At 61.6% G+C, this 56,441-nt stretch carries 52 protein-coding genes and 1 pseudogene (1 of these 53 running past the window's edge); 12 read left to right on the plus strand and 41 right to left on the minus strand.

Annotated features, from left to right (window positions below):
- Nucleotides 1–477, minus strand: a 477-nt coding sequence (locus CWO89_RS00005; protein WP_130576510.1) for a GDP-mannose 4,6-dehydratase, incomplete at its 3' end; no start/stop codon positions are given.
- 25 nt (nucleotides 478–502) lie between these two features.
- A complete protein-coding gene (rfbA, locus tag CWO89_RS00010; protein WP_130576511.1) occupies nucleotides 503–1,378 on the minus strand; it encodes a glucose-1-phosphate thymidylyltransferase RfbA in 876 nt (291 codons plus the stop codon).
- 109 nt (nucleotides 1,379–1,487) lie between these two features.
- Here rfbA and rfbC point away from each other — a divergent pair, with 109 nt between their 5' ends.
- Nucleotides 1,488–2,042 (plus strand): dTDP-4-dehydrorhamnose 3,5-epimerase, encoded by a 555-nt coding sequence (gene rfbC / locus CWO89_RS00015; protein ID WP_028164743.1) that lies wholly within the window; start codon nucleotides 1,488–1,490, stop codon nucleotides 2,040–2,042.
- On the plus strand, nucleotides 2,042–2,956 hold the full coding sequence (gene rfbD / locus CWO89_RS00020) for a dTDP-4-dehydrorhamnose reductase (RefSeq protein WP_130576512.1): 915 nt from the start codon (nucleotides 2,042–2,044) through the stop codon (nucleotides 2,954–2,956). Before rfbC ends, rfbD begins: the two co-directional genes overlap by 1 nt.
- Nucleotides 2,957–2,964: 8 nt before the next feature.
- On the opposite strand, the gene CWO89_RS00025 is transcribed toward rfbD, so the two are convergent.
- Together CWO89_RS00025 and CWO89_RS00030 are read right to left on the minus strand one after the other, a co-directional pair.
- Nucleotides 2,965–6,348 (minus strand): tetratricopeptide repeat protein, encoded by a 3,384-nt coding sequence (locus tag CWO89_RS00025; RefSeq protein WP_130576513.1) that lies wholly within the window; start codon nucleotides 6,346–6,348, stop codon nucleotides 2,965–2,967.
- Between the two features lie 316 nt (nucleotides 6,349–6,664).
- Nucleotides 6,665–7,693, minus strand: coding sequence for a helix-turn-helix domain-containing protein (locus CWO89_RS00030; RefSeq protein WP_245475599.1), 1,029 nt, complete (start codon nucleotides 7,691–7,693; stop codon nucleotides 6,665–6,667).
- A gap of 180 nt (nucleotides 7,694–7,873) precedes the next feature.
- Between CWO89_RS00030 and CWO89_RS00035 the strand changes: the two genes are divergently transcribed.
- A complete protein-coding gene (locus CWO89_RS00035; protein ID WP_130576515.1) occupies nucleotides 7,874–8,848 on the plus strand; it encodes a Hint domain-containing protein in 975 nt (324 codons plus the stop codon).
- 135 nt (nucleotides 8,849–8,983) lie between these two features.
- Here the strand turns inward: CWO89_RS00035 and CWO89_RS00040 are convergent, their stop codons facing one another.
- The 3 genes from CWO89_RS00040 to CWO89_RS00050 form a co-directional block, all read right to left on the minus strand.
- Nucleotides 8,984–11,332: a glycosyltransferase family 2 protein gene (locus CWO89_RS00040; RefSeq protein ID WP_130576516.1), complete on the minus strand. Its 2,349-nt coding sequence runs from the start codon at nucleotides 11,330–11,332 to the stop codon at nucleotides 8,984–8,986.
- Nucleotides 11,329–13,785 carry a glycosyltransferase family 2 protein gene (locus tag CWO89_RS00045; protein ID WP_130576517.1) on the minus strand — a complete coding sequence of 819 codons (2,457 nt, stop codon included), beginning with the start codon at nucleotides 13,783–13,785 and terminating at the stop codon, nucleotides 11,329–11,331. The genes CWO89_RS00040 and CWO89_RS00045 overlap by 4 nt, the downstream gene beginning before the upstream one ends.
- Nucleotides 13,786–13,850: 65 nt before the next feature.
- Nucleotides 13,851–14,723, minus strand: coding sequence for a hypothetical protein (locus CWO89_RS00050; RefSeq protein ID WP_130576518.1), 873 nt, complete (start codon nucleotides 14,721–14,723; stop codon nucleotides 13,851–13,853).
- A 905-nt stretch (nucleotides 14,724–15,628) separates the two neighbouring features.
- On the opposite strand from CWO89_RS00050, the gene CWO89_RS00060 reads away from it, so the two are divergent.
- Both CWO89_RS00060 and CWO89_RS00065 read left to right on the plus strand, forming a co-directional pair.
- The gene (locus CWO89_RS00060) at nucleotides 15,629–16,984 is read left to right on the plus strand and encodes a glycosyltransferase family 4 protein (protein ID WP_130576520.1); all 1,356 of its coding nucleotides are present in this window, start codon (nucleotides 15,629–15,631) and stop codon (nucleotides 16,982–16,984) included.
- Between the two features lie 573 nt (nucleotides 16,985–17,557).
- Entirely contained in the window at nucleotides 17,558–17,941 is a 384-nt protein-coding gene (locus tag CWO89_RS00065) for a hypothetical protein (RefSeq protein WP_245475590.1), read from the plus strand.
- A gap of 82 nt (nucleotides 17,942–18,023) precedes the next feature.
- Here CWO89_RS00065 and CWO89_RS00070 read toward each other — a convergent pair whose 3' ends face one another.
- The 7 genes from CWO89_RS00070 to CWO89_RS00095 form a co-directional block, all read right to left on the minus strand.
- Complete coding sequence (locus CWO89_RS00070; protein WP_130576521.1) at nucleotides 18,024–18,860, minus strand: ABC transporter permease; 837 nt, start codon at nucleotides 18,858–18,860, stop codon at nucleotides 18,024–18,026.
- Nucleotides 18,850–19,614: an ABC transporter ATP-binding protein gene (locus CWO89_RS00075; RefSeq protein ID WP_245475592.1), complete on the minus strand. Its 765-nt coding sequence runs from the start codon at nucleotides 19,612–19,614 to the stop codon at nucleotides 18,850–18,852. Before CWO89_RS00075 ends, CWO89_RS00070 begins: the two co-directional genes overlap by 11 nt.
- A gap of 31 nt (nucleotides 19,615–19,645) precedes the next feature.
- Complete coding sequence (locus CWO89_RS00080) at nucleotides 19,646–20,950, minus strand: cytochrome-c peroxidase (RefSeq protein WP_130576522.1); 1,305 nt, start codon at nucleotides 20,948–20,950, stop codon at nucleotides 19,646–19,648.
- A 220-nt stretch (nucleotides 20,951–21,170) separates the two neighbouring features.
- Nucleotides 21,171–22,097 carry a lactate/malate family dehydrogenase gene (locus tag CWO89_RS00085; protein ID WP_130576523.1) on the minus strand — a complete coding sequence of 309 codons (927 nt, stop codon included), beginning with the start codon at nucleotides 22,095–22,097 and terminating at the stop codon, nucleotides 21,171–21,173.
- A gap of 173 nt (nucleotides 22,098–22,270) precedes the next feature.
- The gene (locus tag CWO89_RS45630; protein ID WP_165420928.1) at nucleotides 22,271–22,411 is read right to left on the minus strand and encodes a hypothetical protein; all 141 of its coding nucleotides are present in this window, start codon (nucleotides 22,409–22,411) and stop codon (nucleotides 22,271–22,273) included.
- Nucleotides 22,412–22,459: 48 nt separating this feature from the next.
- Nucleotides 22,460–22,999 carry a putative zinc-binding protein gene (locus tag CWO89_RS49360; RefSeq protein ID WP_496146740.1) on the minus strand — a complete coding sequence of 180 codons (540 nt, stop codon included), beginning with the start codon at nucleotides 22,997–22,999 and terminating at the stop codon, nucleotides 22,460–22,462.
- Complete coding sequence (locus tag CWO89_RS00095; RefSeq protein ID WP_130576524.1) at nucleotides 22,917–23,567, minus strand: alternative oxidase; 651 nt, start codon at nucleotides 23,565–23,567, stop codon at nucleotides 22,917–22,919. Before CWO89_RS00095 ends, CWO89_RS49360 begins: the two co-directional genes overlap by 83 nt.
- Nucleotides 23,568–23,754: 187 nt before the next feature.
- Between CWO89_RS00095 and CWO89_RS00100 the strand changes: the two genes are divergently transcribed.
- On the plus strand, nucleotides 23,755–24,474 hold the full coding sequence (locus CWO89_RS00100) for a Crp/Fnr family transcriptional regulator (RefSeq protein ID WP_245475593.1): 720 nt from the start codon (nucleotides 23,755–23,757) through the stop codon (nucleotides 24,472–24,474).
- A gap of 55 nt (nucleotides 24,475–24,529) precedes the next feature.
- On the opposite strand, the gene CWO89_RS00105 is transcribed toward CWO89_RS00100, so the two are convergent.
- Genes CWO89_RS00105 through ubiT form a run of 4 tightly spaced genes read right to left on the minus strand, consistent with a single transcriptional unit; the run spans nucleotide 24,530 to nucleotide 27,452 of the window.
- Nucleotides 24,530–24,883, minus strand: a complete 354-nt coding sequence (locus CWO89_RS00105; protein ID WP_130576525.1) for a hypothetical protein — start codon at nucleotides 24,881–24,883, stop codon at nucleotides 24,530–24,532.
- Nucleotides 24,884–24,916: 33 nt separating this feature from the next.
- Nucleotides 24,917–25,864, minus strand: coding sequence for a ubiquinone anaerobic biosynthesis protein UbiV (gene ubiV, locus CWO89_RS00110; RefSeq protein ID WP_130576526.1), 948 nt, complete (start codon nucleotides 25,862–25,864; stop codon nucleotides 24,917–24,919).
- A 56-nt stretch (nucleotides 25,865–25,920) separates the two neighbouring features.
- The gene (gene ubiU, locus CWO89_RS00115; protein WP_130576527.1) at nucleotides 25,921–26,898 is read right to left on the minus strand and encodes a ubiquinone anaerobic biosynthesis protein UbiU; all 978 of its coding nucleotides are present in this window, start codon (nucleotides 26,896–26,898) and stop codon (nucleotides 25,921–25,923) included.
- A 2-nt stretch (nucleotides 26,899–26,900) separates the two neighbouring features.
- Nucleotides 26,901–27,452: a ubiquinone anaerobic biosynthesis accessory factor UbiT gene (gene ubiT, locus CWO89_RS00120; RefSeq protein WP_130576528.1), complete on the minus strand. Its 552-nt coding sequence runs from the start codon at nucleotides 27,450–27,452 to the stop codon at nucleotides 26,901–26,903.
- Nucleotides 27,453–27,554: 102 nt separating this feature from the next.
- Here ubiT and CWO89_RS00125 point away from each other — a divergent pair, with 102 nt between their 5' ends.
- A complete protein-coding gene (locus CWO89_RS00125; RefSeq protein WP_130576529.1) occupies nucleotides 27,555–29,057 on the plus strand; it encodes a UbiD family decarboxylase in 1,503 nt (500 codons plus the stop codon).
- Nucleotides 29,058–29,096: 39 nt separating this feature from the next.
- Here CWO89_RS00125 and CWO89_RS00130 read toward each other — a convergent pair whose 3' ends face one another.
- From CWO89_RS00130 to bioB, 4 genes are read right to left on the minus strand one after another with little or no spacing between them, the layout of a single operon-like run.
- Entirely contained in the window at nucleotides 29,097–30,386 is a 1,290-nt protein-coding gene (locus CWO89_RS00130; RefSeq protein WP_130576530.1) for an adenosylmethionine--8-amino-7-oxononanoate transaminase, read from the minus strand.
- Entirely contained in the window at nucleotides 30,383–31,015 is a 633-nt protein-coding gene (gene bioD, locus CWO89_RS00135; RefSeq protein ID WP_130576531.1) for a dethiobiotin synthase, read from the minus strand. Before bioD ends, CWO89_RS00130 begins: the two co-directional genes overlap by 4 nt.
- Nucleotides 31,012–32,166, minus strand: coding sequence for an 8-amino-7-oxononanoate synthase (locus CWO89_RS00140; protein ID WP_130576533.1), 1,155 nt, complete (start codon nucleotides 32,164–32,166; stop codon nucleotides 31,012–31,014). The genes bioD and CWO89_RS00140 overlap by 4 nt, the downstream gene beginning before the upstream one ends.
- 47 nt (nucleotides 32,167–32,213) lie before the next feature.
- Nucleotides 32,214–33,224, minus strand: coding sequence for a biotin synthase BioB (gene bioB, locus CWO89_RS00145; RefSeq protein WP_130576535.1), 1,011 nt, complete (start codon nucleotides 33,222–33,224; stop codon nucleotides 32,214–32,216).
- A gap of 122 nt (nucleotides 33,225–33,346) precedes the next feature.
- Between bioB and CWO89_RS00150 the strand changes: the two genes are divergently transcribed.
- Nucleotides 33,347–33,979 (plus strand): GntR family transcriptional regulator, encoded by a 633-nt coding sequence (locus CWO89_RS00150; protein ID WP_130576537.1) that lies wholly within the window; start codon nucleotides 33,347–33,349, stop codon nucleotides 33,977–33,979.
- Between the two features lie 11 nt (nucleotides 33,980–33,990).
- On the opposite strand, the gene CWO89_RS00155 is transcribed toward CWO89_RS00150, so the two are convergent.
- The 10 genes from CWO89_RS00155 to CWO89_RS00200 all read right to left on the minus strand — a co-directional run bounded on the left by CWO89_RS00155 (nucleotide 33,991) and on the right by CWO89_RS00200 (nucleotide 44,998).
- Complete coding sequence (locus CWO89_RS00155; protein WP_130576539.1) at nucleotides 33,991–34,965, minus strand: tripartite tricarboxylate transporter substrate-binding protein; 975 nt, start codon at nucleotides 34,963–34,965, stop codon at nucleotides 33,991–33,993.
- 27 nt (nucleotides 34,966–34,992) lie between these two features.
- Nucleotides 34,993–35,706: a GntR family transcriptional regulator gene (locus tag CWO89_RS00160; protein ID WP_130576541.1), complete on the minus strand. Its 714-nt coding sequence runs from the start codon at nucleotides 35,704–35,706 to the stop codon at nucleotides 34,993–34,995.
- Between the two features lie 85 nt (nucleotides 35,707–35,791).
- On the minus strand, nucleotides 35,792–36,562 hold the full coding sequence (locus CWO89_RS00165; RefSeq protein WP_130576543.1) for an SDR family oxidoreductase: 771 nt from the start codon (nucleotides 36,560–36,562) through the stop codon (nucleotides 35,792–35,794).
- 54 nt (nucleotides 36,563–36,616) lie between these two features.
- Nucleotides 36,617–37,852 (minus strand): ABC transporter substrate-binding protein, encoded by a 1,236-nt coding sequence (locus CWO89_RS00170; RefSeq protein WP_130576545.1) that lies wholly within the window; start codon nucleotides 37,850–37,852, stop codon nucleotides 36,617–36,619.
- A 36-nt stretch (nucleotides 37,853–37,888) separates the two neighbouring features.
- Nucleotides 37,889–39,124: an ABC transporter substrate-binding protein gene (locus CWO89_RS00175; protein ID WP_130576548.1), complete on the minus strand. Its 1,236-nt coding sequence runs from the start codon at nucleotides 39,122–39,124 to the stop codon at nucleotides 37,889–37,891.
- Between the two features lie 32 nt (nucleotides 39,125–39,156).
- Complete coding sequence (locus CWO89_RS00180) at nucleotides 39,157–39,864, minus strand: ABC transporter ATP-binding protein (protein ID WP_130576550.1); 708 nt, start codon at nucleotides 39,862–39,864, stop codon at nucleotides 39,157–39,159.
- The gene (locus CWO89_RS00185) at nucleotides 39,851–41,629 is read right to left on the minus strand and encodes a branched-chain amino acid ABC transporter ATP-binding protein/permease (protein WP_130576552.1); all 1,779 of its coding nucleotides are present in this window, start codon (nucleotides 41,627–41,629) and stop codon (nucleotides 39,851–39,853) included. The genes CWO89_RS00180 and CWO89_RS00185 overlap by 14 nt, the downstream gene beginning before the upstream one ends.
- A complete protein-coding gene (locus CWO89_RS00190; protein ID WP_130576554.1) occupies nucleotides 41,626–42,561 on the minus strand; it encodes a branched-chain amino acid ABC transporter permease in 936 nt (311 codons plus the stop codon). The genes CWO89_RS00185 and CWO89_RS00190 overlap by 4 nt, the downstream gene beginning before the upstream one ends.
- A gap of 115 nt (nucleotides 42,562–42,676) precedes the next feature.
- Nucleotides 42,677–44,074 (minus strand): MmgE/PrpD family protein, encoded by a 1,398-nt coding sequence (locus CWO89_RS00195; protein ID WP_130576556.1) that lies wholly within the window; start codon nucleotides 44,072–44,074, stop codon nucleotides 42,677–42,679.
- A 30-nt stretch (nucleotides 44,075–44,104) separates the two neighbouring features.
- On the minus strand, nucleotides 44,105–44,998 hold the full coding sequence (locus tag CWO89_RS00200; RefSeq protein WP_130576558.1) for an NAD(P)-dependent oxidoreductase: 894 nt from the start codon (nucleotides 44,996–44,998) through the stop codon (nucleotides 44,105–44,107).
- A gap of 199 nt (nucleotides 44,999–45,197) precedes the next feature.
- Here CWO89_RS00200 and CWO89_RS00205 point away from each other — a divergent pair, with 199 nt between their 5' ends.
- Nucleotides 45,198–46,559, plus strand: coding sequence for an MmgE/PrpD family protein (locus tag CWO89_RS00205; protein WP_130576560.1), 1,362 nt, complete (start codon nucleotides 45,198–45,200; stop codon nucleotides 46,557–46,559).
- Nucleotides 46,556–46,939, plus strand: a complete 384-nt coding sequence (locus CWO89_RS00210; protein ID WP_130576562.1) for a carboxymuconolactone decarboxylase family protein — start codon at nucleotides 46,556–46,558, stop codon at nucleotides 46,937–46,939. Before CWO89_RS00205 ends, CWO89_RS00210 begins: the two co-directional genes overlap by 4 nt.
- 79 nt (nucleotides 46,940–47,018) lie before the next feature.
- Here the strand turns inward: CWO89_RS00210 and CWO89_RS00215 are convergent, their stop codons facing one another.
- Nucleotides 47,019–47,441, minus strand: coding sequence for a LysR family substrate-binding domain-containing protein (locus tag CWO89_RS00215; protein WP_130576564.1), 423 nt, complete (start codon nucleotides 47,439–47,441; stop codon nucleotides 47,019–47,021).
- A gap of 20 nt (nucleotides 47,442–47,461) precedes the next feature.
- On the opposite strand from CWO89_RS00215, the gene CWO89_RS00220 reads away from it, so the two are divergent.
- Together CWO89_RS00220 and CWO89_RS00225 are read left to right on the plus strand one after the other, a co-directional pair.
- Nucleotides 47,462–47,920, plus strand: coding sequence for a gamma-glutamyltransferase (locus tag CWO89_RS00220; RefSeq protein ID WP_245475595.1), 459 nt, complete (start codon nucleotides 47,462–47,464; stop codon nucleotides 47,918–47,920).
- A 40-nt stretch (nucleotides 47,921–47,960) separates the two neighbouring features.
- Nucleotides 47,961–49,172 (plus strand): ABC transporter substrate-binding protein, encoded by a 1,212-nt coding sequence (locus tag CWO89_RS00225; protein WP_130576566.1) that lies wholly within the window; start codon nucleotides 47,961–47,963, stop codon nucleotides 49,170–49,172.
- Nucleotides 49,173–49,231: 59 nt separating this feature from the next.
- Here the strand turns inward: CWO89_RS00225 and CWO89_RS00230 are convergent, their stop codons facing one another.
- The 8 genes and pseudogenes from CWO89_RS00230 to CWO89_RS00265 all read right to left on the minus strand — a co-directional run.
- Nucleotides 49,232–49,588 carry a YbaN family protein gene (locus tag CWO89_RS00230; protein WP_130576568.1) on the minus strand — a complete coding sequence of 119 codons (357 nt, stop codon included), beginning with the start codon at nucleotides 49,586–49,588 and terminating at the stop codon, nucleotides 49,232–49,234.
- Between the two features lie 108 nt (nucleotides 49,589–49,696).
- The gene (locus tag CWO89_RS00235; RefSeq protein WP_130576570.1) at nucleotides 49,697–50,692 is read right to left on the minus strand and encodes an FAD:protein FMN transferase; all 996 of its coding nucleotides are present in this window, start codon (nucleotides 50,690–50,692) and stop codon (nucleotides 49,697–49,699) included.
- A 10-nt stretch (nucleotides 50,693–50,702) separates the two neighbouring features.
- Nucleotides 50,703–51,254: a nitrous oxide reductase accessory protein NosL gene (locus CWO89_RS00240; protein WP_130576573.1), complete on the minus strand. Its 552-nt coding sequence runs from the start codon at nucleotides 51,252–51,254 to the stop codon at nucleotides 50,703–50,705.
- Nucleotides 51,251–52,084: an ABC transporter permease subunit gene (locus tag CWO89_RS00245; protein WP_130576575.1), complete on the minus strand. Its 834-nt coding sequence runs from the start codon at nucleotides 52,082–52,084 to the stop codon at nucleotides 51,251–51,253. Before CWO89_RS00245 ends, CWO89_RS00240 begins: the two co-directional genes overlap by 4 nt.
- Nucleotides 52,081–52,997 (minus strand): annotated as a pseudogene (locus tag CWO89_RS00250) (ABC transporter ATP-binding protein). Before CWO89_RS00250 ends, CWO89_RS00245 begins: the two are co-directional and overlap by 4 nt.
- Nucleotides 52,994–54,355 (minus strand): nitrous oxide reductase family maturation protein NosD, encoded by a 1,362-nt coding sequence (locus CWO89_RS00255; RefSeq protein ID WP_130576664.1) that lies wholly within the window; start codon nucleotides 54,353–54,355, stop codon nucleotides 52,994–52,996. Before CWO89_RS00255 ends, CWO89_RS00250 begins: the two are co-directional and overlap by 4 nt.
- A gap of 34 nt (nucleotides 54,356–54,389) precedes the next feature.
- Nucleotides 54,390–56,336: a TAT-dependent nitrous-oxide reductase gene (nosZ, locus tag CWO89_RS00260; RefSeq protein WP_130576577.1), complete on the minus strand. Its 1,947-nt coding sequence runs from the start codon at nucleotides 56,334–56,336 to the stop codon at nucleotides 54,390–54,392.
- Nucleotides 56,326–56,441, minus strand: partial view of a NosR/NirI family protein gene (locus CWO89_RS00265; protein WP_245475596.1) — the final stretch only. Its footprint extends 2,155 nt past the window's final position; 116 of the gene's 2,271 nt are visible here — the last part of the coding sequence; its start codon lies beyond the right edge, outside the window — the gene reads right to left on this strand; the stop codon is at nucleotides 56,326–56,328. Before CWO89_RS00265 ends, nosZ begins: the two co-directional genes overlap by 11 nt.

A 56,441-nucleotide genomic window follows, 5' to 3' on the forward strand; every position in this document is an offset into this window, starting at 1 on the left:
CGGCGCGTATGCCGTGGTTTCCGTGAAGAAGCCGTCATCGCCGAGCGAGCCGAACACCTCGTCGGTCGAGATATGCAGGAAGCGGAATTGCTCGCGCTTTTCGGGCGAGAGCGTGCGCCAGTGGCGTAGTGTTTCCTGCAGGATGGTGAAGGTGCCGACGATGTTGGTCTGGATGAATTCGCCGGGACCATCGATCGAGCGGTCGACATGGCTCTCGGCGGCGAGGTTCAGGACCGCGTCGGGCTGGTATTTCTCGAACAGGCGGCGCAGCCCGGCGCCATCGCAAATGCATTGCTTCTCGAAGGCGTAGTTCAGGTTCTCTTTCGCTGCCGGCAGCGAGTCGAGATTGGCGGCATAGGTGAGCTTGTCGATGTTGACCACGCGGGCGTGACTGTCGCGCAGGAGATGACGCACCACGGCTGAACCAATGAAGCCGGCGCCGCCGGTGACAAAAATAGTCGAGCCCTTAAAGCGCATGATCTATCGCCTCCATGCAGTGGAATCAGCCCTGATACGAGCGGGCAACGGACTTCAGATACTCGCCGTAGCTGCTTTTCGCGGTCTTCTCGGCCACCTTCTCGAACGCTTGAAGCGAGATGTAGCCCTGCCGCAGCGCGATCTCTTCGGGGCAGGCGATGCGCAAGCCCTGGCGCTGCTCAAGGATCTGGACGAAATGGCTGGCCTCGACCAGCGAGGAATGCGTGCCGGTATCGAGCCAGGCAAAGCCGCGGCCGAGCACCTCGACATAGAGATCGCCGCGCTCGAGATAGGCGTTATTGACGTCGGTGATCTCGATCTCGCCGCGGGCCGACGGCTTGATCCGAGCCGCGATCTCGACGACGTCGTTGTCATAAAAGTATAGCCCGGTGACGGCTACGTTGGACTTTGGCAGTTTCGGCTTCTCTTCGATCGAGAGCGCGCGGCCGGTGTGATCGAGTTCGACGACCCCATATTGCTCAGGCGTATTGACGACGTAGCCGAACACGGTCCCGCCCTCCTTGCGGGAGGAAGCGGCGGAGAGCATCTCCGGCAACCCATGCCCGTAGAAAATGTTATCGCCTAACACAAGCGCGACCGAGTCCGAGCCGATGAAGTCGCGGCCCACGATGAAGGCGTCGGCAAGCCCGCGCGGCGTCTCCTGCGTGGCATAGGAAAAGCGCAAGCCGATCTCGCTCCCGTCCCCGAGCAGCCGCTGAAACAGCGGCTTGTCTTGCGGCGTCGAAATGATCAAAATGTCCCGAATTCCGCCCAACATCAGCGTCGACAGCGGATAATAGATCATCGGCTTGTCGAAAACGGGCAGAAGCTGCTTTGATACGACCGTCGTCACTGGGTAAAGGCGTGAGCCCGTCCCGCCGGCGAGGATAATGCCCTTCATAGCCCCTCACGTTTTGCTATCACAAAACATAACATATAATGTGAAGTGCACAAGGTTGTTATCAATGCAGTGATAGCATCGTGAGCCAGCAATTTCGAAGTGTTGTAAAATGAATGTCATCCAGACCGAGCTTCCCGAAGTCCTCATCATCGAACCCAAGCTGTTCGGCGATCAGCGCGGCTTTTTCCTCGAAACTTATCAGTCCTTCCGTTACGCCGAGCACGGGATCGCGCGGCCGTTCGTGCAGGACAACATGTCACGCTCGAGCTTTGGCGTGCTGCGCGGGCTGCATCTGCAGAATCCGGTTACGCAGGGAAAACTGGTCACCGCGCTGCGCGGCAAGGTGCTGGATGTCGCCGTCGACGTGCGGGTCGGCAGCCCGAATTTTGGACGCCATGTTGCCGTCGAATTGAGCGAAGAGAACAGGCGACAACTCTGGGTCCCCCGTGGCTTCGCGCACGGCTTTGTCGTTCTCTCCGAAACCGCCGACTTTTTCTACAAATGCGACGATCTTTACAGTCCCAAGGATGAGGTCTCGATCCGCTGGGACGATCCCGCGATCGGCATCAACTGGGGCGTCGAAAAGCCGTCTTTGTCCGCCAAGGACGCCGTGGCGCCGCTGTTAGCCGACGTGAAAAACCTTCCAGTCTATGGACAAATCTGATGCGGATCTTGTTGACGGGTACCAATGGCCAGGTGGGCGGCGCATTGCAGCCGCTGCTGGCGAAGCATGGCACGATCATCGCGCCGCCCCGCGCGGAGTTTGACCTATCTAAGCCTGAGACGCTCGCTGAGAGGCTCGACAATTTCCGACCAGATCTCATCATCAACCCTGCCGCCTATACCGCGGTGGATCGCGCCGAAGACGAACGCGAACTCGCCTTCCTCGTCAACGCCAAGGCGCCGGAGATGATCGCGAAATGGGCGGCACAGCATGGCGTGCCGCTGGTCCATTTCTCCACCGACTATGTCTTCGACGGCTCTGGCGACAAGCCGTGGCGCGAGGACAGTCCCACGAACCCGCTCTCAGTCTATGGCGCCAGCAAGCTGGCCGGCGACGCGGCGATCCAGTCGGCCGGCGGGCCGCATCTGATCGCGCGCACGTCCTGGGTCTATGCCGCCAAGGGAGCCAATTTCCTGCGTACGATCGCGCGGCTGGCCGGCGAGCGCAAAGAGCTGCGCATCGTCGCCGACCAGATCGGCGCCCCGACGTCGGCGAGCGCGATTGCCGACGCGATCGCCGGCATCGTGCCGCCAAACCTTTCGGACTTGAACGCGCTGCTTGTGCGCAACAGCGGCGTGGTTAACCTTGTCTGCGCCGGCGAGACCAGTTGGCATGGCTTCGCGAGCGCCATCGTCGCCGGCCTGAAGTCGCGCGGTGTGGAGCTCGCCGTAGAGTCTATCGTTCCGATCGCGGCCGCCGATTTTCCGACCAAGGCCAAGCGGCCTGGTAATTCTCGGCTCGATTTGTCGCGGCTGAAAAATCAGTTTGGAATGACCACGCCGGCCTGGCAGGATGCCTTGACAGCGGAGCTCGAGGAGTTCGCCGCCATGCAGCAAGCACCGGCGAGCCGCTGACGACGGATTTAGCCTCGTCGGCGGAGGGCTTTCTTTGCGAAGGCCGATCGGCTCCAGTGCAGTTCGGTCGACTTGTAGCGGACCGGGCAGTGGATTCCGACGGAGCGCTGCAGCTCTCCGAGGTTCATCACCTGCGTTCTTCGGAGTAGGCCTACCGGTCGCTGCGCCGCCCACTCTTGAGCAAACGCACGAGTCAACAGTCCGGGACCGGTCGATAGCCAAATGAGGTCGCGATCACCGCGGCGCATCGCCGCCGCAGCAAGCTCCAGCGCCCGAGCCAGCACCGGATGCTCCGGCGTTGCCGCGATGAAATTGTTGCCGATGGAGCCGTAATTTTCCTGATGAACAACCAGCGTCGCATCGGGCCGAATGAAGCTGTCGACCGGCACCAGGCAACGATCGTCCGCGTCGGCATAGATTCCGCCACGAGCAACCAGGAATGCCAGACGGAAGATGTCCGCCTTTTGTGCAGGGAATGGCGCGCGGAAATAGGCGTCCACGATCTCGCGTCCGTAATGTTCGTTCAGGAACGCAAACGCCTTCTGATCGTCAAAACATTTCCACTGATACGTCGGATGAAGCTCTTGCCATGACTTCATTAGGTTGCGGACGTCCTCTGGGGGCGTAACATCCCAGAACTGCGCGATCGTAGAGGGAATGGCACGCTTCAGGGAGCTCTCGACAGTTGCTTCCTGCTGAAACTGGCCGGTCTGGCGCAGCGCGATCGCGGCGATGATCGCTGCGGGCGTATAGTCCGGGTATTGCTTGATCAATTCCCTCAACGGCTCGAATTGTGAATCGAGCGGACGAAGGCGGATGTGGCGCAGCGTCGCCAGAGCCTCACTATCGAGCAGAAATTCATCGAGCAGCTGGCCGACATGGTTCTGCGATGGGCTGAGCGACTGCCCCCGCAGCAACAATGACGATTGGCTCACTTGGATGAAGGCGCCGAGCGCGGCACGGGCGGCATCGACGTCGAGATTCATGAGGGCGGCGCGGGCGAGCTCGAAGTGCGACCAGGCATCTCCGGAATTCAAACGGATCGACTGCTGATAAAGCGAAATCGCCTCTTCGTAGCGGAACTGCGCCTCGGCAAGCTGTCCGCCGAGCAGGGCCACGCGGGCCTCAGCGACCGTGTCCGATGCCGGCGCCTGTTGCAGGAGACGCGCGGCAGCGTCGTACTGGCCCGTCATCGTTGCAATCTGCACTTTGTGGGACCACAACCAGAAATTCGGCCGCGATGCTTCGGCGAGCGCGTCATCGAGCACTTCCTGGGCCCTCGTCCAGTCGCGCATATGCCTGAGAAGCTCAACCTCGACGCCCGCAATTTCAGGGTGAAGACCAAGGCACTCGCGCGCCTCCGTCACGACTTGGAACGCCCGATCGCGCTCGCCAAGCTCAAAGCAGGCGCGCGCTTCCCCCAGCCGAGCCCAGACGCTTGTCGGATGCGTCTTGCCAGCCCGCCGATACAGCGCAAGCGCCGTATCGGCATCGTCACTCTGCAAGGCGATGTCGGCCAGAGCAAGCAGCGCGTCGAGGTGATCGACTTCGATATCCAGCGCCTTATCTAGCCATTGTCTGGCGACATTCGGGCGGCCAAGGGCACGCTCTTCGGCGGCAGCTTCGACCATGGCCTGCGTACTGTTTGGGTCAAGCCTCAGCAACTCCGAAAAGGCGGCAAGAGCCTCAGATCGGCGTTCCTGGCGACGCAGCAATTGCCCGCGCTGCAGCAACGCCCGTGCATCGGCCCGACTGACGGCGAGAACTTTATCGAGCAGCATTTCGGCGTCTTCAAACCGCCCGACGTCGCGAAGCTCGATCGCGATGTCGGTCAGGCGAGATATATTCGTCGGATCCGCCTTCGAAGCTCGGCGGAAAAACGCCAAAGCCTGCTTGCGATCGCCCTGACGCCGACGGATATTGCCCAGCGCGGCGAGACCGTCGGCATGCTCCGGCTGTCTGGAGATGAGTTCCAGCAAAAGTTCGGCGGCTTCTTCCAGGCGGCATCCAGCCTCCAAAAGGTGCGCCAGCGCGATACGCGCACCGTGATTGCCAGGCTGCCCGCGAAGAACTTTACGTAAAGCTTCTTCCGCCTCGCCGGCGCACCCAAGGCGGCGGAGGGCATAGCTCAGACCGACCAACGCGGCCGCGTTGCCTGGTGATCGATCGAGCGCGCCGCGAAACCGCTGCTCGGCCTCGGCGGGGCGTCCAAGACGGAGCAGAGTATGTCCCGCTTCGATCAGGCCGTTTGGGTGAGAGGGATCATCGCAGGCGGCTTCGTCGAACGCGTCCAGTGCCTGCTCGACCTTGCCCGAATCGCGCATGGCATAACCGAGGCCAAGATGAGCTTCGCGGCTTCGGGGCCACTCGCGCAGAACCTCCCTGAATTCGGCGATGGCATCGCCGAAGCGTTTCAAGTTCCGAAGGCAGTGACAAACCTCGAGGCGAATATGGAAGGCCTTTGGGCTCACTTCCTTCGCGCGGGTAAACAGCACGAGCGCATTTTCATGGCTGCCACGCTGCCGTTCGACGAGACCGAGCGCGTGCAAGGCTCCGATATTGGTTGGTTCGATCTCAAGAATTCTCTCGAAGCAGACCTGCGCAGCTTCAAGAGAATTTGCCTTGCGATGAGTCCACCCAAGGGCATTCAGCGCGCTGATATTGAGAGGCGCCTCCTGCAGAACCTTTTCAAGGACCTTGCTCGCCTCGTCGATGAGGTCGGTTTCGCGAAGAAGATGCCCAAGCTCGATTCTGAAGCCGAGATTGGCAGAATCGAGTTCCGCAAGTTTTCGGAAAGTGTCGAGTGCTTCGACTGCCGAGCCGGTTTGCCGCAACAAACGCGCAAGCGTCAACAGATGGGCAGTGTTATTGGGATCTTGCGCGACTATGTCACGCAGCGCGGTGACGGCCTCCTCGTTCCGGCCGAGATCGCGCAGCATGCGCGCAACTTCAATATGTGGTCTGGTGTCTCTCGGATTGGTGCGTGCTGCAGCCTGGAATGCTGCGAGCGCATCCTCGTTCCTGCTCAAGGATTTCAGTGCATAGCCCAGTCCTTCGTTGGCACCGGCATGACCGGGCTCAAGTTGCAGGACTCGCTGGAACGATTGTGCGGCACCTTCGAACTCCCCCAGATGTCGCAGGGTATGACCGAGGCCGATCAAGGCCGGCTTGTTATCTGGATCCAGCGCGAGCGAGCGCTCGAACATGGAGCGTGCCTGAGGGATCTGTGCCAGGTGCAGGTGATCATAGCCGCTTTCAACGGTTGCAATGACGTTGGAAGGGTCGCTCTTCGTCGCGCTGAGGAATGCGGCGAGCGAAGCTCTGCGATCGCCCGTCGCTCGAATTCGCCGGCCTTGCTCGATAAGCATTTTTGCCGGCTGTCCGTCATTCATGCTGGGTGTGACTCCAGCATTCGAATTGACAGATCGGGCGCATCAACCAATCGAAACGGGTCTTCAAGATCGAGCATGACAGAAAAGTGACAGATAATCAGCTAAACGACGGGGGTATGCCTAGGATCGGGCGGCTAAAACAACAACGATCGTTTGTTAAAAGCAGATCGAAAAGACGGCTTAATCGTGGAGGGCGATGCAATTCATTCATTATCCGCTGGCGTAGATGAACCGACATCGGTTGCGCCGGCTATTGCTGCAGCCGTCGTCCTGCAAAGAGAAATTGTCAACGGCCGGATTTATTGCGGCAAGATTGTCACGAAATGTCCAAGAGCCATTGCACAAGTTTTCCCGGCGCGTGAGACGAGCCGGCGGAGGAGGGTAAGCTTGATCGTGTCGCCATGAGCGCCTCGCGGGGCGTTTGGCCGTACGTGCTCTTAAATGCCCGATTGAATGCGGGAATATTGCGAAATCCGTAGCGGTAGGCGATCGGGGCTATTCGTCTGTTGCCGAATCCCCCAGCCGTGATCTCCTGTTGGACGCGAGCCAGGCGGCGTGCGCGGATGTAGGATGCAACACCGCCAGTTGGTTCAAAGAGACGATACAAAGAGGCGCGGGATAGGCCAAACGTCTTGACCAGGCTGTCGGCGCTCAGGTCCTTTGCCGCAAGATGATTCTCAATGTAGCGGCTGATGATAACAAAGCTGTCGAGAGGCAGCGAATTCGAAGGCTCAACGGCTGAAGTGCGTCTCGCCGCCAAGGTCAGTATTTGCACCGCCAGCAACGCAATGCCCGACGCGATTTCATCCATCTCTGCGGCAGTGACAAGGTCGACCTGTGCAAGCATGGCCTGCAAGGCTGCGGAGACCACGGAAGCGCCCGGGGCGGCTGCCTTGGCCAGCGTGCCATGTCTGCCGGTCAGATCGGCGAACTTCGCTGGCAGGCTTGCTCGCGGTATCCAGAGCGTCAGGTCAGCACTGGGACCGTTATCGGTGCCGCGGATCAGCCGAACCGGCGCCTGAAGGTCCAGCAAAAGCAAATCCCCGGCGCGGGCAGTCACTGTGCCTCCATGATGATGCATTTCGACAAAGCCGCCCATCACGACTTGGAGGGCGAAGTGATCGAGTGCGCGGCCTGAGACCGCCGTTGCCCCTCGGACAAGCTCGGCATGCGCGCAGCTAGTCTGGCTAAGCACAAAGATTCGACCGGCCCAAATCTCTTGCGATCCTCCGGGGCCGAGGAGAGGGATTTTATTACTTACATAAATGGGATGATAGGTGGCGAGCCATCTCTGCGCTTCTTCCTGATCACCGGCTTGCTTCCACCGGTACGATCTAATCATCATCCCCAATAATCTTTCAAAGCTAATATTATCAGTGGTGATCGATAAGCGAATTTGCAGATTATCGCAATATTTTGCCGAACCGTCTCAACAGCCCCTTTTCCGGATTGCGCAAAGGTTATCGGAACGCTAACGTGTTTTTATAATGTTAACTTATCCATAACATTCGGAGTGAGGGGTTCGATGGCGACTAGCGAGACGTTTCACTACGCCTACGCATTGGCCAACGGCGGTAAGGCGGCCTACCGAATTGACGACGCTAATCCGAAGACCGATTTTGTGGATTACGTGGCGGGCGGCGTGAAGGTCAAAGATCCGAACGGCGGTGATATCTTTGCCGGCGACAAGATCAAGGTCGCGAAGATTGGCGCCGATTTGGGTGACCTTGAGACGGGAAAATACACTTTCGTTGGCACAGCGACCGTTCAGGATCACGGCAACACGATCAGCGGGATTATCATCCTGGACAGCAATGGACGTTCGTTTTTTTTGACCGACACCCAGTATTCGGGCAAGCTGAACGGGCATAACGGTGATGTGACCATTACCAGTGGCAATACGACCATCTGCTTCATGGCCGGTACTCTGATTGGCACACCGGCTGGCGCAGTACCCGTCGAGACTTTGACACGCGGTGACCAGGTCTTAACTCAGGATCGTGGAGTCGCGACGGTCGACTGGCTCGGCATTCAGACGGTTTCGACGAGGTTCGCCGACAAGATCCGCGTCCTGCCGATCCGCATCAAGGCCGGCGCACTAGCTGAGGGCGTGCCCTCCCGGGATCTCCTGATTTCGCCGGACCATGCGGTCCTCGTCGATGGTGCTCTGATTCAGGCGGGCGCGCTAGTCAACGGCACGTCTATCGTCCGTGAGCACAATGTGCCGACGACCTTTACCTATTATCATGTGGAGGTCGAGGATCACTCATTGATTCTCGCCGAGAGCACGCCGGCCGAGACGTTCGTCGACAACATCGAGCGGTTGCATTTCGACAATTGGGCCGAGCACGAGGCCCTTTATCCAAACGGTAAATCGATCAGGGAGTTGCCGTACCCGCGCGCGAAGTCGCACCGTCAGGTGCCTGTTCAGATACGCATCATGCTTGCCGCCCGGGTGCAAGCGATCGGCGCCAGCCAAACTGCTGCCGAGGTGGCGTAAGATCTGTTGAAGCCTCACGGTTGACCGAGACAAGCCGGCCGCTGTCCCGCCCGTCCGTGCGAAAGGGCAATATCCTTCGCCGACGTCATCGGGGCGGCGGTTCGGGCGAGCTTGGTGCTGTGGCCGGCGGTGCCGCTAAAATCCTGGCGGTATGTCGCGTGCAGGCGGAAGATCGTTGAACCTGGGGTCGCGCGATCCCGGGGGCCAAGCCAGGCCGCTGTAGGGGACTCCATCGCGTGAGAGCTGCGGGTTGTAGGTCGGGTCGTCATTGAGCAACTCGCCCCACCGCGCACGAAGCAGACTGAGCTCACGCTCGAACCGGTCTCGGCGGTCCGCCCGATCGTCCTTGCCACGGCTGGCGGATTCGGCATGGACCAGCTTCGCGTAAGGCGTGAAGACAATGCGCTTGCCGGTTTGGCGCAGGCGGAGACAATAGTCGACATCGTTGAATGCGACCGCGAAGCGAGCTTCGTCCATTCCGCCGACGGCAAGATAGTCGTTTCGTCGGGTCACGAGGCAGGCCGCGGTTAGTGCACTGCATTCGTGCGCGACGAGTAGCTGATCAACAAAACCGGGATCATCGCCAAATCTATCGGTGTATGCGTGGGTTGCCGCGAAGTTCATTCCCAATACGACGCCGCCATGCTGCACGACGCCGCCGGGCCAGGTTAAGAGCGCGCCGACGGCGCCGACGTCCGGCTCGGCCAGCCGCGTCAGCATCTCTTCAAGCCAGTCGTCCGAGCTTGCCTCGATATCGTTGTTGAGAAGACATAAGACGTCACTGTCGAGCATCGCAGCGGCTTGATTGTTGAGCCTTGCGAAGTTGAACGACCCCTCGATCCGCAAAGTCCGGATGCCGTGTCGGCGCAGATCTGCGAAATAATCGATCGTCTCGTGGTCGGCACTATCGTTGTCGACGACGAGGATATCGGCACGGCAGCGCTCGACCGCGGGCGCAATGCTGTCCAGGCAGGTGCGCAACAGCGAGAGGCGGTCGCGGGTCGGGATGATCAGGGTCACCCGCTCGTGCGGGATCGGTCGCTTGATTCGGACCGCGGGGAAGAGATTGCCTTGCTGCTGGCTCACCTCCGCCCCAATGCCGCGCGCCCGCAAATGCATGTGGCTCGCGGCGGAAAGCCGAGAGGCGGCATTCACCCGATTGAGTTTCGGCAGCGTCGCCAAGGCTCCCGGCAAGTGTAGGATGTTCGCCTGTCGTGGATCGGTATGATCGAGCAGGCAGTTGAAAAGCCGATAGAGATTGTCGGGACGAGCCTCAAGCCCGGCAAGCAGCGCTTCTCGTCGGACCGCGAACAGGTGCGCACAATACCCTTGCTCGAGCATTCTCTCGTAGTCGAACGCCGGAAAGGCAAGCGGCCAGAGCCGGCCATCGTCGGCGAGGAAGTCAAGATCGCCGTACACGGCCGTAGCATCCGGATAGGCGTCGAATGCGGCTGCGATGCGAGCCAGCGCGTTCGGTTCGAGCGACATGCCTGCCATGGTGACGACGACGTGTTGCGTATCGGATGCGGCGTCTTCGAGAAACTCCAGGAGGGCCTCGCTTTCGACGGAAAGCGGCTGACCGTCGATCACGCCTGCGGTCCAGTTTTCGTGGCTCTGCGTTTCCAGGGTGGAGAGCGTTTGCTGAGTTCCGGCGGTGCCGGCGATAACCACAGCCAGTTGAAGCCGGCTCGTCTGCGGTTCTGGCAACGGGAAGCGATCACGCCAATTCGCGTAGTCGGCGAGGGGAAGCGAGGCCGGAATGAGCTGATCGTACAGTTTGCCGCGCAGGCGCTCGGCGCCGTGCCCCCCGATCGCGTCAATCATTCCGGCAAGGCCATCGGGAAACGCGACAAAGACGGCCGTTGCCGGAACCTGCTCGCCGTCGTCTTTGCGCAATCCAATCCTGTGGACACGTCCGTCGGCGAAGCGCTGCGGGACGTGGAAATCGAAAGCGCGGGCGTTGCGAGATCCTTGCCCGTTGGCGTTGTCGCCGATGTGTGTCCAGGCCGTCGCACGGACCTGTGCGACAGTTTCTCCATCGACGATCGCTTCAAGCGTGGCGGCGATTTCGCTGTCGATCCAGCCTTCGAAATGCAAACCACCGAGCCAGCGCAATTCGCTGCTCGGTCGAAGATCGACAAGTGTGCTTTCATTCTCCAGGTCGATGGGGTGGCCGATGGGGGTTCCGAGATTGGCGAGGCGTGCCTCAAGGACGCTCGCGGCTTGGAGCAGGTCCGGTTCGAGTGTCACCGCGAATCCGTAAGCGCCATCCAGTCCTTGCTCAAAGAGCTCCGGGACGAGGGAATCGGCGTACGTCGTTCTCAGGACCAGACCATCGAGCAGGATATCGACGGTGAAGCGGCGCTCCGGAGCCTCAGGATCGAACACGAAGCCCGATACGGTACTGTCGTGAGCGAGCGCGAGCCGGCTGACCAGTTTCGGTTTGGCCGCCGGTGCGGTGCGGGTGACGCGCGCGATGCTCATGATTGTTCGACCCAATCGACCACCGCATCGACAAGTCCTGCCTCGTCTACATTGGCAGGAAGGGCAAGGTCACCTTTGCGCGGTTTGGGCGATCCGCCCGACCAGTCGCGATATGCGACAGGTCTTAAAGCTTGCTTTACAGTCTCAATCAGCGGATGGCCGAATATTGGTTCTTCGAAATCGGTGAGCAGCCAGCCCGGATCATGCGGTGCCAGAACATCGCCAAGCTCGCCGGCTGCAATCGCGCCGGTTATGAAGACATTTGGGTACGACATCAGGCGATCGTCGTCATACGTCGTGCCAGCGATAACGATCGATCGGGATGGTTCCCGCCGTTGCAGGCAATCCGCCAGGCTCCGCATCACGCGCAAGGATGCGGGCGAGGGCGCAGATGGAACGATGACAAGCGATTTTCGCGAGCCGGAAAGCAGCGGCAGGTCGAGCGACCGGGTTGGCCAATGCTGGGGGACGATGTTGCGTTTGGGCCAACGAGCCTTGGCAAAAGCCTTGGCCGCTTCGCTGGGAACAAGGAGGGGCGTCCCGTCGGGAAGCGAGACAGCCGCTTCGCCAAGGTTTCCTCCCACCAGCCAGAAATTGAGCGGAAGGTTGAGTGCCCGCATCAGATCGATCAGTTCCAGCAACGGATTCGGCTCGACGATGTCCACGCGTTTTGCATGCAGCCGTGTAAGGAGCTCGGCGGCGTCGGCGATGTCCGCTTCCCTGCCGAGCCTCAAATGAACCGATTGCGGGCTCGTGCCGTCCGCGGCCTTGAGATGGAAGACATCGCGCTCTCGCAAGAGCAGAACCACGCGCTCGCCATGCTGGCGGAGGTGGCGCGCTCGCTCCTCGGCTATGGCTGCGCAGGAGCGTTGATTCCCGACGATCAGCACGGATGGTTCTGACGACCAGGGCAGCGCGCGCTCAAGCGCTGCGCGCGCCGGTCGTAGCGGATCGGCGCTCTCAAACGCGCGGCATTCGTTCCGATGGTTCGGAAATCGCTGGTCCAGAACACCCAGATTGCGAAGCACCAGGCTTCGCTTCTCGTGCTGGAAGGATTTCGAGCCGTGATGCCCGACATAGACCGACGGCGCGCAAACATTGCGAAAGCCCTTGGCGCGCGCGCGAAGGCAGAGGTCGACATCTTCGAGATAGCCGCGCTCAAACGTTTCCGACAGCCCGCCTACGGCATCGAGACAGGCGCGCGTGATATAGAGACAAAACCCGATGCCGCTTGGCACGTCGATTGCATCGCCGGCGTCGGCAACACCCGCGATACGATCGATCTCGAGTATTTGCTCATAGCTCGGCATCGGATTGACGTCATTCGGCATCGGGAACGAAAAGATGTCACCGTTGTTGGAAAGCGGCGTGATCGTCCCGATGTTGGGTGCCGAACGCGCCACGGCCGCCAATCGATCAACAAAGCCGGGTGCTGCGACGGTGTCGGAGTTCAGCAACACGACGTCGCCCGTCGGCACCTCCTCCAGCGCACGATTGATCGCTCCGACGAAGCCAAGGTTTACCGCGTTCACAACAAGGTCGATCGTGTCGGCCGCGGCAAGCTCTTGGAGATAGCGCCGCAACTCCACCTCGGGGCTGGCATCATCGACGGCCAGAATGCGGAACGGCTCGCTTCTCGACGCACCCGAAGCTCTTGCCTTAACGAGGCTTTCAAAGCAGTCGATCGTTGCCTGTACGTCCCGATAGACGGGAACGATGACGGTGGGGGCGGAGGTGCGAGGCCTTGGCCGAGCGGAGGGATGCGCGTGTGCTCGGACCCGCGCCGGCGGAGACAGGTTGGGTGCGAGCCGCCGGATCTGGAAGATCTCGCCATCGCATTTCAACGTCAGCGTCTGAGGGGTCCTGGATGGTGGCCGCCTAACGAGAAAGGCGGTCGCCTGAACGTCCCTGCTGGCCAAGGGATGAAATGAGTTGGGCTCGAGCAGGCTCGTTAACGTGCCGTCTTCGGTCGCAAGGCTCGCTTCGACTGTGGCGGCCTTGGTCCAGGCGACCCAGCCTGTCACGTGATTGTCAAACACCGAGCAGGCGGCCCAGTGCCGATCCCCAGCACGCCGGAGCTCAGCGATGGCAGCTCGCAGGATGGCCGGATTGCCGTCACGGCTTATCAGATTGGCAGCCGCGCCCCGCCGCCGATCGTCCGTGGCCCAGGCAAGCATTCGACGGTTGGCGCCGACGTCGGAAGGGTCGACAAGAAGCGCTTCGGTGAGGTCGGCGAGCGCCGCTTCGCCGCGTCCAAGCTTCCAGTTCGCCTCCGCGCGGAGAATGAAGCAATGGGCGGCCGGCGGCGGTTCAATACGGCAGCGTCGATCCGCATATTTGAACGCTGTGATAAAGTCTTGAGCAGTCAGCGCCTGCGCCGCCAGGCGCTCGAGCGCGATATGTGAGCGAGGTCCGACGAGCGCTGGGGCGTCAATGACGGTGCCGAGAACCATTTAACCGTGCCCTGACCGATTGCGGTCGCTTGCCGGCGCTCCGAAGTCTCAGTGTCCGGATCGCTTCAGGTAACCGGACTCTCTTGGCGCGGCCGGCTGCGGAACACACGGACCCGCCCCGAACCGGCAGGCTTTCGCGGCTTCGCAGGCGCTGCGACCTGTTCCGCGGCTGCAATCCGTTCGATGCCAATGCGAATGCCAACCAGAGGTTCGCGATTGGTCGGACCCGACAGCACCACGCGTTTGCCGACCGCGCGCAAGGTCGGTGCGTTCAAGAACCCTGCCTCCGCGACGAACTCTAATTCGTCGGTGCCGCTCATTTCCAGGACCACGCCCGTAATGGGCAGGGCCCGCCCGCGTGTACCGGCGTAGGCGCCGAGCGGGACCATTCTGCCGCTCCCGGCCTGACCGTTGGCGAACTGTACCGCATAGCGGATATCAAGACCGACCGGCTTCTCCGGCCATTCCAGGGCCACCCCTTCCACGCGGGACGGTGCCGTTGGACCTGCAATCCATGCGTTGGGTCCGACAGTGACGTCGCCGCGACCCGCCACGTGGCCAAGCACCTTCAGGCCTTCCGTCGTGGCATTGGCATGCAAGCCCAGGCTTTCGCTTTGCGCCGTGACGACGTGGGCTCGGCCGGATTGGATCGGTTCAATGCGAACCACGGCGGCTTGCGATCCTCCAAGTCGCATGGGCTGGACTTGGACCTGCAAAGTGCCGGGCGTGTTGACTCGGACCACCAAGCCGGAATTCGGCTCCCAAAGGGTTGGCTCGGTCGCATCAGGGTGCAGGATGATCTCCATCCGCCTTTCGTGGCCTACCGCCGGTGCGACCGTAACATGAGGTGGAGAGAGGGAGTCTTCGGCACTCCTGTAATTCACGAAGAACAGTCCGCGGTCGAGGTTCACCACTTTCTGCTGCTCAGCGTCGCTCATCAACACCCCCGAACAAATCGTAACAATTGTAATCTACTTCGGTTAGCGAGCATATCATATGTGGTCGCCCAAAAGTTAGACATGTTTGTTATCGTGAACTCAACAAACTTCGGGGCAAATGTGGCTAAGCAGGCCATGCAACCAAAGATCGCAGTTCACGTTTTTTCGCCTTTCAGTCTTGGGTGTTGCAACCCGACGTGCTCCGGCGCGCCGAAAGGCAGCGGAGAGAGCCATCCAAGACGCTTGAGGCGAGAATGATGTGACTGCCAACTCGGCCTTGCCGAAGCGCCAAGCTGGTTATCCACAGCAAGACACCTGCTCCGTCAGCAAAGGCAAGTCAAGGAAGCGCCCTCAAGCGTGAGGACGAGCGCCAATGAGTGGATACTGACGACGAGAGAGAGCGACGGATGTACTCAGTCTCTGCACTCAATAATGCCACCATCCGGCGGAGCCTGTCGTTTTCATCTCTCAGCAGTGCGATGGAGTCGGCGATGTTCTCAGCGCTGCACAGATCGAGATGCCGGATTTGCGGTTGGCAGTCGGAAGGAGGTCGTTTGAATTTCATAGCGTTGCCCACACGCTTGCCCTTGCATTCCTGAGACTACACTGAGTTTCAACATTTGGATGCCCAAAGCAAAACCAAAAGTTGCATGGAGTTGCGACTAATCGACGAATTTTGGGGCAGGAAGATGTCAGATCGAACGAAAGCTTTTTGCTGATGCAGAATTGCAGCATTCTAATCATAGGGAACTTTGTCACCACATAGTGCGAATGCCGAACTATCGTTCGGCGATTAGCGATTGATGGTTCGCTGCAGGAAATTCTTGCTATAAACACGACGCGCAAGCTTCAGTCCGTTCTCGATTGATCGTACTGCTTGAAGCAGACAGGCGACAGCATCGTCGATGAAGATTTTATTCGTTCACAATAACTTCCCGGCACAGTACCGCAATCTGGCGGCTGCGTTGGCTAACGAACCCGGCTTCGAGCTCGTTGCTGTCGGTGCATCGAGCGCGCAGCCGATGCCTTCGGTTAAGTTGATTAAATATATGCTCCCCGAAGCAGATGTTTCCGGAACCCATCCTTTCGCCAGGCGATTCGACCTTGAGTGCCGCCGCGCTGAGCAAGTGCTTTACAGTCTTTCGACCTTGGCGGCGTCGGGCTTCGCCCCGGACTTGATTCTGGCCCACCCGGGATGGGGAGAGACCCTGCCACTGCGCACGATGTTCCCCAAGGCAAGATTGTTCGTCTATTGCGAGTTCTTTTACGGCGCCGAGGGGCGGGACATCGGATTCGATCCGGAATTTCCGATGTCCGGACTGGATGGTCATATCGGACTGCAGTTGAAGAATGCGACGACATTGCTGGCGCTGGCAGATTGCGACCTCGGAATCTCGCCTACCACTTGGCAGCAATCGACCTTTCCCTCGCATTATCAAAGCAAGATCGAAGTGATTCATGAAGGAATTGATACATCGCGCGTGCGGCCAGATCCGCGGGCGCGCCTGATGCTGCCGAATGGCCGGGAAGTACGTTCGTCGGATGAGATTGTGACGTTTGTCGTACGCAATCTCGAACCGCTCAGGGGCTACCACGTCTTCATGCGTGCTCTCCCCGAAATCCTCAGGCGGCGGCCCAACGCGCAGATCGTCATCATTGGCAGGGATGGATTATCGTATGGACTTCCTCCGCCGGCCGGCAAGACCTGGAAGTCGATCTTTCTCGACGAGGTCCGCGATCAGTTGGATCTGTCGCGCGTTCATTTCATGGGAGGCGTCCCATATCAGACATTCATTTCAGCGCTCCAGGTATCATCGGCACATGTCTATTTGACTTATCCCTTCGTGCTGTCCTGGTCGGCGCTGGAAGCTATGAGCGCCGGTTGTTTGGTGATTGGGTCTGATACGGAGCCGGTGCGCGAAGTCATCAGTTCCGGCGAGAATGGTTTGCTGGTTCCATTTTTTGCGGTCGATGAGCTCGCCGAACGCGTGATTGAAGCGCTGCAGGAACCCGCGAAGTTCTCGTCAATGAGGCAGGCCGCCCGCCGCTTCGTCATCGATCACTATGACGCAGAGCAGGTCTGCATACCGCGAATGCGTCGCCTTCTCGATTTGAGGGCGCCCTCGGTGCCGTCAGCGCGGAACTTTTGGCCGGGGCGCTCGCCGTCAGACTTGTCGAAAGGCACCAAGCGTGCTTCCCGGAAATCGTCCGCCGCGGCGGGATTGGGAATGTCAGGCGAAGAGGGCGCTGGCCTTTCGTAGGCCGCGCGGCACGCGGCACTCTATCCAAGACATCTATTTTCCGATGCGTCGAAAATGGCGACGTCGACCTTTATCTGTGCAGGCCGTCCGAAACGGTTGAGAGCGGTCGCAGGCATGTTGCTACGTTTGGCTCATCGACGGCACACCTATTTCGAGAAGCTCATCCTCGCGGTGACACAGGCGTGATGATGTCGGACCCGAACGATCAATCGATCGCGAGCGACCACGAACATCGCCGTATGCGCAGACAACCCCAGCGAAGTCAGGCGCGATGAGTGTGACTACTCTCGGCAACGTGATGGTATGAGAAAAATCATATAATTGACGTGGACATCGTCGGTCATATCTCCACGAACAGCAGAACAATGATGTGGCCGGCATAGGGAGGCGCTCGCAGCGTTCGTCACCGATCGTTGCGCCGCGACGTTTTTGATCGCAACGAGAGGACTCTAGGTGCGATCGGCCTGCCCGCAAAATAATCATCGCGGAGATCAAAATTAATGCTGCACCGGTGATCTGGTGGCACGTGATTTGCGAGCTTCGCGACCAGCATACTGGAGTTGGGTATCGGATATGATCGCAGCACAGATTGGTCGTGGAATGAGTACGGATTGCAAGCAGCCAGCGCTTCTTATTCTTGCTGTCGTGCTGTCAATTTTTGCATTCGGGTCCGCCCGCGCTCACGATTCTGGGCACCCCGAATTGAACCATTGGTATGAGAGCTTACACAGCGGCAAGGGCCCATGCTGTGACGGCACAGATGCGAAGCGCGTCGATGACGCCGATTGGGAAAGCAAGGATGGTCACTATCGGGTGCGCATCGATGGCGAATGGGTCGACGTTCCCAGGGAAGCTGTCGTAGATGGGCCGAACCTCTCGGGGCGGACGATGGTGTGGCCCTACTATCAAGATGGTCATCCGAAACCGCGATGCTTCATGCCGGGCAGCATGAGTTGAATCGACCGCGCAGTTCGACCAACTTGTGCTGACATGACCGAACGAGTTCGCGCAGGGTGCGCGATGACCGAGCCTGCCCGGCTTACGGATGAGCCCGCGTCACCGTAGGGCTCGACGTTGACGCTTCCGCAGGCCGAAGCGCCAACTGTGCCGCTGAAGTAAACACGCGGGACCGCATGAGAAGGGTGGCGACGAGGCCGGTAATCCCCGACGCAGCCAGGATCATGGCAACGACCACGAATTGGTAGATGGCGGCGTAGACCGGACTCGCGCCGGAGACCATCATGCCGGCCATGACCCCGGGGATCCACACCAAACCGAGAGACTTCAGCATATCGAGCCGAGGCAGAAGGCTCGCATAGACCGCGCTCTGAAGATAAGGCGTAACCGTAACGGCGGGCTCTGCGCCCAGCGAGAGGCTTGCCTCGATCTGTCCGACATGGGCGACGATCTCGGCCCGGAAGCGCTCGGCCGCCTGCGCGCATGCATTCATCGCATTGGCGATGATCATGCTGCCGACAGGCACGAGGATCGCGATGTCGGCCCGAAGGCTCCGGGTCACCAGCATCGCCGCGATCACGGTTCCGGCGCCGGCGACGATCGCCCAGAAGCACAGCAGCAGCGCGCCTTCCATTTTCTGGAGGCGGCGAGCTGCCGTGAATGCCGCGGCGACCGTCATCATCAGCAGGATAAGAGTGCCGATCAGCAAGCTGCCTTGGAGCAACACCGCCAGCACCATCCCAACGAGAACCATCTGTATGAGTCCACGTGCCATCGATACGGCGGCCTCGCGCTCGACGCGGACGGCGTGCCACCGGCAAAGCGCCACCACGGCGGCGCACAGCGCGATGGCGCCGGCGGCTTGGGCAAGGCCCATCAACACTTCGCTGCCTATGCTGCTCTCCAACTCAGTCAGCATGCAGCACCTCCCTGGTTGCGCCGATCGCGACAAGTCGGCCCGCTTCCATGATCATGGTTCTGTCCGCGAGACGGATGGCTTGCTCACGGTTGTGCGTGACGATCACGCAGGCCATTCGCCGTTCTCGGATGATGCCGAGAATGAGCTCCTCGACCCCGCGCACGGACGCCTCATCGAGCGCGGAGGTCGGCTCGTCGAGCAGCAGAACCTCAGGAGCATTCGCCAGCGTTCGAGCCAGCGCCACGCGCTGGGCCTCGCCGCCGGAAAGGTTGCCGACATCACGGTCGGCGAATCCGGATAAGCCGACTCGCTCGAGCAGCGTTGCGATCTGCGGCGGCGGCATGACTTCCCCGCGCTGGCGCGGTCCGAAAGCGATGTTCGCAGAGATTGTGCCGGGAAACAGAAAGGCCGTTTGCATGACCATGCCGACGCGCCGCCGCAACTCCTGCGGCGCAATTGACCGGTAGTCCGCAGACGTCAGCAGAACCGTGCCGGCCGTAGGCTCGTCCAGCCGGTTGAGCAGCCGCAGGAACGATGACTTCCCGGCCCCGCTCGCGCCGACGACGGCGAGAATCTCACCCGCCGAGACTTGTACACTGATGTCATTGACGAGCAGCCGTTGTCCGACGCTCCGCGACAGATGCCTGGTTTCCAGCATCGCAATCGCTGGCTGAGGACGGTTCTCGCCTTGGCGGGATGCGTGCGTGAACGCGGTCGCATCGCCGGGATCGTTCGATAGGGCTGGGTTCGTCACGGGGCCTCTTTCGACACAATGCGCTGATCCATCAAAATGGCGGCGGCGGCTTCGGCTGCGACGGCTTCGGGCCGAAAGCCCGTGCGGTGTCCCGCTGTGGGCGATCAACCCTGGATAACGCGAGTTGCCGCGCATATTCGTGGTCGCCAGCCTCCTTGTATGGAGAACTTGTCAGCGAGGCAAGAAACGCGACCAGATCATCAATCTCGGCCTCCGTCATGGCCAACGGCTGGATGTCTTCGTCGAGCCAGGGGTCGGCGCGGCCGTCGCCCTTGTTGTAGTGATCGACGGCGTCCCACAAGGTTTGCATCGATCCGTCGTGGAAGTAGGGCCCCGTCACCAGTATATTGCGCAAGTCAGGCGTCTTGAATGCGGCGATGTCGCTCTGCCGTTTCGTGATCAGAAAACGTCCCAGGACCGACATCTCGCTCGCGATCGCCGCGGCGTCGACATCCGGCAGGCGTCCTTGCGCAAGCTCGCGTTCCGCCTGCTGCGCCAAGGGACCTACGTGGTGCCGGAGGATTCCGATGCCGATGTTGTGGAAGTCGTTGTCGGTAAAGACAGTCACGTCGCGTTTGTTGTCCGCCAAGGCGTGGCAAAGGTTGCAGCGTGCCTTGGTGTTGAACAATTCCCAGCCGCGTTTAGCCGAGTCGCTGATAGCGCCGGCGTCTCCGGCGATGAAATGGTCAAACGGAGAATCGAAAGACGCCAGTGTCCGTTCATAGGTCGCGATCGCGCGCAGCAGGTCCTGTTCGTTCACGTCGCGGCCGAAGGCCTGCATGAATTGCACCTGATAGTCCTTGTCGCCAGCGATCCTGGACACGGCAGCAGCGATACTGGACGAACCCATCTCGAACGGGTTGGTGATCGGCAGGGCCGCTTGCTGCTCCAGCGTGTCGACCCGGCCATCCCAAAACTGCGTCTTGTTATAAAGTGCGTTCAGCACGGTTGGAGCATTGCGTTGTCCGGCACGGCCATGGATTCCGATCGACACGGGCCGTCCATCGGTGAAGGCGCGCGCCGGATCGTGACATGTGGCGCACGCGACGGTGCCGTCATCCGACAGCCGGCCGTCGAAGAACAGCTTCTCACCCAACGCAACCGCGGCAGGCGTAAGCGGGCTGGCTGGTGGGATAGCCGATGCCGTCAGCGCCGCGGGAAAGCCGACCTGATTTGACGAGCGGGGCTCAGCGAGCGGCCCCTGCTGGGGCAGTGGGGGTGCCTTGCCCGGCTCCAGCGCCGGCGGTGGTCCGGTATCTTCGCTGACGGTCGAAGCCGCAGTCGCCGACAGAGTAGGCAACAGGAGTAACAAGGCCGCGAATGACGTGGCGCGCATCCGATATGCCTTTGCCGTTGCGCTGAGCAGATATTCCAAAGAAGGTGGATTCAGGACAACTTCGTCCTCGCGAGGAGGCGAGGCACGACCTTGTGGGCGGTCGGCCGTCCCTTCGGCATTCGCAAGGCACCGCTATTGCGGTAAACGTGTGGCGGTGACCTGTATTTCCGATCCGCACGCAGGTTTGTCCGAACGAACGCACGGCCCGGAAGCGATCGTTCTACTGCTTCAGACGGGCAGACGCGTCCGCGATGTGCTGCGCGCTCGCGCGTAGCGCTGCCTGTTCCTGCCGGCTCATCTGCGGCGTGAGAACGCGCTCGACACCGGCTGCTCCGATCACGGAGGGCAGGGAGAGGCTGACCTCAAATGCTTTTTGGGGGCTCGACACCGGAAGAACAACCTTCTCATCCCCGAGGACCGCCTCGGCGATCCGGGCGGATACGATTCCGATCCCGTACTGGCTGGCGCCGATCCCCTCGATGATCGTGATGTTGGCCTGCCGGACATCCCGTTCAATCTGCACTTTCGTTTCCGCCGGTCGATCGAAAAGTGTCTCGACCGGACTGCCTGCAATTCGGGCGGAGGACCAGAGAAAGACGCTCGAAGTGCCGTGTTCGCCGAGCACGAGAGCATCTACGGCGGTTGGAGCAACGCCGAAGTGACGGGCAAGATGAGTCCGGAAGCGCAGGCTGTCAAGGAACGTACCGGTGCCGAACACGCGTTCATGCCCGGCAGCGTCGCGGGCGACATCGGTGAGCGGGTCCGGCGGATCGGTGACGACAATGATCACGGCATCCGGCGCGGCAGCGACGATGGCAGGAACCAGTTCCCTGTAGATCTTGGCATTGGCGGTGAGGAGCTTCAGACGGCCTTCCTTGTCGCTCCGGTCGGTTGCGCCTCCGGTCTTTTCGTTGACGCCGGCAGTGAGGAGAACGACCGAGCAACCGGTCAGATCGGCGATGTCGCCACTGCGAACGGCGGTCACGTCGCCGATCGCCGCTCCATAGGTGATATCCGTGGCGATCCCGACGCTCTTTGCCGGTGTTCTGTTCACGAGGACGACTTCGTCCGCGCTGCGCCGAAGACTTAGCGCCATCGCGCAGGCGGCGCCGACCGCGCCGGCCCCGACAATTCCGACTTTCCGCATGCTCTATTGCTCCTGCGCAGGTATCGGACAAAGGCCCTTCCGCCACATGAGTATAGTGGCAGCGTGCCGAGCTATAAAGCGAGTGCACCGGTGCTTCATCGCAAGTGTCGTGCTTATTTGAAAGGCCAACGCATGAGGCAGACGACAGTCCGTCGTGCGGATGAATTCACCAGCTAAGGTGATTGCGCGCCGATACGCTCGAACTGCCGTTCCTCGTCTCGGGTGGCGAGCAGGGCGGCGAGCGTGGCGCATTGAGTGCGGATATCGGGAATCGCAATGATCTCGCAGAACGCGGCGCGGGTGAGTGGACCCACGGCGAATAGCCGCATCCGCATTTGACCGGCCGAGGCGAAAAGCGCGAACTACGTACGATTCTCGGCGGACCTCTCGGAGGCCTCTGCGGCAGTGAATCGCTGTGACAGATCGTCGACGATGCGTTCGAATAGCTGGTCAGCTTGAGCAGGATTAAAATCCATCCTGAATCGCTTCTTTGCGCCGAACTGCGTGAGATCGTAATGGCTTGCTGCTTGGACACCGTGTCGCGTCAGGCAACTCTGAACACATTTGAGCGCGCAGCCGTCGATCGCGACTATTGGCCGCCCCGAGGTCGCAACTCGTACAAGCGAAGGAACGTCGCCTCCGACCCCTGCGATGCAGGACATTTCCGCTTTCCCGATTCGATCCAGTCGAATCGCGAGATGGTTCGCCAGTTGAGCGGCGCTTGAACAGCCAGAGCAGGAATACACAAGGGGCAGATCGGTTCGTCGCGCCATTTCTCGTTCCTTTTCGCAGGTCACCAATTGAGCCAGAAAAATCGCCTCAGGCGTTGCCGCGTGGAAATGCCTGACCTGCCGCCAGCGCGTCGGCGAAGGCATGGTGCAGGTCGCGGTGGATGGCCTCATCCTCGCGCATGGCGAGGATCATGTCAGTGACATCCGCATCGGATGGCAAATCCCAGTACGCGATGGCCGATGCGGGTGCCGCATCGCTGCTGCGATCATCAGATCCGAGCCGAATGAGATATTCCGAGTAACCCCGGACCGCTTGCTCGGCGAAATATCCGGCCAGGCGATGCGCTGTCCGGGCGGATATCAAGTAGAGAATGAAAAAAGCATTATAGAATGCCGCTTGCGCGATGGCGATCAGGATACGTTCCCAGGCGCGAGGCTGAGCCAGCGCAATAAACGACATCAGATGAACGCGCTGGTTCTCCGCCTCGTCCATGAAGGTCCGGATCCAGCCGCGATCGTCGAGCATAAGGCGCAGGCATTTGAGATGCAGCAACGTTGCGGCGACCATCGGCGGGACCGCGGCCACGGTCTCGAGCACAACGACACGATGGCCGTATCGACCGCCAAAGAGGGCGCCGGCCATCGATGTGCCCGCGCGCACGATGCCCAGCGCAATTCGGTCAGCCAGGGTGTCTGGCACGCGATGTCGAAACAGATCCGTCTTGTTGACGAGCAGCATTTTCGATCCCGTGTTAGGGCACGCCTCGGCATCAGTCGCCCCGTCTTTGGGTCGGCGGGCAGGGGCTTTCCTCTTGTATGACAAGCCTTGGTATTATTGGGAATAATCGATCCAACTATTTGCGCTGGCTCAAATTGGAGGGCGTTGCCGCACACTACTATGTGACAGCGGAGGTACACCGCCAGATGTGCAGCATGAAGTCGGCGGCATGGATTACTCTCCGGACCTGGATCTCTTCGCCCGGACCGAACTGTTTCAGGGGACTCCTCCGGAGGCGCTCCGATTCCTTCAGGCTTCAGCGGGACGAAGGCGTCTTGCCGCCGGCGATATCCTGTTTCAACAGGGCGACCGCACGACGTCCCTTTTTGTCGTGATTGCGGGCCGGTTGCGGGCGTCGCAGATGGCCCAGGACGGTCAGCAGATTATCATCCGTTATCTTGGTCCGGGAGAGGTTGCGGGCTACGCGGCACTTGTGGGCAGTGATACCCATCCCGGCACGGTGACCGCAGTGGACGATAGTCATCTGATCGGCTGGACGAGCGCCATTGTCAGACAGATCATGGAGCGTTATCCCGTCGTTGCCATCAACGCCCTCACGCTGTTGGGCCAGCGGTATCACGAGATGCAGATCCGTGTGCGTGAACTGTCGACCGAACGGGTCGAGCGTCGGATTGGTCATACCCTTCTTCGTCTGGCGCACCAGTCGGGGCGCCGCACGGCGCGCGGCATCGAGATCGCGTTTCCGCTGTCCCGCCGTGACCTCGCCGAAATGGTCGGGACCACCCTGCATACCGTCAGCAGGACGCTTAGCGCCTGGGAAGAGCGGGGCATCGTCAGTTGCGGGCGGTGCCGCGTGGTCCTGTGCAAGCCGCATGCTCTCGTGGCCATCGCGGACGAGGAGGAATAGTTCGGGCCTTGCGGTCCAAATCTAGCATTCACGTTCCGCTGGTGCGGTTGGCTGCCTACTCCGTTGCGATTTGCCTCAATGCCAACACTCCGGCGAAGGCACAATCGACGATCTCGGAAAATACGAGCTCCATTTCTCTGAACACGGTCCGGTCAGGTTCGCTCTCGGTAAGCGCGTCAAGCTCCGATAGAAGCGATAGAAAGGCAGCGATTTGATTTCTGCAGTCGCGTGCCTGGACAAGCTGCCGCCGGGAGAAGCGGCGCTTTTCAAGCGTCGCAAATCGATCGAGGGCCCCAGCCAGAGAATCCTGACACGTGCAGTCCAGGTTAACCTGCGTGAGAACATGCCGCAGCCGGTTGACGACATCGATGGTTCCGTCCTGCGGTAGGCGCCGTGCTGCAATCGCCATATGGGGCCCCAAAGGTTGCTAGAGCATGTGTTGCTAGAGCATGTGCGGTTTGATCGGTTCACGGAATCCGGGTCGCTGGTTGGTGCGGGCGTCGGGTGCCACGGAGAGAAAGCCGGCTACTCCGTGGAGAAACCCGTTGGAAAAGTGCACGTCCGGATAAAGCTGCGCGAGACGTCGCGTTCCGCTCTCCGCATCCTCCCGGCCATCAAGGACCGCGCGGAAGATGCTGATGACCCCGACCATGTCGCAATCCTGCGGCGACAGGCGAAATGACCCGACGCCGGCCTCGCGCAAGGCATCGGCGTCGCCCAGCAGGTTGGCGCAGGTGGACGACAGGGTCTGGACGCCGTTGACCGTCAGGAAGTCAGCGCCATCCAGCGTCTTCAGCATCAGTCCATCCGGGTCCCGCTCGCAGACGAACTGGCAATTGTCTTTTGTCAGCTTGTGAAGGCGCGCGTGATAGCAGCGGGCGGAGATTGCCAGAGGCACCCGACCGAAGGCGAATATGTCGATCAGGACGCTGGGAAGCGCGGCAGCAATCGCCGCGATCGACGACATCGGCAGCTCCGGCGGGAGGCAGAGTCTTGTCGCGCCACGCTGGGCGTGGAACGCGGCGCTGGCCTCGTTATAGATGTTGATGAACGGACCGATCGCATGAGAGCGACCGACAAGTGGCTTGAGACAGGTCAGATCGTTCACCTCGACCAGGAGCTCTGCCGTATTGACGAGCTCGGCCATCTGCCGCCGCTCGCGCGGCAGCGAGGTCAGGATCAGGGAGCCGAGCAGGACTTGTTTTCCGGCGGCGCGGAGCCGCTCAACGACCGCAGGCAGATGTGGAGCGATGAAGGGCGATCGCTTCGAGCAGACGATCTCTCCAATCACGACGGTGTCGACCGGCGCCTCGTCCGCAATGCGAAAGTAGAAGTCGCGCCAGCGTTCCGGCGCCCAATTATAAAGAACTGGGCCGAGGCTGAGCTGCATGAAACCATTCCTCCGGTCGGTTTTCTCTAGTCATTCAACAAAGACGGCTGGGACGTTCACCTCCAGGTCTTGCGATAGGCACCTACGGTCGTAGCCTGACCTTCCGTGAATGGCATAAGTTGCCCGGCATCGATCGGCAGGCCGGAGTCCAGCGCGTTGAGAGCCTGACGGAAGTGCCGCACGACACCCTCGACATAGGCTCGGCCGCGCTGGCGCCCTTCGATCTTGAGCGCCGTAACGCCGGCGTCGCGCAGCCCGGCAAGCAAGGTTGCAGCGTCAAGGCTCACGGGATCTTCGAAGATGTAACCGGTGCCGTGTTTGGTCGTGAAGCGACCTTTGCAAAGCGTCGGATAGCCGGCGGCTTCACCGATCTCGAAGCTGTTGATCGTGAATCCACCTAGGCGCGACTTCGTCCTGCCGTTCTCCTGCTCATAGGCGACATGGCTTGCGGGTGAACATACGCCCTGCATGTTCGGCGACTGCCCGGTGGCATAGGACGACAGCGAGCAGCGGCCTTCAGCCATCACGCAAAGGCCGCCGAAGACGAACACTTCGGTCTCGCAGGTGATCTCGCGGACGATGCCAGCTATTTCCGCGACGCTCAGGACGCGGGGCAAGACGACGCGACGGGCGCCGAATGTCTCGGCGTAAAAAGCGATGGCATCCGCGTTGGCGGCGGCCGCCTGCACCGAGACGTGCAAGCGTTGGGCAGGATGGCGGCGCGCTGCATATTCCAGCAGGCCGACATCGGCCAGGATTAGCGCGTCGGCTTTGGCCGCTACAGCGTCGTCTATCGCCCGATGCCAGAGACTGACGGCGCCCGCGCGCGGGAATGTGTTGATGGCGACCAGGACCTTCACGCCGCGGCGATGTGCAAGCGCGATCGCATCGGAGAGTTCGGCGCGGCTGAAATTCAGACCCGGAAAGTTTCGTGCATTGGTCTCGTCGTTGAAGCCGCAATAGATCGCATCGGCTCCGGCGTCGATCGCGGTCTTCAATGCGGCTGGTGTGCCCGCGGGACAGATCAGCTCCATCGTCAAATCCCTTTGTGCGATCGATTTGAGGCGCCGGCCACCGTTCGAGCAATTTGCAGCGTGCGTTTCAATGGTTCGGCCAGTGGTCCGAATATGCTGGCGATCTCCGCCACCGGGTCGAGTTGCGCGTCATCAATCGCGTTGCGAAGCGCGAGCACCGCCTCGACATCACCTTCCACCACGAGGTCGCGCGAAAACAGCAATGCATCGCCGTCAAGGCTGCCTTCGATCAGACCAAATAGCCCGGCTAACGGACTGGAAATCCGAGCGTCAACATCATCCGGCAGGTTGCGCACCACCGACAGCCGCGGGCGGGAAGGGGCGGGCTCGAGCAGAAAGCCAAAGGGCAGATCGGTCGGCTTGATGCCAAATCGTTTTCGGGCATGCTCGCCGAGCCTGTCGAACATCCTCGGATGTTCCCTGCAAATGCGAAGCAGCACGACCGTGAGTACAGTCTGAAGCGGCAACAGCGGCAACGGGCGCACAGCAAGCGCCAGCAATGGAGGCACCGGCAACGGTGACGGCGGAGGCGAGGTCATTTTCGAAAAGTTCATTCCGTCAGGATAGAGCGATGATCACGAGCGTTGTTTGTGCAAGAACAAAGAAGACCTGGAATTTTGCTGCATAGGAGTCTCTGTGTCTTAAGGAGAAGCCTCTTGTTACGTCGCGACGTGCCGAATTTTCAGGAACTGCACGACTTCCTGGTTTTTCTCGAGAGCAAGGGGCAATTGCGACGCATTCGCGAGAAGGTGTCGGTGGTGCACGACATCACGGAAATCCATCGTCGCGTTCTTCGCGCGGAAGGACCGGCCCTTCTGTTCGAACAGCCGGTGAGGGCGGATGGGGCTCCTTCGGATATGCCGCTGCTGACCAATCTTTTCGGTACGATCGAACGGGTGGCCTGGGGATTTGGCGTGCGGCCGGACCGGCTGAGGGAGCTTGGCGAACTGATGGCCGAACTGCGCGCGCCCCGGCCGCCGCAAAGCCTGATCGACGCATGGCGCAAGCTTCCCCTTGCACGGGCCGCGCTGGCGACCCGGCCGCGCACGATTTCAGCGGCGCCGGTGCAGGAATGTATCGCAACCGGCGACGCCATAGACCTCGGCATTTTGCCGGCCCAGGTCTGCTGGCCCGGAGAGCCGGCGCCCCTGATCACCTGGCCGCTGGTCATGACTGCGCCGCCCGAGCCCGCCGCTTTGGGCCAGGACAACATGGGAGTCTACCGGATACAGGTGCTGGGCCGCGACAGCGCCATCATGCGCTGGCTGCCGCATCGCGGCGGTGCCCGTCACCACGATCAGTGGAAAAGGCTTGGCCGGGACATGCCGGTCGCCATCGTCATCGGCGCCGATCCTGCGACCATCCTGGCTGCGGTCTTGCCTGCGCCGGAAGCGATCTCCGAACTGCGGCTGGCTGGCATGCTGCGCGGGCAGCGGCTGGATCTGGTCCGCTGCATCACCGTTCCGCTCTCGGTGCCCGCCACGGCCGAAATCGTCATCGAGGGTTATGTGTCCGCGACGGAAACGGCGCCCGAGGGTCCTTATGGCGACCACACCGGCTATTATAATTCCGTCGAGGAGTTTCCTGTGTTGCGCGTGACGGCGGTGACCCGGCGGCGCAAGTCGATCTATCTCTCGACCTTCACCGGACGTCCGCCGGACGAGCCGTCCCGCATCGGCGAGGCGCTCAATCATCTGTTCCTGCCTCTGGTACAACAGCAGTTTCCGGAAGTTATCGACCTCTGGCTCCCGCCGGAAGCGTGTTCTTACCGGATCGCGGTTGCGGCGATTTCCAAGCGCTATCCAGGGCAGGCGCGGCGCCTCATGCTTGGGCTGTGGTCGATGCTGCCCCAGCTCACCTACACCAAATTTCTCATCGTCGTCGATGGCGATATCGATATCCGCGACTGGCGTTCCGTGATGTGGGCGGTTGCAACGCGAAGCGATAGTTCGCGCGATCTCGTCACGCTTGCCGATACCCCGATCGATTACCTCGACTTCGCCTCGCCAAAACCAGGTCTTGGCGGCAAACTCGGAATCGATGCAACGATAAAGATGCCGCCGGAAACCGAGCGTGCATGGGGCGAGGTGCTGACCATGGACCCAGATGTGGTGGCACGCGTCGACGCCATGTGGCCGGTCCTGGGTCTCGGTGGATAAGCCTTGCCGATCTTCGACGCGATGCTGGCTATAGTGTCCTCAAGAAATCCCAGCTGACTTCCCAGAGACTAGCGCATCGGCGGCATCGCTGATGCCGACATAGATCTCATTGAGGTCGGCCGCTGTGACGCAATAAGGCGGCATAACGTAGATCGTATTGCCGAGCGGCCGCAGCAAGAGATTTCGGTCGCGAAAAAAGGCTTGAAGCTTCGGACCAATGTCAGCGAGGTAGCCCCCGTCGGGGACTGCCAAATCAAGCGCGGTGATGGTGCCGACCCGGCGAACGTTGTTGAAGCGTGCGTCCACGCGAAACGATTCAATTCCTTCTTCTTGCATTGCTGCCACGGATGCGATGCGCTTTCGAACGTCCGGTTCTTGCCAAAGATCCAGGTTCGCTTTCGCGGCGGCGCACGCGATCGGATTGGCCGTGTATGAGCTCGAATGAAAGAACGTGCGCGCGCGATCTTTCGAATAGTGGGCGTCAAAGATATCGGCGCGGCAGAGTGTCACGGCGAGCGGAAGCGATCCGCCAGTGAGGCCTTTGGAATAGCAGGCGATGTCGGGCGACACGTCCGCCTGCTCAGACGCGAACAATGTCCCCGTCCGGCCCCAGCCGGACATGACTTCATCGGCAATGAACAGGACATTAGATGCCTCGCAGATCCGCTTCGTCTCTCTCAGCACCCAGGCTGGATACATCAGCATCCCGCCCGCGCCCAGGATCAGCGGCTCCACAATGAACGCGGCCGGATTGTCGTTGCGACACGCAGCTTCGAGCGCATCAAGCGTTGCCTGTTCGCGACCGCGTTCCGGAAACGGCACTGAGGTGACGTGGAACAGTAACGGTTCATATGCCGCGTTGAATACACCTCGTGCGCCGACCGACATCGTACCCACCGTGTCGCCGTGGTAGGAGTGCTGCATCACGACAATGCGCGAGCGCGGCTCGCCGATGTTGTGCCAGTAGCCGAGCGCCATTTTCAGCGCGACCTCCACGCTGGTCGAGCCGCTGTCGGAAAAAAAGACGTAATCGAGGCCACGGGGGGCCAATTTCAGAAGCAGCGCAGCGACCTCTTCGGCCGGCTCGTGAGTATGGCCGGCAAAGATAATCTGGTTGAGCTGCTCTGCCTGCTTCTGAATGGCGCTTACGATTTGCGGATGGCAGTGGCCGTGCGTCACCACCCACCAGGATGCGATTGCGTCGATGATACGACGGTCGTCTGCGGTATAGAGATAGGCGCCTTCTCCGCGCACAACCTTCGTCATCGCGCCCTGCAGCGCGTGTTGCGTGAATGGATGCCAGATGCGGGACTGCTTTTCGTGCATCATGGCTTGAAATCGTCGCGGTTAAATGAGCCTTCGAAGGCGGTCCGCAGCGCGTCCGGGCTTAGAGGGGAAAGCCAGGGCAATCGTCCAAGCTTCCGTATCCGTCCGATCCTGCAGATCGTGGTCTCGGTATCGGTGTTTTCGTCGCCAATGAATGCAATCCCGAGAACATCGATCCTACGATGTCGCAGCGCTTCGATCGACAGCAGCGAATGATTGATGGTGCCGAGCGCGGTGCGCGCGCAAAGCACGACAGGAAGTTGCCAGCGCGCAAAAATGTCGATGTACAGTTTGCTGCGGCTAAGCGGCACCATCAGCCCGCCCGCACCTTCTATCACAAGCGGGCACGTGCCGGTGTCCGGCACGTGAAGCGATTCCGTGTCGAGGCCAACCCCGTCAATCTCGGCAGCCAGATGGGGCGAAGCCGGTGTTCTGAGACGGTAACGCTCGGGCACGATGCGATCGCAGGAGAGGGCTCCCAGCCGCGCCACGTGCTGGGAGTCAGTCTCACCATCGAGACCAGCTTGAACAGGCTTCCAATATTTGGCGCCGAGAAAGCCGGCGAGTCCCGTTGCAAACACTGTCTTGCCGATCCCGGTGTCCGTGCCAGTCACCACGATCCGCAGGCTCATGGGGACTTGCCCCTTGTCTCTTCGAACAGGGCATCGAGCATTGCCCGCACATCATCCTCGCTGACATTCAGGGTCAGGGAAATCCGCAACCGTGCCGTACCTGCCGGTACGGTTGGTGGCCTGACTCCACGGATATCGAAGCCCCGAACCTGCAACGCAGCCGCCAAAGCCATCGCACGCGCGTTGTCGCCAACGATATAGGGGACGATCTGCGAGCGTGAAGGACTTCGGCTGCCGCGCACGGCGAGCTCTCGATGCGTGAACGCGACCAGGCTGGCGAGACGTTGCTGCCGGTCAGGTTCCTGCTGCAGGATTGCTAGCGCCTCCTGCACAGCAACAGCCATTAGGGGGGAGGGAGCGGTAGCGAAGATAAACGGACGGCAACGATTGACCATGAAGTCGCGCAGCACGCGGGTCAAAGTGACGATTGCTCCGGCTGCACCCAGTGCCTTGCCGCAGGTATGAATGACGATCAGGTTTTCGCGCCCCTCATAGGGGGCGGTCAGTCCTCGACCCTGCGCACCGTAGACGCCGGTGGCATGAGCCTCATCCACGATCAGGAAAGCATCGTACTGGTCTGCTATCGCGACGAGTTTCGCAAGCGGCGCGAAATCGCCGTCCATGCTGTAGATGCTTTCGACCACGATCCAAACGCGGCCTGTTCCGCCTTTTGCCCGCCAGTCGCGAATCCTGTCTTCAATCGACTGCGGATCATTGTGGGCGCTTTCGCAAAATCCGGCCCGGCCAGCGCGTGCTCCTTCATGAATACTCGCGTGAACGAGAGAATCGAGGACGAGAAGGTCGCCTCGTTGCGGCAACGTTGTCAGAAGCGCAAAGTTTGCCAGATATCCGCCGCCGAAAAATAGCGTCGTCTCGGCTCCGAAGAACCTGGCAGCCTCTGCCTCGAGCTGTTCATGCTCCTCGCAATTTCCGCGCAGAAGCCGTGACCCGCCGCTTCCGATCGGTGTGCCTGCCTCGAGTGCGGCTGCGACGGCGTTCCTCATGCGCGGCGCGCTCGCCAGTGCAAGATAGTCGTTCGACACGAAATCGATACCTGCACGCGGCTTGAGGCCGCGCAGCCGGTCATCGTCCTTCAAGGCCTGCAAGGCGGTGTGATAGCTGACAGTCTTGTCCGTATGGATTGCGTTCATTGCCTCGAGTCCCGGACAAGCAATCAGTTGGGCGAGTCGACAGCAGACTAAGCGACGTGGCTCTGGCCAAGCCGGGATGTCATGCCGAGCCGCTGCAGCAACTTCGCATCGCGATCGCGCTGCGGGTTCTTGGTGGTCAGGAGGACGTCGCCGATGAAGATCGAGTTAGCGCCGGCGAGGAAACAGAGTGCCTGCAGCTCGTCGGTCATGTACTGTCGTCCAGCGGAGAGCCGCACCACGCTCTTCGGCATCAGGATGCGGGCGACCGCGATCAGCCGCACCAGCGCGATCGGATCGGGTCGCTCGGCGATGTCGTTGACCGGGACGCCCTTGACCTCGTTCCAGAGGTTGATCGGCACGCTCTCCGGATGAACAGGCAGATTGGCGAGCAGAACCAGCATACCCAGCCGGTCATCAACGCGTTCACCCATGCCGATGATGCCGCCACAACAGACCTTGATGCCGGCGTCGCGCGCGTGTGTCAGCGTATCGATGCGATCCTGCAGGGTGCGGGTGGTGATGATCTTGTCGTAGAACTCGGGCGACGTGTCGACATTGTGATTGTAGAAGTCGAGCCCGGCTTCGGCGAGCCGCGCGGCCTGGCCCGGCGTCAGCATGCCGAGCGTGACGCAGGTCTCCATGCCGAGGCCTTTCACCGCGCTGACCATATCGCAGACCTTCTCGAGGTCACGGTCTTTCGGATTGCGCCAGGCGGCGGCCATGCAGAAGCGGGTGGCGCCGGCGTCCTTGGCGCGCTCAGCGGTTGCGATCACATCCGCGTGGTCCATCAGGCGCGTGGCCTTCAGGCCGGTGTCGTAATGTGCGCTCTGTGAGCAGTAGCCGCAGTCTTCCGGACAGCCGCCAGTCTTGATGCTGAGCAGGCTCGCCGTTTCGACATGGTTCGGATCGAAATGCTTGCGATGAATGCTCTGGGCACGAAAGATCAGGTCGGGAAAGGGAAGGGCGTAGAGCGCTTCGGCCTCTGCGCGGTCCCAGTCGGTGCGGACCGCTTCGGTGTTGCGGCTGTCGCCCTCTTTCACTTCTACGGCATGCACCATAGGACTTGCCCTCGCTTGGATATTATCATAGATAATCTTGAGTATTATCTATGATACTGATCTTGGGACGAACGCTAGCCGAGGCCGTACGCAAATGCACTCGTTTTTATGATAGATAATCTATGATGGCCGACAACACGACGACAGCGGGGCGCATTGCCGAGTCAATCGGGGCGCGCATCATCAGCGGCGCATTGCAGCCGGATGCGCCGCTCCGGCAGGACCACATTGCGCGGGAATTCAGTTCAAGCCACGTCCCGGTACGCGAGGCGTTCCGGCAACTGGAAGCTCAACATCTTGTTGTCGCTGTGCCCCGTCGCGGTGTGCGCGTTGCGCCGCTTGATACCAACTCCGTGAAGGAAATTGCCGAGATGCGTGCAGCGCTCGAAGTCGTCGCGTTGCGGAACGCCGCGCCGAAATTGACGTCAGCTCATTTGGCGCGAATCGAATTGGCGCTGATTGAGGGAGACAACGCTGAGACGATCCAGGACTTTGAGGCTGCCAACCGCGCCTTTCACCACGCGCTGGTGGCGCCCTGTGCGATGCCGCGACTGCTCGCCAGCCTCGACGGTTTGCAGCTTGCAAATTCGCGCTTGGTGTTCGCAATGGCGCGTAATGCCGGCTGGCGACCGCGGTCCAATCAGGATCATCGCTTGATCCTGCAAGCGCTGCGAGCGCGCAATCTCGATCAGGCCTGTGGTCTGCTCGCCCGTCACATCCAAACCATCGAGCGCCTCGCAATTCCCGCCTCGTGAGCGGAAGTGTCCTACTGCGGCTCGATTCCCGCAGCCTTGATGATCCGCGCCCATTTGTCGATCTCGGCCTTCAGGAAAGCTTCCAGCGCTTCGGGAGTTGCGCGTTCGGTCTCGACCGGGGTCATGCTGAGCTCAGCAAAGCGGCTGACGAGTGGCGGGTCCTTGAGGGCCGTCTGCAGGGCGCTGACCAGCACGTCGACCACCGGCTTCGGCGTGTTGCGGGGCGCATAGAGGGCATACCAGGTGGTCACATCGAACGCGGGAATGCCAGCTTCCGCCGAAGTCGGAACGTCCGGCAGCGTCGCGACGCGTTTCTTGCTGGTGATCGCATAGCCCTTGATGGTGCCAGACTGGATATAGGGCGTCGGCCCTGTCGCCGGATCGCAATAGACATCGATATGGCCGGCGATGACGTCGTTGAGCGCTGGCCCACCGCCCTTGTAATAGACGGACGTGAGCTTGGTGTCGGTCGTGCTCATGAACATCAGGCCGCAGAGTTGCGAGGCGGAGCCGAGGCCAACATTGCCGAACGTCATCTTGTCGCCGTCGCTGCGAATCCGCCCGACCAATTCCTTCAGATCCTTGGCGGGAAAGTTCGGCCGCGCGACCAGGATCATCGGCACGTCGGTGACGAGGCCGATCATGGCGAAGTCGCCGACCGGATCGAACGGAAGCTTGGCGTAGAGCGACGGAGCGGTCGCCTGACCGACATGCATCAGCAGCAGCGTATAGCCGTCAGGCGGCGCCTTGGCGACACGGTTAGTGCCCAGCGTGCCACCGGCGCCGACCACATTCTCGATCACGATCGACTGCTTCAGTGTCGCGCTCATTGCGCTGCCGAGAATTCGCGCAATCACGTCACCAGGACCGCCGGCCGAGAAGGGCACGATCATGGTGATCGGGCGGGAGGGATAGTCCTGCGCGAATGCCGTCGCGCATGGTGACAGCAGCAGAAGCAGGATCAGCGATCGTACCAAAGACATCATCACGCACTCCCTCCCTTTGCGCTTCGCCTATGGGTCGGGAAGCGTCATTTCCTTGGCCGATGTCCGCTCGATCATGTCGAGCGCGGCGACAGCCGCCGCCTTGACATGATCGACGCAGCAGCGTTCGGCGAGTTCCTCGTCTCCGCTCTGGATCGCGCGCCAGATCGCCGTGACCTCGCGCAAGCTCTTGTTGATCCGCTTCGGCTGCGACATCGAGGTGATCCGCAGCAGCGTGATCCGGTCATGCAACGGCTTGAGCATGCGCTCGATAAAGGCGTTGCGGCAGCCGCCGATCAGCGCGCCGTAGAAGTCGGTCTTGGCCTCGAGACACCCGGTGAGGTCCTGTTTCGCGGCCGCCGTCTTCAGCCGGGTCAAAGCATCGCCGATCCGGCGCACCACTTCGGGATCGTGCAGACGGGCGCATTCGCGGCCTGCAAATCCCTCCAGCACCGCACGGGCGGCATAGAGCTGCCGGGCCTCCTCGAGGCTGATCCGGCTGACCACCGGGCCGCGGTGGGGGATGGTGTTGACCAGCCCGTCAGCCTCCAGCAGCCGCAGCGCTTCCCGGATCGAGGGGCGGCTGACGCCCATCATCTCGCATAGCTCGCGCTCGACCAGCCGCTGGCCGGGTTTGAGCGTGCCGGACATGATCGCCTCGCGCAGCTTTTGTGCGACCATCTTCCTGACGGTCGGGACGTCTTCGATGCGAAGCGTGGACTGCAGTTCGGCGCGTCGGTCCATTTGCGAGATGCCTTCGTTCTATCGCGGGTTTACCAGCGATTTACCGGCAGAATCAGCATTTGTCGCTCTCTCGAGATCGGTTTGTTCATGCGATCGACCAGCCTCCGTCGATCGGCAGGCTGGCCCCGGTGATGTCCTGCGCGGCAGCGCTGCAGAGGAACACCACCAGGGCGCCAACGGCTTCCATCCCGATGAACCGGCCGGAGGGCTGGCGCTCCGAGAGATATTTTTCTGTCGCGCGGTCCACCGTCTCGCCATCCTTGGTCGCAATGGAAGCGATCTTGCTCTGGATGGCGGGGGTCGGCAGCGTCCCCGGGGCGACCGCATTGCAGGTGATTCCGGTGCGCGCGGTCTCCAGCGCTACGGCGCGGGTGATGCCGAGGATCGCCGTCTTGGTGGTGACGTAGTCGATGCGACCTTCGACTGCTCGGGTCGAATAGATGGAGGCCATGTTGATGATGCGGCCCCACCCGCGCTGCTTCATGGCGGGCAGTGCGAGGCGGATCAAATGGAAGGGCGCGGACACGTTCACCGCCAGCGCGCGCTCCCATTGATCCGGCGGAAAGCGCTCGACTGCCGCGAAATGCCGGACCACGGCATTGTTGACGAGGATATCGATCGCGCCGCAGCGACGAAGCAGGTCGGCCAGCATGGCCTCGATGGCGGAGCGCTGTGACAGGTCGGCTCCCGCAGCGATCACTTCGACGCCGAACCGGGCGCGCAACCGGTCCGCGGATTCGTTCGGCACGATGAGATCATGCAGGACGATATTGGCCCCCGCGCCGGCAAGGCTTTCCGCCACCGCCAATCCCAGGCCGGCGGTCGCCCCGGTTACGAGTGCCCATTTGTCCTTCATAGCGCGGCGGTTCCCTATTTCTTGTCGAGTTCGGCGTCACTGCGGGTGGCGTTGTCAGCTCTTCGGCCAGAACGGCTGCGCCAGCGCGAGCTCGGGCGGGAACACCGTCACTGGCACACCAGACTGCCACTGCACGATGGTCATGCCGGCGCCGACGCGACGGCCCTTCTCGTCGAACTTGATCTCACCCAGCGGGTAGTATTTCGAGGGACCGGCATCCATGCTGCGCAGGGCTTCGGCGACGGCGACGCGGTCAGCCTTGCCGGCCTTCTCCAGCGCGTCCTTGATCACCCACATGTCGCCATAGGTGGAGATCGCGTTTTGCGTCATCCATGGCTCCTTGTAGCGGGTCTTCAGCTCGGCGATCAGCGCCTCGTGTCCCTTGGCGCCCCAGCTTGCGACGCAGGTCAGGACGCCTTGAAGCAGCTCGGGGCTGACGGTCTGCAGCATGTCTGGCTCGGCGATCGCGATGCCGAACGAGATGGTCGGTACCTTGCCCTGGCCGAGACCGAATTCGTTCATCTTTTCCAGCAGCAGTTTCGCGTCCGAAATCACCGTCGGCAGGAAGAAGAGAAGATCGGGTTTCGCGGAGCGAATCTTCTGCACCAGCGACGTCGCATCGGCGAGTGGCGGCGTGAACGTCTCATCGACGATCAACTGCAACTGGTTTTCCGCCAAAAGGCTCTCGCGCATCGATTTCGCGGATGCGGTGGACGCCGCCGTATTGTCGGTGAGGATCGCAACCGTCTTCGGCCGCTTGCCGGAAGCCGTCTCCGCCAGCTTGATGATCTGCGGCAACGCCTGACGAGCCTGCGAGCCCGCCGTTGCCGAGGTCTGGAAAACGTATTTGAAGCCGCGATCGGTGATCAGGTCCGAGTAGGAGAGAGTGAGGACGGGCAGGTTGGCGCGCTCGGTGACCTCGGTGACGGCGAGCGTGAACGAGGAGAGATAGGCGCCGCTCGCCGCGACCAGGTCGGGCTCCTGCGCGACCATGCGCTGGGCGGCATTCTTGGCCTTTTCCGTGGTGTCGCCGGAATCCAGCACCAGCAGTTTCAGCTTGGCGCCGCCGAGCGCCTTAATGCCGCCTTGAGCATTGATGTGATCGACAGCCATTTCGGCGCCTTCACGCATGACCGTCCCCGGGCGCGCATAGAGCCCGGAGATCGGCACCAGCAAGCCGACCTTCACTTCCGAGGGCTGCTGTGCCCACGCGCGGGATGCGATCAGCGTGCTGGACGCGCCCACAAGCAGCGTTCGCCGCGTCACTGCGGTTCGGTTCTTCCCAGTCATGACGATTCTCCTCCGCGAATGGTCACGAGGCTGCCATCAGGATTTCTTCGGCCAGAACGGCTGCGATTGCGCGAGTTCGGGCGGATAGACGGTGACAGGCACGCCCGATTGCCACTGCACGATGACGACGCCGGCGCCGACTCGGCGGCCTTTCTCGTCGAATTTGAGCTGGCCGCCCGGATAGTATTTCGACGGGCCGGCATCCATGGTGCGGAAGGCCTGCGCCACGGCCTGGCGATCAGCCTTGCCGGCCTTCTCCAGCGCTTCCTTCATCAGCCACATGTCGCCATAGGTCGAGATGACATTCTGTGTCATCCAGGGCTCCTTGTATTTGGCCTTGAGCTCCGCGATCAGATCCTCATGACCCTTCGACCCCCAGTTTGCGACGATCGTCATGATGCCCTGCACGACGTCGGGGCTGACGCTTTGCAGCATGTCCGGTTCTGCGATGGTGATGCTGAAGGAGACGGTCGGGACCTTGCCCTGGCCGAGGCCGAATTCGCTGATTTTCTCAAGCCCGAGCTTCGCGTCGGATACAGCGTTGGGCATGAAGAGCAGCAGGTCCGGCTTCGCGGAGCGGACCTTCTGGATCAGAGGAGTCGCATCGGACAGGGGTGGCGTCCAGACTTCCTCGACGACGAGCTGCAGTCCTTCCTGCGCGAACAGTTTTTCCTTGAGCGCCTTGGCGGTTGCGACCGAGGTCGCGGTGTTGTCCATCAACATCGCCACGGTTTTCGGCCGCTTGCCGGATGCAGCTTCGGCCAGTTTCATCAGCGTCGGCAATCCGAGTTCGGATTGACGGCTTGCGGTTGCCGCGGTCTGGAAGATGTATTTGAAGCCGCGGTCGGTCAGCAGATCCGAATAGGACAACGTCAGCACCGGCAATTCAGCGCGCTCGGTTACCTCGGTGACCGCCAAAGTGAAAGAGGAGAGATAGGCGCCGGTGGCGGCGACAAGGTCGGGCTCCTGCGCCACCATGCGCTGCGCTGCGTTCTTGGCTTTCTCGGTGGTATCGCCGCAGTCGATCACGACCAGCTTCAGCTTCGCGCCGCCGAGCGCCTTGACACCACCCTGCGCATTGATGTGCTCGATGCCCATCTCGGCGCCCATCTTCATCACCTGGCCCGGTCGGGTATAGATGCCGGACAACGGTACGATCAGGCCGACCTTGACCTCAGCCGGTTGCTGTGCGCGAGCCACCCGCGTGAGACCGACGGCGGCGGCAGCCGACAGCACGCTACGGCGGGTCAATCCCTTGGTCGTCTTGTTCATCTTGTTCTCGCTCCCCATTGTTCGTTGGCTCGTCACATGCCGAGATAGGCCTTGCGCACGCGATCGTCGGCGCGCAGGGTTTCGTTGTTGCCTTCGAGCACGACGCGTCCGGCCTCGAGGACATAGCCGTGATCCGCGGACTCGAGCGCCTCCGCCACGCGCTGCTCGACCAGCAACATGGTCAGGCCGGACTGGCGGCGGATCTCGATCAGCCGCTCGAAGATGAAATCGGCGGTCGATGGTGCAAGCCCCATCGAGGGCTCATCCAGCATCAGCAGTTTTGGCGAGGAAGCGAGCCCGCGCCCGATCGCGAGCATCTGCTGCTGGCCGCCGGACAGGGTGCCCGCGAATTGGCCGCGGCGTTCCGCGAGCACCGGCAGCCACGCGAAGATGCGCTCGATATTCGCCGCCCAGTCGCGCCGGCCGCTCTCGGTCATCGCGCCCATTTCCAGGTTCTCCATCACGGTCAGCGAAGGGAAAACCTGCCGGCCTTCGGGGACGTGGGCGATACCAAGGTGGGCCCGCTGCGCAGGCGGTACCGCGAGGAGATCGACACCATTAAAGGAGATTCCGCCCCCGCTCGGCTTCAGGATGCCAGAAATGGTCTTGAACAGGGTCGTCTTACCGGCGCCGTTCGGTCCGACGATGGCGACGAACTGACCTGCATCGATATTGATGGATACGCCGTTCAGGACGGGCTTTGCCGAATAGCCCGCACTCAATCCCTCAATGCGGAGCATGGGCCATCCATTTCTTGCCGAGATAGGCCTCGATCACGCGGCCGTCGCGTGTGACCACCTCCGGCTCGCCCTCGGTGATGACGGCGCCGTGGTCGAGCACGAGGAAGCTGTCGACCAGGCGAACCATCGCCTGCATCGTGTGCTCGATGATGGCGATCGTCATGCCATCGCGGGCAAGCTGCTGGATCACGGCGACGACCTCGTCCGCCTCGCCATGGCCCAGGCCCGCGAGCGTCTCGTCGAGCAACAGGATGCGCGGCTGCCCCGCGAGCGCGCGAGCGAGCTCCATCAGTCGCAGTTCCTTGGTCGAGAGCTCGCCGGCGACGCGGTCTGCCACCGCGGAGAGGCCGACGCGCGCGATCGCGTCGGCGGCGAGCTTTCGCGCCTCTTCGTCCGTTCGCGCGCGCACATAGGCGCCGACCACGACGTTGTCGAGGATCGACATGCGCAGGAATGGACGCATGACCTGGAAGGTGCGGCCGATGCCGGCCTCGCAGATGGTATGCGGCCGCTCGCCGGACATGTTGCGGCCGTCGATCAGCACTTCGCCCTGGTTCGGTCGCAGGAAGCCGTTCAGGAGATTGAAAAGCGTCGTCTTGCCGGCGCCGTTCGGGCCGATGATGCCGAGGATTTCGTTCTTGTGCAGTTTGAAGCTGACGTCCTGGACGGCTTTCAAGCCGCCGAAAGAGCGCGAGAGGTTCCGGACCTCGAGCACAACTTCGCCGTTTGCGGCGCGCTGTCGAGCAGGCCGCGACGCCGTCACGGTTGTTGCCGGGGCCTGCGAATCATCCAGCGTCGCGGCTGCCTTTGGTGCAAGCCGCTTGCGCAGGAGATCTCGCAACTTCCAGAATAATCCTTCCGGAGCGACCAGGATGACGCAGACGATGGCAAATCCGAAGATCACGCCCTGAATGCCAGGGAAGCGTGCGCCAGCCTCGGCATGCAGGATCTCGGCAAGCGGGATCAGGATCACGGATCCGATAACTGGCCCCCAGACCGTGCCGACGCCGCCGAACATGGCGACTGTCAGCGCCTGCGCCGACACCAGCATGCCGAACACCGATTGCGGGGTGACCACCAGCAGCACCTGCGCATAGAATGCGCCGATGGCGGCGGCTATCGCGCCGCTGAGCGTGATCGCACGCAGCTTCCAGGCCAGCGTATTAATGCCGGCGGCTTCGGCTGCGGCCTCGTTCTGCTTGATTGCCAGCAGCGCCATGCCAAAGCGGGAACGTTCGATGAGGCGCGTCAGCAGGATCGTGGCAAGCATGATCGCCAGCGCCAGTAAGGTGTAGAGCCGGGGATCGGCAAACTGCATATAGGCGATCGGGGCGTCGCGCTTGATCGGGAGCGTGACTTCCTGGAAGCCGAGCCACTCGAACACGTAGAGAATGGCGAGCGGATAGGCCAGCATCGCCAACGCGAAATAGTGGCCTTGCAGGCGAAAAGTCGGAAATCCGATCAGCAGCCCGGCAATGCCGCCAAGCATTGCGGCGACCGGAATCAGGAGCCAAGGCGACAGGTCGAAGTAGATTTGTCCGAGCGCTGTCGTATAGGCGCCGATCCCGAAAAAGGCTGCGTGCCCGAACGAGATCAGTCCGGTGTATCCGCTCAGCAGATTCCAGGACAGCCCGAAGACCGCCCACACCGGAACCAGCGTCAGAACCAGTTGATAGTACGAGTTGGTGACGCCGAGCGAGATCGCCGCATAAGCGATCGTGAAGACGAGGGCAGGGACCAGCGAGCGCAATTGGGGCACGGTCATGTCCTCTCGACCATGCGCCCGAAGAAGCCTTGCGGACGGAAGAAAATGATGAGGAGGAACACGACAAAAATCGCTGCGTTCTGCAACTGCGTCGGCAAGATCAGTGTCGACATCTGCTGGACCAGCCCGATCGTCATGCCGCCCCAGAAGGCGCCGATGATGCTGCCCATGCCACCGAGAACGACGCCGGCATACATGACGATGACATAGTCGAGCCCGACAAAGGGATGGAACGGATAGTTGGTGGCGAGCAGGCCGCCGGCAATGGCCGTGATGCCGGAACCGAGCGCGAAGGCGGTGCGGTGGGCACGGTCGACATCAATGCCCATATAGGTCGCGGCGGTTGGATTGTCGGCAGCGGCACGAAGCGATTTGCCGATCCGAGACCGCGTGATCAACAGCGACAGCAGCGTCATGATCAACAGCGAGACGACGGCGTCGATGCCGCGCGCCTTGTTGATGAAGATGCTCATGTCGAAGAATGGGCCGAGTTCCCACGCCGAACTCGACAGTGGCGTGCGGATTGAAGCCAGCACCGATCCGAAGATGATGAGGCCGCCATTCTGGAGAATCAGCGCAATGCCGAGCGTCAGGATGAGTTGGGCGTAGTGACCTTCACCCTCGAGCGAGGCGGTGCGCGTGCCCGACACATGCGAAATCAGGGTAAGGTGAACGAAATAGCCGAACAGCGCGAGCACCGGACCAGCCAGCAGGATCGCGATGAACGGCCCGACAGCATTGCCGAAGACGGCCTGGACGCCAGCGGCGGTGAACAGGTAGAAGGCGACATACATGCCAAGCATCATGAAATCGCCATGGGCGAAGTTGATGACCCGCATGACGCCGAAGATCAGGCCAAGTCCGACGCACATCAGGCCGTAGACCGCACCGATCAGCAGGCCTGCGGCGAGGGCTTGCAGAAATCCTTCCATCAGCGAGGTCTCCGCGGTGCAGAGACAAGGCCGATTTGCCGGCGATCCTTCGCGGTCGTCGCTGCAACGCTGGTCTCCCGGTCCGCCATTTCACCTCCGCAATGTCTGGCGTTTTCTATGATGCCGATCGCAAAATCCGCTCCGGCGATTCCAGCCGGCATTGCGCCGCGATCACACTGGCATCGCCAAGCTGCTCGCAGCCATCGATGAGTTGTTCGAGGCGTTGTGCGCGGTCTTCGCCGATGACGCGCGTTGCCGCAGTCCGATAGCGTGCGCGAATGTCTGTAGGCGTTGCCGGAACGACATCGGCCAGGGCGTGTCTGATCGTCCTTCCGTCACGCAGTAACACAGTCACTTCCGCGCTTTGCTTGCCGGGGAAGGAAGCGGTGAAGCCGGGATCACTCTGCAGGCTGGATGCCGCAATGAGGCGGAGGATTTCGGGATCGTCCAGCTCCGCGTAGTTCTCTTCCTCGATCTCGCCTCGCGCGAGCACTGCTGCGACGGTGAACGGAATGCTCATCTTCGCCTGGAGCATGTTCCGGTAGGGCCCCTTCGAGTCGCATCCCGGATAGCGAACGGCGGCATCGGGAGCGCGAATGACGATACGATCAACGTCATCCATGCTGGCGAGCTCGTGCGAGGCTCGGAGCGCTGCCTGTGCTGCGGTTTGGGCGAAGTTGCAGGCGGGCGCCGGCTTGTTGTAGACGGCCATGATCTCGCACTCGCCGCCTGCGAAGAGTTCAATGCTGACGGGCGCTGTCTCGCGCCGATAGGCCGCGAACAGGCCGGCTTCGCCTTCGAGGATCGTCTCCGACCCGAATGCGCCGGCTGCGGCGAGGCCTATTGCCTTGATCGCATTGCTCGCCGCGAAGCCGGGATGAAAATACATGTCCGAGGCGCCCGTGTGCGGCCACTGGTTCAGGCCGCTTGAGGTGTTGGCGGCGATCGCCATGGCGCTGGTCGCGGCGTCCTCGGATAGTCCGAGTGCAAAGCTTCCGGCCAGCGCCGCACCAAGCGGCGCAACCAGCCCTGTCGGGCGGTACAGGCGTGCGAGGTCAGACGTAAGGAGCGCGCGACCGATCCGCGCACCGGTCTCGTAACCGATGATGGCGGCGGTGAGCAGGGGGGCGCCACGCAACGGCGCCTGCTCCGATAGCGCGAGCAGGGTTGGCCAGATCACGACGCCATGATGCGATATGCTGGCGGCATGCATGTCTTCGCGCACCAGGCCGTGCCCCATCACGGCGTTGGCGAATGCGGCCTCAGTCGGCGCGGCAAGCCGCGAGGTTCCGATGATTGTTGCGCCGTCGCCGGTGGCGTGCGCGATCGTGACAGCGTGACGGCTCCAGGGATGAGTGCCTGCTTCGAAGGCGCAGGACAGGAAATCGAGCAGGCAGAGCTTTGCCTTCGCGATCACCTCAGGGCCGAAATCCCCGAGATCGACGGCAAGCGCGGATCGCGCCATCTGCCGCGCGAGCGATGCCTTGCCGGATCCGGTCGGGCCGATCGTCATCGCAATCGCTGCTCCCCTGAAGCGTTATGATCAGCCGCGCATCTGCACTCCGGCCCATTCCTCGACGACCTTGGCGATCGAGGTGAAATCGGATGCGGCGCCATATTTGGCGTTGGTAATCGCCAGCATTTGCCGCACCACAGCGCCGCACACCATGGGCACACCCATGGCTTCGGCCTCATCGACGCACAGCCGGACGTCCTTGTAGGAGAGGCCGGTGGTGAAGCCGAAATCGAAGGTGCCGGGCAGCACTGAACGCGGGAACTTGTCTTCGGACGCGCTGTTGCGACCGCTGCTGGCGTTGATGATATCAATCAGGACCTTGGCATCGACGCCACCCTTCACGCCCATCGCCACCGCTTCGGATGTGATCACCAGAGCTGCCGCTGCCATCAGATTGTTGGCGAGCTTGGCTGTCTGCGCCACGCCGGGCTTGTCGCCGGTGTAGAACAGCTTGCCGAAATTCTTCAGGATCGGCTGGACAGTCTCATAGGTCGTCTGCGGGCACGACACCATCACCGCCAGCGTGCCGTTGACGGCACCCTTGATGCCGCCACTCACGGGTGCATCGACCAGTGTCATGCCTTTTGCTTTCAGACCCTCTGCCACGAGCTTGGCTACGCCCGGGCCGGTGGTCGACAGATCGATCACGATTCGCGCGCGGCTCCCGCTGCTGATCCCATCCGGACCGAGCGCGACCGCCTTCACAATGTCGGGAGTGGGTAGGCTGGCCAGCACGATATCCGCGCGAGAGGCGACATCGGCCGGCGATTTCGCCATGTGGGCACCACGCTTGACCAGCGGTTCGGTCGCCTCGCGCTGTGTGTCATAGACGACCAGCGAATAACCGGCGTCCATCAATCGTCCTGCCATCGGGCCGCCCATGCGGCCCGTACCAATGACGCCGAGCGTCTCTCCGGCCATCGTTCACTCCCGTGTCGCGCGTTTCCAGGATGAACGCGCTCTTGTTGTTATCGCCGCTAGTCGTCGTCGAGGCAGCGGTTTCTGCACCCGCGGTCCTAACTGTTCGGATTGTCCGTCAATCTGTCAAGCAGAACATTTTGTGGTCGACAGTTGGCCGCGGGTCGGCTTAAGGTTTCGGAAAGACGAGGAATGCGCTCAGGTGCCACAAGAGAAGGTTTCAAGCGTCAGCCGGACGCTCGCCGAATTTGTCGCCGCCACATCATGGGCGGATGTCGCGGAGCAAGGTCATGATGCGAAGCGGGCAATTCTCAATTTCTTCGCGACCGCACTGGGTTCGGCCCACGATCCGGCGGTGACGGTCGCGTTGCGCACATTGTCGCCGTTCAGCGGTCCTCAGACCTCGATGATCATCGGCCGTTCCGAGTGGCTCGATGCCCTGTGTGCGTCATTCATCAACGCCATCTCCGCCAACCTGCTCGACTTCGACGACACCCATCCCGAAACGATCATTCATCCGGCTGCGCCAGTCGCGGCTCCGGTGCTGGCACTTGGACAAGCGCGCCGGTTGCCGGGACGCGATGTGTTGACTGCATTCATCCTCGGTGTCGAGGTCGAGTGCCGCATTGGCAATGCGGTCTCGCCGCGCCACTATGCGCGTGGTTGGCATATCACCTCGACCTGCGGGATATTCGGCGCGGCGACCGCTTGCGCAAAGCTGCTGGGACTACCAGCAGAGGGTATTGCAAACGCGATCGGGATTGCCGCGAGCCAATCGGCGGGCAATGTCGAGAACCTGCCGACCGCCGCCAAGAATGTGAGCGTCGGCAATGCCGCGCGGAACGGGCTTTTTGCCGCACTGTTTGCGGAGCAGGGGTATGCGGCCGCGCCCCGCGCCATCGAAGGGCCGCTCGGATGGGCGCGCACCATGGGCGACGAAGCCGATCTCGACCGTCTGCTCGGCGGCCTCGGCAACACCTGGGAGATCGCAAGAAATACCTACAAGCCCTATCCAGCCGGCATCGTGTTCCATGCCGTTATCGACGCTTGCTTCCGTCTTCGCGATCGGATCGGCAAGCGAACCGATCAAATCGATTCTGTGACGGTGCAGGGCTCCGCATTGTTGCTGGCGCGCGGCGATCGGCCAGTGCATAACGAGCGCGATGCGCGCGTGAGTATCCATCATTGCGCGGCATGCGGCTTACTCATCGGCGCGGCCGGCATTGGCGAATTTGGGCACAAGACAGTGTTCCAACCTGACGTCGTGCAGTTGCGGCAGAAGGTGAGGGCTGATCTTGACGACACGATGCCCGATGGCGCGGCCCGGGTGAGTGTGCGCCTCGTGACCGGCGAAGTCTTCACTGAGACCGTCGCGTCGCCACGGGGCAGTCTGGCCGATCCGCTCACCGATCGCGACATCGAAGCCAAATTGCGCGCGTGCGTGCGGACCGGCGGGAGCGATTGGGACGCGGACGGCGTTATCGAGGCCGTCTGGCAAATCGATGAGCTCGATGACATCTCCGAATTGATGCAGCGCTCTCCAAACCTGAAAGGACGATCATGAGCAAAAGCGAGTTGTTCGAAAAGGGCCTCAAAGTTCGCAAGGAAGTACTCGGCGAGGACTACGTCAACAAATCTATCGCGGGCGCCGACGAATTCACCCGGACGATGGCGGAATGGTCGACCGAGTTCTGCTGGGGCGCGCTGTGGACACGGCCCGGACTCGATCGGCGTACCCGCTCGATCGTCAACCTGGCCATGCTCGGCGCGCTCAATCGGCCGCATGAACTGAAGCTTCACGTCAAGGGCGCCCTGAAGAATGGACTTACCAAGGACGAGATCAAGGAAATATTGCTACAGGTCGCCGTCTATTGCGGCGTGCCCGCCGGCATAGACGCATTCCGCAAAGCACGCGACGCTTTCAATGAGATTGAGACGAAGTGATCTGCAGGAGGCTCGTCGGCCCGCCTCTCGGCGATGGCCGACGAGCGATCCTGGGGTGAATGCTTTCGAGTAGCAGCCGTTAGCCCTTTGGGCTTTTGATCAGTTCTCTCGCGACCTCGATAAACCGCGCGGTCAGCGGGGAAAGGCTGTCATCCCGCCAGGCCAGCGCGATATCCAGGGTTGCTTTGGCATCTTTGATTTCGAGCGGCTTGATTCCCGGCGGGAGCGTCGAAATGAACGAGGCATCGAGAATCGTGCAGCCGAAGCCCGATCGCACGAGCTGAAGCAGCACCGGCAAGTCGTCGGCCTCCTCGACAACGTTCAATGTCACTCCCTTCGCGGCAGTCATATCGTCGACAAGCATCCTGAAGCCGCGCCATCGACTTGCGGTACCGATCACGATCGGTGCCGTCGCCATGCGTCGCAGTGTTATCGATCGTTGCTTGGCCCAAGCGTGACTGGCGGGCACAATCGCGATGAGCCGTTCGCGCGAGATGGGGATGCTCTTCTGCGGACCGCGGCGTGATCACCGACGGCCTTGGTCTCTTTTATAACGGATGCATGGCCGTGTTCGACCCGCGGCCGGGCCGGGCGGGTAGCATTGCGCCCGGCAAGGCGCGCTTCACTTCAGTGTGCCCTTCGATCATTCTTCGTGATGGCAAGCCTTACCTGGTGATTGGCGCTCCGGGCGCCACCCAGATTGCGATGGGCGTGCTGCAAGCGATCCTCAACGTCCTCGATTTCGGCATGACGATGACCGAAGCGGTGAGCGCGCCGCGGTTCTCGGCAACCAGCAACGCGATCGATGTCTCAAATCGGATCGTCCATCGCACAACCAGACAGCTCGAGGCTGAGGGATACGAGGTGATCCGCAGTCCGTACACATTCGGATTCGCGGCCGTCCACGGCATCCGCATCGATGGCGACAAGCTCGACGGCGGAGCCGATCCCGGGCACGACGGGATCGCACTGGCCGTCTGAGCTGTAGACAACAACGAAAATTCCAGAGGGGAGAACGATTGTGAAGACATCAAGCTTGGGATTGGCCGTGGCTGCTGTGCTGGCGTCGTGCGCCGCCGCGCACGCGCAAGTTTCCGACGACGTGGTCAAAATTGGGGCGTTGACGGACCATTCGGGCGGATTCGCGTATCTCGTCGGCAAGCATTCGGTCGAGGCCACACAGATGGCCGTTGATGACTTCGGAGGGAAGGTTCTGGAGAAGCCGATTGTCGTCGTTACCGCGGATCATCAGAACAAGGCCGACATCGCCTCTACCTTAAGTCGCAAGTGGTTTGACACTGAAGGCGTCGATGCGATCACGGACGTCGCCGGCTCGGCGGTCGCGCTGGCGACGCAAGAGATTGCGCGTCCGCGCAACAAGATCCTGTTGATCTCGGGCGCAGCGACCACAGAGCTCACGGGAAAGGCCTGTTCGGCGACCACGACGCAGTGGAGCTATGACACATACTCGTTCGCCAAGGGTACGGCCAGCCAAGTGACTAAGCAGGGTGGCACTTCCTGGTTCTTCCTGACCAGCGACTATGCCTTCGGTCATTCTCTTCAGAATGATGCGAGCCGCTTCGTCGAGGCGAATGGCGGCAAGGTAGTCGGCAGCGTACGTTTTCCCTTTGGCTCACCGGACTTCTCCTCGTTCCTCTTGCAGGCGCAGGCGTCGAAAGCCAAGGAAATCGGGCTGGCGATGTCGGGCGCCGATCTGCTGACCGCCATCAAACAGGCTCGCGAATTCGGTATCGTCCAATCCGGGCAAAACCTGGCGAGTCTGGTGATCTATATCAACGACATCGAGGGGCTTGGACTCGACGTCGCTCAAGGTCTGACGTTGACCACCTCATTCTATTGGGATGCTAACGACGAGACCCGGGCCTGGGCCAAGCGCTTCATGGAACGCTCGGGTGGCTTTATCCCAAATCTGATCACCGCCGGCACTTATGCCTCGGTGATGCACTATTTGAAGGCTGTGCAGGCGGCCGGCACCGATGACGGCAGAGCGGTCGCCGCGAAGATGCGGGAAATGCCAGTGAACGATTTCTATAACAAGAACGTTGAAGTCCGGGTCGATGGCCGTGTGATGCACAAGACTTACCTTATGAAGGTGAAGTCTCCCGCCGAATCCAAATATCGCGGCGATTTCTATCAGGTGTTGGCTGAGATGTCCGGCGAGGAATCGTTCCGTCCGCTCTCCGAAAGCCAATGCCCGCTGGTAGAGAGATAGCTCTGCGTTAGTCCTGGGGCGTGATCCTTAGGGGAACGCCGCAACCAGCCTGTTCAAGTTCAAGGAGACGGTCTGGTGAAGACGTAGACCAGACCCGTAAGCATGAGCACTCCGACGCTTGCCATCAGGATCGGGCCAGGCGCGGTTCCGATCCAGAACAGCAGGAATCCGAGGCTCATGCCGGCAAGCGCCAGCAGCTTCGCTCGCGGGGGGATCGCGCCATGCTCATGCCACGCACGCAGTGCCGGCCCGAAGCGAGGATGGGAGAGGAGCCAGTTTTCAAGCCGCGGCGAGGATCGTGCGAAGCAGGTCGTGGCAAGAATGAGGAATGGCGTTGTCGGGAGCACTGGCAAGAATGCACCGACAAAACCGGTGGCGACGAAGATGAAACCGAGAACAAGATAAACGCGACGCATCGGCTGCAACCACCATGCAAGAGCGAGGGTTTGTGACAGATGCTGGGCTTATCATAGTTCCAGGTCGACGGCGCCGGCTGGCGAAAGGCTGGATCATCATCTGGTGCGTTATGCGACTAGATCAGACGCATGTCCGCGCGCATCGATGAGATGTACCCGCTCGATCCTCGCGGGCATAAGCAGTGACTGGATGCGCGGCTCCGCCATGAGGCTGAAGGCGGTGGACATTGCATCGGCGGCGGTCGCATCGGCGGAGACCGTGGTCACGCTGCGGTAGCGTCCGGCGCACCCGCCGCTCGACGGGTCGAACAGGTGGTTGAAGCGACCATCGGCATCGAAACAGAAGCCGTAGCCGCCCGATGTCGATACCGCCCGGTCGATGATCGGAATGACCGTCGCGGTGACGCCTACCGAATCTGGGTCGGCAATCCCGATTTCCCAAGGCTGTCCATCCGGACGCGGTCCGATGGCGCGGCTCTCGCCCATGTCGACGAGACTGCGCGCGATACCTTGCGCGCGCAGGAGGTCGACGATCTTGTCCGTGACATGGCCTTGCGCGATGCCGTTCAGGGTGATCGCAGCACCGCGCGGCATCGAAATGCGGTCGCGGCTGACGTGAAGCCGGTGGTAGCCCACATTTGCGAGGGCCGCCTGCACGTCGGCCAGGGCCGGGCCGTTGGGATCGGCGTGGGCGCGCGAGAAATGATCGGCATAGAGACGCCACAGTGGCTGCACGGTTGGATCGAACGCCCCGTTCGTCGGCTCGGCATAACGCAAGGAGATTTCCAGGAGCTCGACGAGTTCTGCAGCAGGGTCGACCAGCACGCCCGTCCGGTTCAGCTCGACCAGGGCGGAGTCTTCTCGATAAAGGCTGAACAGCCGCTCGAGCCGTCGCGCTTCCGAGCAGGCTGCCGCGATCAGGCGTTCCGCTTCATGCGGGTGCTCGTGATGGATCTTCATGGTGGCGACGGCTCCGAGCATCGTGCCGCGCCAGGTGAGCAGGTTGGCGTCCGCCCTTGCTCCGCGTCCGAAAGGAACGAGGGAAAGGCCTGCCGCCGCGGCGGTGATGCAGATAAAGCGGCGGCGCGATAGCATCGCGGCCATGAACCTCTCCTCAATTCGTCGAGCTAGGCGCGGATGGTCTGTCGTCCGTCGACGCGCTGGACTCGTTCGATCCCAGCACGTAATCCCGCGGCACCTCCGTGAAACCAACGATCTGTCCGCCATTCTCGGCGACAAACTTCTCCGCGGCGGCCCGGTTCGAGAACGGCACAGCTTCGGCGCCGCCCATTCCGCCCTTGATGCGGCTGCCAATTACGAACAGCGCCTTTCGCGCCTCCACCCAATTATCCGCGCCGGGCTTGTCCCAGCTCGGTGCCTTCGCCATGTCGGAGACGTAGATGGCTTGGATGTCCTTCGGTTCGTCCGGCAGCATCGTGAAGGCGATGGCATCGCGCGCCGAGGAGAACCAGACCGGTTCGATCAGGCCAGCGGTCAGGATCTGTCCCTTCGGCCCTGGGTGCTCGAGCGCGTTCATGCCGCAATAACGGCCGATCGCCTCCGCCGTCATCGCGTGCGGCAGCGGGAGCGCGGTCTGCTGTTTTTCGTTGCAGCCTGCGAGCAGGATCAGCGCGAGCAGTGTGTGGACAACAGCAATGCGCTTCATAGCTCCCTCCGGGAGAACGACAGGCTTGCGGCTGTCAGTGGAATAAGTGTCCACAGCGCGAGCGCCGCCACGAGGACGCGGACCGACAACGTCGCGCTGCCGGCAAGCCCTGCCATGCCCGAGAATGCGCTGACATTGGCAAAGCCGGTCAAATTGAGGAGCCTGTAGATGTCGGTCGGATTGAGGAGGAGCAAGGTGTTGAGAACAGGGCCCGACATGTTCTGACCCTTGTCCAGGACCAGGAGGCCGAGCAACGCCATGTCGTAAACCAGCACGAGCAACAGCCACAGGCCGATACAGACGCCAGCAGCGGTGCCGCGGTCGCGCACCTGCGCGCTGACCCAGTAGCCGATTGCAATGAAGACCGCTCCCAGCAGTACGGAGGAAGCGATCATGGCGATGAATGCCTCCAGCCCCTCGCGATCCATATCACTGCCCGTTGCCAACAGGGCTGCGACGGCAGCCCCATAGCCAAAGCAGGTCGCGAAGGCGAGCACGGCGAGATGTCCGCAGAATTTCCCGACCAGCACCTGCCAGCGGGCGACTGGGTAGCTCAGGAGCAGGAGCATGGTGCCACGTTCCATGTCGCCGACGATCGCATCGTGCGCGATCAGGAGCGCAATCAGCGGCACCAGGAAGATCGTAAGGCTCGAAAGGCTGACGATGATCACATCGAGCGGACGCGCGCCCACATTGCTGCCGCTTGGCGCACTGCCAAGGAAGGTCAGCGACAACGCCAGCGCCGCCAGCAGCAGCGTTGCGGCAAGCACCCAGCGGTTGCGCACGGCCTGGCGGATTTCTTTGGCCGTGATGGTGAGAATGGCATTCATCGCTTCCGCTCCGCCGATCGCAGGAAATGCGCATAGAGTTCGTCGAGACTCGGCGACATCACGTCGATATCCTCGACCGAGGTATGGGCTGCAGTCACGCGCCGCAACAGATCGATCTTTTGCTCCGGTGCCGCATCGATCTCGATGACGTGGCCGTTGAGCCGCCGGTATGGCGCGGATGCGGGTAGCCAGGCGGGTACCTCGCCTTGAGCAAGGCCGGATATTTTGAGCCGGATCCGGTCGGCAGTTGCGCCAGCCGCCTCAGCTCATCGAGCGAGCCATCGGCGACCTTGACCCCGCGGTTCATGATGATCACGCGTCCCGCCCGTTCCTCGAGTTCGGTCAGCGCGTGCGAGCAGAGCAGAACCGTAGTGCCTTCGGCAGCAAGCCGCTGGATCGCTTCATAGAAGGTCTGGCGCAGTTCCGGATCGAGACCGGTGGTCGGTTCGTCGAGCAGCAGCAATTGCGGCCGTCCGATCAACGCTTGCGCCAGGCCGAGGCGCTGGCGCATGCCTTTCGAATAAGTGCCGACGCGCCGGTCGACGGCCGCACCGAGCCCGACGACATCAAGCAGTTGTTCCGCCTTTGCGATCGGCTCCTGCTTCAGCCGAGCATAGAAGCGCTGCGTCTCGCGTCCGGTTAGTGTGGCATCGAAGGAAACGTTTTCCGGCAGGTAGCCAAGCCGGCGCCGCGCCGAAAACTGACCTGCGGCGGGATCCTCGCCCAGAACCTGGATCGAGCCGTGCGTCGGGTGAACCAAGCCCAGCATCAGCTTCATCAGCGTGGTCTTGCCGGCACCGTTGTGACCGATCAAGGCGACCATTTCGCCTTGGCCGAGCTCGAACGAGGCGCCGGACACCGCATCGATCCGCCCATACCGCTTGCTGACGTCCGTTATTCGCACCGTGGTCATGGCCGAATTCCTTCCGCAAGCTTGCGGCGCGCCGGCGGCGACATCAGCGGATGACTGTCGACGACGCCGCCGGGCAGCAGCGCGGGAAATTGTCCCTGCGCCCACCGGATCACCTGCACGGCGGGACTGTTGATCAACACTTTTGCCGCAGGCGCGGTCCACAACACCCGGTCGATCAGGTCGTTGGGTCGATAAGCGGTATCGGCAATGCCGTCGCCGTTGAGATCGAAAGCGGGGTTGTCGCTCCAGTAATTTCCGCGCCCACCCCTCGACCAGTCGAGATGGCGGGTGCCGACATATTTGACCTGGTTGACATTGTGGACGAACGCATTGTCGGTGATGGCGTTGCCTTCGGAACCTGCAGTAAAATGCACGCCGATTTCGCAGCCTTCGAACCAGTTGTTCTCGAGCCGGTTGTTGTTGGTGTTGTAGATGAATACGCATTTCTCCGGACCTAGGCGCGGAGCCTTGGTCTGGCTTGCCTGCGCGGCGGTGCCGGCTTCCGCTTGCGAAACACCTTCTTCCGCGCGGCTGTCGGACGTCGCCCAGCGCTCGCCCGGCTGCAATCCGCCGATCACGGCATTCCCCAGGATTTTCGAACCATTCGTAGCGTTGAACAGCATGCCTCGATCCCGATCGCGCTCGGAAACATTGTCTCGAACCACGAGCCGGTTGGAGAACATGAATGCGTAGCCGATGGTATTCCCGGTCGAGACGTTGTTCGTGATCTCGCCGTCATTGGCGTACATGTAGTGGATCGCGAAGCGCAGGTTGCTGAAACGGTTGCCGCTGAAAAGATTGTTGCGGCTCGAGATGACGAAGATGCCGTCGCGCCCGTAGCGGAATTCGTTGTCGATCACCTTGGCCCCGGGAGCATTCCACACCGACACGCCGTTGCCGGCCTCGCTGATGCGCGTCTGGTGCAAGCCGGTGATGTGGTTGTGGCGAACCACGGCATCGGGAGCCCCGTGCACATAGACGCCGAACAGATTGTCCTCGATGCGGTTGTCCTCGATGACGGCGTCGCGCGCGGATTGCTCGACAAAAATGCCGGAGTCCATCGTCTCGAGCGAGCGTCCGGACCCGCGCACTTCAATGCCGCGCACCACGGCGCCGGGGGCGGTGACCGTCACGACGCTGCCCTGGCGAGATCCCGCGACGACGGCTCCGGCTTCGCCGGCAAGCGTAATGCGGTGGGCGATCCGCAACGGTCCGCGATAGGTGCCGGCGGAGAGGCGCACTTCATCGCCATCCGCCGCCTGGTCGAGCACCGCCTGCAGGTCGCTCAGCTCCGGTGTAACCGCGAGCTGCGCTGCCGATGCGCGTGCGACAAGGCTGGCGGCGGCAAGTGCCGCCAGCCCGACCCCCCCATATGGTGTGGCGCCCCCACCATCACGCGTTTCGCGGGTGCACCAACATGCGCCCGCGCATTTCCATGTGCATGGCGTGGCAGAACCAAGTGCAGAAGTACCAATAGACACCCGGCTTGTCGGCGACGAAGGTCACCGACGACGTCTGCTGCGAGTCGATCTCCATGTTGATGCCATAGTTGACGATGCAGAACCCATGGGTGAGGTCCTCGACGTCGTCGATGTTGGTGATATAGACGGTCACCTCGTCGCCCTGATTGACCTCGAACTTGTCCAGCGCGAAGGCGGGCGCGGCGGAATACATGTAGACGCGTACCTTGTTGCCGTCGCGGACGACTTTGGCGTCGCTTTCGAGCTTGACGCCGTCGGCAGCCGCCTGCTTGCGCGCTTCCTCGAAGAACGGATCGTCGCGCTTCCAGATGCTGAGAACGCGGCCTTCCAGCTTCGAACGGTGCACGATCACGGCATCATGGGGTTCGGCGAAGCTCGGACCGTCATGGACGAGGCGCATGCGGTCGCCCGAGATGTCGATGAGCTGATCGTTCTCCGGCTTGAGCGGACCGACATTGAGGAAGCGATCCTTGGAGAACTTGTTCAGCGACAGCAGCCATTTGCCGTCAGCTTCCTTGGTCTCGCCCATCGAGGCATGGTTGTGACCTGGCTGATAGTGGACGTCGAGCTTCTGGATGATCGGGTTGACCTTCTCGCCCTTGAACGCTCGCTTGGCTTGATCGATGTTCCACTTGCACACCTGGCTGTCGAGAAACAGGGTCGTGTAGGCGTTGCCTCTGCCGTCGAAGGCCGTATGCAGCGGGCCGAGTCCGAGCTCGGGCTCGGCGACCACGACATCGCGCGGCTTGATCTTGTCATCGAATAGCTGGTCGAGCAGGCGAACGTCGAGGACGGTCACCGTCGGAGCCAGCTTGCCGTTGGCGACGACATGAATCCCGTCAGGTGCGGTGTTCAATCCGTGCGGGCTGTTGGAGACAGGAATGTAGCGCGTGTAAGGCGAACCATGCCGCCCGTCGATCACGGGCACACCGTTCATCTCCTTGTAGTCGCCTTTCTTGACCGCCTCCTCGATTCGCTTGATGTTGAAGACAGTGACCCAGTCTTGCTCGCTTGCGGTCATTTCGGCGAGCGTCACGCCTTTCTCGGAGTTGTAGCAGGTCGCGAACGCATATTTGCCCTGGTAGTCGCAGTCGGTATTGTCGAGGTTGCCGTCGACCATCACCTGCCAGGCGACCTTCATGGTGTCGCCGTCGACGGCGGAGAAGATCGACCAGTATTTGCTCTTGTCGTCCAGCACCTTGCCATCGTTTGGCAGCGGCACCTCGTATTCGCCGTTGCAGAAAAGATATCCGGTGCGCGGATATTTCTGCGGGCGCATGCCGTGGATCGTGTACTGGTTGGGAAGCTCGATGATCTTGTCGCACTTCATGATGTCGGTGCGAATGCGGGCGAGGCGGGTATTTGCCTTGTCGTTGATGAAGACGTAGCGCCCGTCATAGGTTCCGTCCGTGAACGACATATGCGGATGGTGGCAGTCGCCGTTCGTCCAGATGCCGAGGTGGCTCTTCAGCCGCTCGCGGGTCTCCGGCAGCAGGCCCTCCGTCATGATCTTGCGGCTCTCATTGGTCTGGCCCCAGCCAGTCGCGCTGCAACGGTTGAATACCGGAATGCGCATCAACTCGCGCATCGAAGGCATACCAACGATGCGGACTTCGCCGGTCTGGCCGCTGGAGAAGAAGACGTAGTATTCGTCGAGTTCGCCGGGCGCGATCTCCGACTTCAGGCCACCGGCACGCGCCGGCGCCGCCTTGGTCTGTGCCGCGGCCGGCTCTGGCGCAAGACCTTTGCCGAGGCTCAGTCCACCCGCGATGCCGGCGGCGCCGATCGCTGCTGTTCCCACGATCTGACGACGGCTGATCGTCGTCGACTTGTCGTCGTCATGTTTCTCACTTGCCATGTTCGTCTCCTTTGTCTGAACGGCTGGTTAGAGCTTGTGATTGCGCGGTGGCGAGCACCGGCACCGGCTTGCCGGCGTGCGTGATGGCCGTCTTCGGTCCGCTTC

The organism is Bradyrhizobium sp. Leo170, from assembly GCF_004296405.1.
In the GTDB taxonomy this organism is placed as follows: Bacteria; Pseudomonadota; Alphaproteobacteria; order Rhizobiales; family Xanthobacteraceae; genus Bradyrhizobium.

What these genes read in the sequence shown, in the direction of transcription:
- rfbA (WP_130576511.1), bottom strand. Translation starts at nt 1,378, where the DNA reads ATGAAGGGCATTATCCTCGCCGGCGGGACGGGCTCACGCCTTTACCCA.
- rfbC (WP_028164743.1), top strand. Translation starts at nt 1,488, where the DNA reads ATGAATGTCATCCAGACCGAGCTTCCCGAAGTCCTCATCATCGAACCC.
- rfbD (WP_130576512.1), top strand. Translation starts at nt 2,042, where the DNA reads ATGCGGATCTTGTTGACGGGTACCAATGGCCAGGTGGGCGGCGCATTG.
- CWO89_RS00025 (WP_130576513.1), bottom strand. Translation starts at nt 6,348, where the DNA reads ATGAATGACGGACAGCCGGCAAAAATGCTTATCGAGCAAGGCCGGCGA.
- CWO89_RS00030 (WP_245475599.1), bottom strand. Translation starts at nt 7,693, where the DNA reads ATGATGATTAGATCGTACCGGTGGAAGCAAGCCGGTGATCAGGAAGAA.
- CWO89_RS00035 (WP_130576515.1), top strand. Translation starts at nt 7,874, where the DNA reads ATGGCGACTAGCGAGACGTTTCACTACGCCTACGCATTGGCCAACGGC.
- CWO89_RS00040 (WP_130576516.1), bottom strand. Translation starts at nt 11,332, where the DNA reads ATGAGCATCGCGCGCGTCACCCGCACCGCACCGGCGGCCAAACCGAAA.
- CWO89_RS00045 (WP_130576517.1), bottom strand. Translation starts at nt 13,785, where the DNA reads ATGGTTCTCGGCACCGTCATTGACGCCCCAGCGCTCGTCGGACCTCGC.
- CWO89_RS00050 (WP_130576518.1), bottom strand. Translation starts at nt 14,723, where the DNA reads ATGAGCGACGCTGAGCAGCAGAAAGTGGTGAACCTCGACCGCGGACTG.
- CWO89_RS00060 (WP_130576520.1), top strand. Translation starts at nt 15,629, where the DNA reads ATGAAGATTTTATTCGTTCACAATAACTTCCCGGCACAGTACCGCAAT.
- CWO89_RS00065 (WP_245475590.1), top strand. Translation starts at nt 17,558, where the DNA reads ATGATCGCAGCACAGATTGGTCGTGGAATGAGTACGGATTGCAAGCAG.
- CWO89_RS00070 (WP_130576521.1), bottom strand. Translation starts at nt 18,860, where the DNA reads ATGCTGACTGAGTTGGAGAGCAGCATAGGCAGCGAAGTGTTGATGGGC.
- CWO89_RS00080 (WP_130576522.1), bottom strand. Translation starts at nt 20,950, where the DNA reads ATGCGCGCCACGTCATTCGCGGCCTTGTTACTCCTGTTGCCTACTCTG.
- CWO89_RS00085 (WP_130576523.1), bottom strand. Translation starts at nt 22,097, where the DNA reads ATGCGGAAAGTCGGAATTGTCGGGGCCGGCGCGGTCGGCGCCGCCTGC.
- CWO89_RS49360 (WP_496146740.1), bottom strand. Translation starts at nt 22,999, where the DNA reads ATGAGGCCATCCACCGCGACCTGCACCATGCCTTCGCCGACGCGCTGG.
- CWO89_RS00095 (WP_130576524.1), bottom strand. Translation starts at nt 23,567, where the DNA reads ATGCTGCTCGTCAACAAGACGGATCTGTTTCGACATCGCGTGCCAGAC.
- CWO89_RS00105 (WP_130576525.1), bottom strand. Translation starts at nt 24,883, where the DNA reads ATGGCGATTGCAGCACGGCGCCTACCGCAGGACGGAACCATCGATGTC.
- ubiV (WP_130576526.1), bottom strand. Translation starts at nt 25,864, where the DNA reads ATGCAGCTCAGCCTCGGCCCAGTTCTTTATAATTGGGCGCCGGAACGC.
- ubiU (WP_130576527.1), bottom strand. Translation starts at nt 26,898, where the DNA reads ATGGAGCTGATCTGTCCCGCGGGCACACCAGCCGCATTGAAGACCGCG.
- ubiT (WP_130576528.1), bottom strand. Translation starts at nt 27,452, where the DNA reads ATGAACTTTTCGAAAATGACCTCGCCTCCGCCGTCACCGTTGCCGGTG.
- CWO89_RS00130 (WP_130576530.1), bottom strand. Translation starts at nt 30,386, where the DNA reads ATGATGCACGAAAAGCAGTCCCGCATCTGGCATCCATTCACGCAACAC.
- bioD (WP_130576531.1), bottom strand. Translation starts at nt 31,015, where the DNA reads ATGAGCCTGCGGATCGTGGTGACTGGCACGGACACCGGGATCGGCAAG.
- CWO89_RS00140 (WP_130576533.1), bottom strand. Translation starts at nt 32,166, where the DNA reads ATGAACGCAATCCATACGGACAAGACTGTCAGCTATCACACCGCCTTG.
- bioB (WP_130576535.1), bottom strand. Translation starts at nt 33,224, where the DNA reads ATGGTGCATGCCGTAGAAGTGAAAGAGGGCGACAGCCGCAACACCGAA.
- CWO89_RS00150 (WP_130576537.1), top strand. Translation starts at nt 33,347, where the DNA reads ATGATGGCCGACAACACGACGACAGCGGGGCGCATTGCCGAGTCAATC.
- CWO89_RS00155 (WP_130576539.1), bottom strand. Translation starts at nt 34,965, where the DNA reads ATGATGTCTTTGGTACGATCGCTGATCCTGCTTCTGCTGCTGTCACCA.
- CWO89_RS00160 (WP_130576541.1), bottom strand. Translation starts at nt 35,706, where the DNA reads ATGGACCGACGCGCCGAACTGCAGTCCACGCTTCGCATCGAAGACGTC.
- CWO89_RS00165 (WP_130576543.1), bottom strand. Translation starts at nt 36,562, where the DNA reads ATGAAGGACAAATGGGCACTCGTAACCGGGGCGACCGCCGGCCTGGGA.
- CWO89_RS00170 (WP_130576545.1), bottom strand. Translation starts at nt 37,852, where the DNA reads ATGACTGGGAAGAACCGAACCGCAGTGACGCGGCGAACGCTGCTTGTG.
- CWO89_RS00175 (WP_130576548.1), bottom strand. Translation starts at nt 39,124, where the DNA reads ATGAACAAGACGACCAAGGGATTGACCCGCCGTAGCGTGCTGTCGGCT.
- CWO89_RS00180 (WP_130576550.1), bottom strand. Translation starts at nt 39,864, where the DNA reads ATGCTCCGCATTGAGGGATTGAGTGCGGGCTATTCGGCAAAGCCCGTC.
- CWO89_RS00185 (WP_130576552.1), bottom strand. Translation starts at nt 41,629, where the DNA reads ATGACCGTGCCCCAATTGCGCTCGCTGGTCCCTGCCCTCGTCTTCACG.
- CWO89_RS00190 (WP_130576554.1), bottom strand. Translation starts at nt 42,561, where the DNA reads ATGGAAGGATTTCTGCAAGCCCTCGCCGCAGGCCTGCTGATCGGTGCG.
- CWO89_RS00195 (WP_130576556.1), bottom strand. Translation starts at nt 44,074, where the DNA reads ATGACGATCGGCCCGACCGGATCCGGCAAGGCATCGCTCGCGCGGCAG.
- CWO89_RS00200 (WP_130576558.1), bottom strand. Translation starts at nt 44,998, where the DNA reads ATGGCCGGAGAGACGCTCGGCGTCATTGGTACGGGCCGCATGGGCGGC.
- CWO89_RS00210 (WP_130576562.1), top strand. Translation starts at nt 46,556, where the DNA reads ATGAGCAAAAGCGAGTTGTTCGAAAAGGGCCTCAAAGTTCGCAAGGAA.
- CWO89_RS00230 (WP_130576568.1), bottom strand. Translation starts at nt 49,588, where the DNA reads ATGCGTCGCGTTTATCTTGTTCTCGGTTTCATCTTCGTCGCCACCGGT.
- CWO89_RS00235 (WP_130576570.1), bottom strand. Translation starts at nt 50,692, where the DNA reads ATGGCCGCGATGCTATCGCGCCGCCGCTTTATCTGCATCACCGCCGCG.
- CWO89_RS00240 (WP_130576573.1), bottom strand. Translation starts at nt 51,254, where the DNA reads ATGAAGCGCATTGCTGTTGTCCACACACTGCTCGCGCTGATCCTGCTC.
- CWO89_RS00245 (WP_130576575.1), bottom strand. Translation starts at nt 52,084, where the DNA reads ATGAATGCCATTCTCACCATCACGGCCAAAGAAATCCGCCAGGCCGTG.
- nosZ (WP_130576577.1), bottom strand. Translation starts at nt 56,336, where the DNA reads ATGGCAAGTGAGAAACATGACGACGACAAGTCGACGACGATCAGCCGT.